A 57,452-nucleotide genomic window follows, 5' to 3' on the forward strand; every position below is an offset into this window, starting at 1 on the left:
CGCTGGCTGCGCGGCGATTTGATTGCCGGCGTCACGGTCGCGGCGCTGATTGTTCCGAAAAACCTCGGCTACGCCGGCATCGCGGGGATCCCGCTTCAGAACGGTCTCTACGCAGCAGCCGTCGGCGCCATCCTGTACGGGATCTTCGGAACCAGTCGGCAGATCTCGATGGGTCCGAGCTCTGGACTGGCCGCGGTGGCCGCCAGCGCGGTCTTCGTCGCCGGCCTCACCGACGAGGGAGACATCGCGTCGTTCGTTGCGGGCATCACCCTCGCCTCTGGAGTACTGTTCCTGCTCCTTGCCGTGCTCAAGATGGGCTGGATCGCACGGTTTCTTTCGCGCGCGGTCGTGACCGGTTTCTTGTTCGGCGCGGCCATCGATGTCGTCATCGGCGAGCTTCCCAAACTCACCGGAAGCGGGGCGAGCGGCACCAATTCATTTCAGGAACTGTGGTCGTGGCTCGGGACGGCCGGCGAATGGAATCAGGCCACCGTGATCGTCGGGGTGCTCTCGCTGGTCGTCGTCTTCGGTCTCAGACGGATCGCGCCGCAGGTACCCGGAGCGTTGGTTCTGGTCGTCGGAGGACTGCTCGCCTCCTGGCTTTTTCAGCTCGGCGACCGTGGCGTCGCGCTGGTCGGGGATGTGCCGCGCGGCTTGCCATCCCTTGAGCTTCCGAACGTCGGCCTGATGTGGGATCACGCGGGCACCGTGGCAATCGCGGCGATCGCGCTGGTGCTGATCGGCTTCTCTCAGACCGCCGGCGACGCCCGGTCTTTTGCGGCCAAGCACCGCTACCAGGTCGACATCGACCAGGAGTCGGTCGCCCAGGGGTTGGCCAACACCGGCGCCGGGCTGTTTCAAGGGATGCCGGTCTCGACCAGCCTCTCCGCGAGCTCGCTCAACGACCGTTCCGGCGCTCGCAGCGGACTGGCTTCGCTCACCTCCGGCGTCATGGTGCTGCTCACCCTGCTCATCCTGGCCCCACTGTTCTCGTCATTGCCGAAGCCTGTGCTGGCCGCACTCATCATCGAGGCCGTTGTGATGGGCATGATCGATATCCCTGAAATGCGGCGCCTTGCACGCGTTCAGCCGTTCGACTTCTGGGTCGCGATTGCCGCGATCGTCGGCACCCTCGCGTTCGGCGTCTTGGCCGGAGTCATGATCGGCATCGGGCTCTCCCTGCTCTGGCTCATTGGCGTCGCCACGCATCCCCACATCCCGATTCTCGCGCGGAAGGCCGAGACCCAGGTGTTCCGTGACCTGAGTGAGCATCCGAACGACGAAGTGATTCCGGGCGTCGTCGTCATTCGCATGGACGGCGGATTGTTCTTCGCGACGTCCGATGCGCTGGAGGACCGCGTGCGCGAGATCATTCACGTGAGCACAGACCTGACCGGCATCGTTCTCGACTGCGCGGGCGTCAACTTCATCGACTCGCAGGGCTCCGCCAAGATGAGCGACGTCGTCAGCCTCGCGAATGACTCCGGCATCACACTTCGCCTCGCCCGCCTGAAACCGACTGTCATCGCCACGCTCGATCGAGACGGCGTGCTTGAGCGCATCGGAGCGGACAACATTCACGGCAACGTTTCCACCGCCGTCCAAGCCCAACTCGACGAGTCGCCCCCACCGTCTGAATGAAACAGCTCAGAACAGAATGGTGCCCGAGGCTCGACGAGCCTCGGGCACAGCCCATTCCCTGAGCGAGTTCTGAACTCAGTGGGCTATCGGGGTTCGATGCTCCTGTCGGGCCGGCTGAATCGCCAAGGCGCCAACGACGATCGCCACAGCGCCACAGACCCATGACGTCCATGCCGCCCCGGCTTCCATGGCGTAGCCGCCAATCCATGGCGAGACCACCAGCAAGGCGCCGATCGCAACATGCACCCATTCCATGGCCACGAGACCGGGCATCGCCAAGCTCCACACGCCCGAGGCAGCGAGCAAGACACCCAACGTGATCATGATCGGCATGGACGAACCCGCCTGAGTCGTCCACAGAACGGAGAGCGCGGCATACGCACCGACGGCAACCGCAGCCCAGTCCTGCCAACGCGTCCATTTCTTCATCAATACCAACCTCCTGTGTCAGTTGGCTCCCAATCCGGGGGTCAGGTTAATTCTGAACTCCACCCCCGCCGCGCTCAAGGGGCATATTCCCTCTGTCGTGCCATTTCGAACCGAAGCTGAGCAAGACTCGAATACCCTTGAGGGGTATCAATCCCTGGCAGTACGCTTGAGCCATGATCGAAGACATCAAGCGACGCGCGCTGCACCGCACCCGCATCATGGAAGGCCAGATGCGGGGCCTCGAGAAGATGATCGAGAACGAGGACTACTGCGTCGACATCATCACCCAGTCGCTCGCCATCCAGAAGTCGCTGGGATCACTCAACAAGCTGCTGGTGGAGAACCACCTGCAGACGCACGTCAGCCACATGTTCGATGCCGGCGGCCAGGAACGTGACGACGCCATCGCCGAACTCCTGCGTGTCTTCGAACTCAACAACAACCGGTGAGTGATCTCGCGACGACCGGGGTCTCTGACTCGAGCCTGGTCGACCCCGCTGTGTCGCGGCTGCAGGAACTCATCCGCATCCCGACGATGTCGCGACTCGATGAAACCGAGACGATGTGGGCCGAGTTCGATCGCTTCATCGAGGCGCTCCCTGTGCTCTATCCGGCCATGCACGCTGTGCTCAGTCGCGAGATCGTGGCCGGGCACTCGATGCTCTACCGCTGGCCGGGCGCGGCGACCGGCGACCCGACAGTCTTGATGGCCCACTATGACGTGGTGCCCGCCACCCCTGACGGTTGGTCGCATCCGCCGTTCGACGCCACCCTGGTGGGCTCGGGAGCGAGCCAATCGATCTGTGGCCGCGGCACACTCGACGACAAGGGTGCGCTCGTCGCAATCCTTGAGGCCGTCGAAGCGCAGGTTGTCGCGGGATTCCGGCCTGCACACGACATCTATCTCAGCTTCGGTCACAACGAAGAGACCACCGGCGCCGGCGCCTCGGCGATCGTCGACCTGCTGGCGAGCCGCGACATCCGCCCGGCCCTCGTCATCGACGAGGGTGGCGCGGTGGTCGAGAACATCTTCCCCGGCGTGAGTAAACCGATTGCTGTGGTCGGGGTGAGCGAGAAGGGCATTACGAGCGTCACGCTGACGGTCAATCAGCAGGGCGGCCACGCCTCGACACCCCCACGGATGACGGCGACGGTGCGTTTGGCTCGCGCGATCACGCGTCTGAACGCGCGGCGTTTTCCGGCCCAGCTGACCGCGACGAACTACGAAATGATTGAGACGCTCGGCGCTCATTCCAGTCAACCGCTGCGATTCGTCTTCGAACGGGCCCGAGCGTTCACGCTGCCGCTTGCCGCGTTGCTCGGGCGGCTCGGCGACGAGACGAGCGCGATGGTGCGCACCACCGCCGCCGTCACCCAGCTGTCGGGCGCGCAGGCCGCGAATGCCCTGCCCGAGCAGGCTCGCGCAGTGGTCAATGTGCGGATCGCCCAGGGGTCGAGCGTCGCGGCCATGCTTCGACACGTGCGCCGAGCCATCCGCGACCCTCTTGTCCTCATCGAAGCGGAGCATCCGAACGAGCCCTCGGCCGTGTCTCCGACCACCGGGTCGGCGTGGGACCTCGTCGTCGCAAGCATCGAAGCCACCTACCCCGGCACGATCGTGACCCCCTACGTGATGCTCGGGGCGAGCGACAGCCGCCACTTCACCCGGGTGAGCGATTTCGTCTACCGGTTCAGCCCGTTTCAGATGAGCGGTGACGAGCGGGGCACCCTGCACGCGGTGAACGAGCGCATCCGGGTGTCGACATTTCTGGCCGGTATCGAGTTCTACCGCCGGGTGATCGCTGCGCGGTAGCGGGCTCCACCGCTTGGGCGTGGGGAATCCCGCTGGGCGTGCGAGATGGTGCACGCCGTCGGGGATTCCCCACGCCAGGGTCGAGTCACGGCGTCCAAGTCGGTGTACAGGGGTTAGCCGAAACGGTGCGCGACGGTCGGATGAGCCCGATTGTGCGACGAAGCGGTCAGGCGTGCTGCACCGGAATCGCCGAACTCGACGGTGGTATCTCGAAGAGAGTCTCGAGGCCGGGAATCAGCTCGGCCAGCCATGCCTCGTAGCCTTCATTCGTGAGGTGCAGTCGATCATCGGTGTAGGCCGGGTTGAGTTCGCCGTCTTCCGAGGCGAGCGCCGGCCACAGGTCGAGATACTGAGCGTGCGTGGTCGGTGCGAACTGCCAGAGGTGACGGTTGACCGACTTGATCACCTCCGCGAACTCGCGTTCCCGCGGCAACACCGATTGAATCAGAATGCGCGTCTCGGGCAGTCGCCGCCGAATCGTCACGAGAATCGTCTCGACGTTCCGCACCACATGCTCGTCGGAGCGACGCCAGCCGAGGTCATTCGTGCCAATGCCGAGCACCACTGCATCGGAATTCTGTTCGACGAGCAGGTCGATGTGACTCAGCACATCGTCACTGGTTGCGCCACTGATTCCGAGGTTCGTCACTTCATAGCCGGGCAGCCATTCGTCCCAACGCCCGCCCGCGATCAGGCCGTCGCCCATGAACACAACTGTCGCTGACATTTTGCCCTCCCCGATCAATCATGCCTCCAGGCGTGACGTGCTGGCTAGAGTTCCGACAGGTTCTCAGGTTGCGTCACCGGTGGCCGCCAACCAGGAATCCAGGTCACTCGGTGTATCGGTGATGATTCCGTCGACACCGAGTTGACGCACCTCCGCCCAGGTGTCTTCGGTGTTGAGCGTGTAGCAAATCAACCCGAACCCGGCCATGTGCAGCCGCGTCACGGCATCCGGCTGCGCAGCCACCGCCTTCGCCGTGGTGGCGAGGGCGATCACTCCGAATCGCTCGGCCATCGGCACCGGATTCGCCGGCAGCTCGCGAACCAGCATGATGCGCGGGTACTGCGGCGAGACTCTCTGCAGGTTCAACATCGTCTCGATACTGAAACTCTGCAACACAACGCGGGAGCTCAGACCGTGCTGCCCGATCAGGTCGATCACGGTGCGCAGGTCGTCATCGCTCCAACTGAATTTCAGTTCGACGAGCGCTTTCTTGTCAGTGTCAACGAGCCGCGTGAAGAACTGTTCGAGTGTCGGGATGCGCGTCCCGGCATACTCGTGGGCGTACCAGCGACCGGCGTCAAGCTTGGTGATTTCCGCGAGTGTCTTCTCGGCAACTGTTCCCCGGCCGTTCGTCGTACGCTCGAGGGTCACATCGTGAAACAGCACCGGAACGTGGTCGCTGGTGAGCTGCACATCGGTTTCGACGAAATCCATGTCGCTCGCGAAGGCGAACTCGAAGGCGGGCATGGTGTTCTCCGGCGCCACCGACCTGTCCCCGCGGTGACCGGCGATGAATGCTCCGTCGCCGGGTGTGCGCAGTGCGCCGAAGACGTCGGTCGCGTAGACCTGCCCCGGAGCGGCGCCGAGAATCAGGGTTGCGGCGAGAACCGCAGTGGTGCCGCAGGCCATGAGCACCGAAAGAAGTCGTCGTCTCGACGGTCGTCCCACCGCGGTGATCCCTTCCCGCCGCCGCGACAGTGCGGTGGACGTGCAGCAACACTACCCGAGCCGTTACCGTTTTGTTACCTTCCGGCCGCGCCCCCAAAGTGGGCACGCGCATCCGTCGACGGTTCGGGCGAACGCACGCGAGAGCGGCAAAATGGCCGCTTCCCGTGCGGGGAAGCGGCCATTCGACCGCTCTCGCGGGGGGCGTGTGAGGCGGGTGGCTAGATCAACGCCTTCGTGTGCCAGACCGTCTTCGTTTCGGTGAACGCCAGGATGCGGTCAAGCGACGGCGTCGCGGCATCCTCACCGTTCTCGGGAGGAAGAACGCGCTTGAGGGTGTCGGCGGCAGCGATCTGCAGGTCGACCCAGTCGAGTGATCCGGCACCGAGCAGATCGAGCGCATTCACGTCGGCGTGGCTGGCCAGCCACGGTGCGATCTCGGCCGGCGACCCGGTGAGGATGTTGACGACACCGCCCGGCACGTCGCTCGTGGCGAGCACCTCCGAGAGGCTGATCGCCGACAGCGGCGCCGACTGGTTGGCGATGACCACGACGGTGTTGCCGGCGACGAGCGCCGGAGCGATCGCGCTGACGATCCCGAGCAGCGAGCCGCCGGACTGCGGCGCGACGATCGCGACGATTCCGGTGGGCTCCGGCACCGAGATGTTGAAGAACGGGCCGGATACCGGGTTCATGTTTCCGGCAACCTGCACGTACTTGTCGGCCCAGCCGGCGTACCAGACCCAGCGGTCGATCGCTTCGTCGACCTGAGCGGATGCGACAGCTTTGGTCACACCCTCCGACTGCATGATCTCGTCGACGAACTGCACGCGACGCCCCTCAAGCAACTCCGCGATGCGGTAGAGCACCTGGCCGCGGTTGTACGGCGTCGCGCCGGCCCAGCCGCTAAGCGATCCACGGGCAACCACGACGGCATCCCTGGCATCTTTGCGGGATGCCTGCGCGGCGTTGGCGAGGAACTCACCGGAACTCGAGCGGATCTCGTAGACGCGCCCGGATTCGCTGCGCGGAAATTTTCCGCCGATGTAGAGCTTGTAAGTCTTGGGAACGGCGAGGCGGGTCATTTGGCGGCCTTCTTTCGTGAGGCAGGCTTCGGTGCGGCGGTGGTTTCGACGGGCGCGGCCAGCTCGGCCGACGCGGCAGCCGTGACCGCCGCGCGGGGCTCGACATGCTGGACCACCGACGGACGGCTGTTCGCCGGCTTGAGGTATGCGGCGAGGCCGTGGCGCCCTCCTTCGCGGCCGTAACCCGACTCCTTGTAGCCACCGAACGGGCTGGCCGGGTCGAACCGGTTGAAGGTGTTGGCCCAGATCACACCGGCACGCAGCTTGTCGGCCACGGCGAGGATGCGGCTGCCCTTGTCACTCCAGATGCCGGCGGACAGCCCGTATGGCGTGTTGTTGGCCTTGGCGATCGCTTCGGCCGGGGTGCGAAAGCTCAGCACGGAGAGCACCGGGCCGAAGATCTCGTCACGGGCGATGCGGTGGCTCGTCGACACATTGGTGAAGATGGTCGGCGCGAACCAGAAGCCGTTCTCGGGGATCACGCACTCGGCAGTCCAGCGTTCGGCGCCTTCCTGCTCGCCGATGTCGGACAGCGTGCGGATGCGATCCAACTGCGCCGCGCTGTTGATCGCGCCGATGTCGGTGTTCTTGTCGAGCGGATCGCCGAGGCGCAAGGTCGACAGCCGCTGCTTGAGCCGGTCGACGACGTCGTCGTGAATCGATTCCTGCACCAGCAGGCGACTGCCGGCGCAGCAGACCTGACCCTGGTTGAAGAAGATTCCGTTGACGATTCCCTCAATGGCCTGGTCAATCGGCGCGTCGTCGAAGACGATGTTCGCCGCCTTGCCGCCGAGCTCCAGCGTGACCTTCTTGTCGGTTCCGGCGACCGAGCGGGCGATGGCCCGTCCGACGTTGGTGGAACCGGTGAACGCGACCTTGTTGACATCCGGGTGATTGACCAGGAGCGAACCGGTGTCTCCGGCGCCGGTGATGATGTTCACCACACCGGCGGGGAGGTCGGCCTGCTGCAGAATCTCAGCGAAAAGCAGCGCGGTCAATGACGTCGTCTCCGCCGGCTTCAGCACGACCGTGTTGCCGGCAGCGAGGGCCGGGGCGATCTTCCATGCCAGCATGAGCAACGGGAAGTTCCACGGGATGACCTGAGCTGCGACGCCGAGGGCCGACGGGTTGGGGCCGGCACCGGCGTGATCGAGCTTGTCGGCCCAGCCGGCGTAGTAGAAGAACCAGGCGGCGACGAGGGGAACGTCGACGTCGCGGCTCTCTTTGATGGGCTTGCCGTTGTCGAGGCTCTCGGCGACGGCGAGCTCGCGGGCGCGTTCCTGCACCAGGCGGGCAATGCGGAAGAGGTACTTTCCGCGGTCGCTGCCGGAGAGGCGAGACCAGACCGTGTCATAGGCGCGACGCGCGGCGGCGACCGCGGCGTCGACATCCGCTTCGTTGGCGTGGGCGATCATGGCGATCTGGTTTTCGGTGGCCGGGTTGATCGTGGAGAACGGGGTGCCGCGGCCGGCGACGAATTCGCCGTTGATGAAAAGGCCGTAGTCGCTTCGCAGGTTCAGGATCGCCTGCGACTCCGGCGCCGGAGCGTAGTCAAGAAAGTTCATGTGAGGGGAATCCCTTCAATTTTCGAAAAAGTCATGTTCGGGCTATCGGTGATCGAGCTTGTCGAGATCAGTCAATCGTCACGTAGTCGGGGCCGGAGTAGTGGCCGGTCGTCATCTTCTGACGCTGCAACAGCACGTCGTTGAGCAGGCTCGACGCACCGAAGCGGAACAGGTGCGGCTGTAGCCAGTCCTCCCCCACCGTTTCGGCGACGGTCACGAGGTACTTGATCGCGTCTTTCGAGGTGCGGATGCCGCCGGCCGGCTTGACGCCGATCTTCTCGCCGGTCAGACGGTGCCAGTCGCGCACGACCTCGAGCATCGACAGGGTGACCGGCAGCGTGGCGGCGGGAGCGACCTTGCCGGTCGAGGTCTTGATGAAGTCTCCTCCGGCCAGAATCGCCAGCCAGGAGGCACGGCGAACGTTGTCGTAGGTGTTGAGTTCGCCGGTCTCGAGGATCACCTTGAGGTGCGCGAAGCTTCCGTCGGCGCGCTTGCAGGCTTCTCGAACGGCCACGATCTCGTCGAACACCTGGCCGTAGCGGCCGGAGAGGAATGCGCCACGGTCGATGACCATGTCGATCTCGTCGGCACCGGCGGCGACGGCGTCGGAGGTGTCCGACAGCTTGACGGCGAGCGAGGCACGCCCACTCGGGAAGGCCGTCGCGACGGCGGCAACGTTGATGCCCGAATCGGTGCCATTCGAGTGAGCAGCGCCGAGCGCGGCAACCGCGTCGGGAACCATGTCACCGTAGACGCAGACGGCGGCAACCCGGGGCGTGGTCGGGTCGCTCGGGTCGGGGTTCATCGCCTTGGCGACCAGCGAACGCACCTTGCCGGGCGTATCCGCGCCCTCCAGGGTGGTGAGGTCGATCAGCGAAATGATGGTGTCGATCGCCCACTTTTTGGACGTGGTCTTGATCGAGCGGGTGCCGAGCGATGCAGCCCGCTGTTCGAGACCGACGGCATCGATTCCGGGGATGCCGTGCAGGTAGCGTCGCAAATTGGCGTCGGTGGCTTCACCGCCGAGCACCGCGAGGGTGCGTTCCCGGGTGGCGAGTTGGGTACTGGTCATGACGTGTCCTTGGTTCGGGTCGGTCGTGGATCGAGTTGGTCGTAACTACGAGGAATGGGGATCGCTGCTGCCGGTGGTGTCGCCGAGCACCGCGAGGGCGGTTGCCTCATCGGTGACGAGCACGGTGCAGAGGCCGCTCGTCACGACGGCGCGCGCAATGGCGTGCTTCTGACGACCGGAGATGACGGCGATGGCGAGTGGGGCACGACGCAGATGGGTGAGGGAGATTCCCAGGGTGCGTTCGTCGAGTTCCGGGTCGACGATGGAGCCATTGCTGTCGATGTAGCGCCCGACGATGTCACCGACGGCGCCCCGCTGCACGAGGTCGTCGATTTGGGCCGCCGTCAGGTAGCCGCTGTCGACCAGCGCGGAGCTCGCATCTGCTTGGCCGGCGCTGTAGAGGTACGCCGACGCCCCGATTCCGAGGCCCAGCACGGCGGCGACCGCTCGGTCGGATTCGATGGCGCGTTTGGTTTCGAGCCGTTCGAGGATGGCGGGGCTGGGCAAGAGTGTTGCCGACCCCGAGGCCTTTTCGGCGATCATCACAGCGGTGGTCGCCGCAGTTCCGGTGCGCTTGCTGAGGCTGACGCCGCCATTGATCTGTACGACGTTCACCCCCGGAGCCCAGCCCTGCTTGAGGTGCAGCGAGACGTCGTGCAAGGTGCGGCCCCAGCTCAGGCCAAGGGTGCGCGGGATGGGACGCAGGCTGGTGAGGTAATCGGCAGCGGCCTGCGCGGTGCGCGACTGCAGCTCTTCATCACTTGAGACACCGGCTGACGAGACGACGATTGCGGCCTTCAACCCCATGGCGTCGCGCAAGCGTCGCTCCAGCGGAAGGCGCCGGGCACGCGGATGCACGATTTCGATGCGGATGAATCCGCTCGCCTTCGCTTGGGCGAGCAGGCGCCCGACCTTCCAACGGGTCAGACGCAGGATCGACCCGATTTCGTCTTGGGTCTTGTTCTCTTCGTAGTACAGCTCGGCGGCGCGAATCGAAAGCAGCTCGTCGGTGTCGATCACTCAGCGCACTCCTTTCGTGGCGTTCTCAGTCTGTCTCTGTTGGGCCGGTGAAGCGTATGACCCTCGTCCAGGGTAGGTCGGCGCGCTGCGCAATTCAACACTCGTTGGCAACCTTGCTCTTAAGAGCAGGATGGGGATCGTGATCACAACAGTTGTTGGCCACAGAACCTGTTGGACACAGAACCTGTTGGACACAGAACCGTCGCGTCGACGTGCTGCAGATACGGACCAATAGAATCTGACAATGCTCCCCGCACCCGCACACGCAGCTTTTGCCCTCGGCTTGGACTTCGGCGGCACGAAGGTCGAAGCCGCTCTCATCGACGAACAGGGCACCTTGTTCACACCGAGCCGATTTCGGGCTCTGACCGGTTCGACCGCGTCGAGCGCAGAACTCGAGGCGAGCGTCACTGCCGTTGTCACGCAGGCCGCATCCTCCCTGCCGGCCGGCGCGTCGCTTGTGGGAGTCGGGATCGGTTCCGCCGGCCCGATCACTGTCGCATCCGGTGCCATCTCGCCGTTGAACGTTCCGGTCTGGCGCGACTTCGCACTCGCCGGTCTCGTGAGCTCGCTCGTTCCCCACGCGCCGGTGAGGTTGCGGCTCGATGGGCTCTGCATCACTCTCGCCGAGCACTGGGTCGGAGCGGGCCAGGGTGTTCAGAACCTCATGGGAATGATTGTCTCGACCGGTGTCGGCGGCGGCCTCATCCTCGACGGGCGAACGATCACCGGCCCGAGCGGCAACGCGGGACACATTGGCCATGTTGAGGTTGGCGGGTTTGACGACGCCTGCGCCTGTGGCGGTCGCGGCTGCCTGGAAGCCATTGCATCCGGCCCGAAGACTGTGGCCTGGGCACGCCGGCAGGGCTGGACCGGGTCAACGGGCGAGGAACTCGCCGCCGCTCACGCCGCCGGAGACCCGATTGCCGTGCGCGCGGTTCAGCGGAGCGGTGATGCAATCGGCCATGCGATCGCTTCGGCCACGAACTTGGTCGATCTCGACCTCGTCGCGATCGGCGGTGGCTTCTCCCACGTCTCCCCCGCGCTGTTCGACGCCGCCCGCATCGCCATCGCCGAGCGCACGGCATTCGAGTACGCACGACGGGTGCGCATCACCCACTCGGCGCTCTCCGGCGAGGGACCGCTCATCGGAGCAGCGGCCCTGATCCACCGAGCCTCAATGGTGGCTTAGCCGCGCCCAGCGCTTCCTCGTGCCGCGGAGCGCTACCTAGCGATGCCGCCGGGCGAGGTCGTCCTCAAGCAGGTGCGGCCGGCCGATGACCGTGCCGGCAACAATCGCGGCGAGCACCGTCGCCAGCAAGAACAGCAGCGGCCAGAGCCATCCGTCGGTCAGATCGTGAAGTAGACCGAACACGAGCGGACCGAACGCGCCGAGCACGTAGCCGACACTTTGGATGAAACCACTCAGGGCGACGGATCCGGCATGGGTGCGGGTGCGCAGGTTGATCAGCACCAGCGCCAGCGGGAACATCAGCGGGCCGATTCCGGCGATGACCACCCAGAACCAGGTGCCCGACATGGGGAACAGGATCAGCCCGCCGTAGCCGACGAAGAAGCAAATCACACCGAGGTAGACCAGGAGCGCGACATTCCTCATCCGGGCGGCGAGCACCGGAATGAAGATCGCGGTGGGAACACCGACCGCGGCGTAGAGCGAGAGCAGTGTGCCGGCCTCCGCGACGCTCACGCCGGCGGTCTGAATCAGCAATTGCGGCAGCCAGGCGAACATGGCGTACGCGTTGATCGCCGACACCGCGAAAACGATCGTGATGGCCCAGGCGATCGATGATCCCCAGATCTTGCCGAGCAGTGCGGGATCCGCCTCTTCAATGACCGGCGTCGGCTGCTGAGTGGTGCGGTGCCGCACCAGCATGGTCACCCACGGCACCATGGCGAGCAAGGAGAGGATCGCCCACATGCCGAGCGAGGTACGCCACCCCGCCGAGTCGGCAACAGGAACGGCGAGGAGCGGCGGCACGAGCGTGCTCACCGACAGCATCGTTGCGTAAATCGAGGTGACCAGCCCGACGCGGTCGGGGAAGTACTTCTTCACGAGCGGCGGCAGCAGAACGTTGCCGGCGCCGAGACCGGCAAACGTGATCACACTGCCGAGCAGAAGCACCAGAACGGAGGGCGAGAACCCGCGCACCAGGCTGCCGACCATGATGGCGCCGAGCGCCAGAAGCAGCACGCGCTCCAGGCCGATGCGCCGGGTGAGCACGGGGGTGAAGATGCCGAACACCGCGAAACACACCGGAGGCAGCATTCCGAGCACGCCGATCGTCACGGCGTTCAGCGGCAGGTCCGCACTGATCTGAGTGACAATCGGCGACAGCGCGGTGACGGCGGTACGCAGGTTCGCGGCAACGAGAATGATGCCGAGCAGAGCGAGCGTCCGGCCCGCCCAGAGTCGACGGGGGGCGGGATCGGTCATTCGGCAAGTCTAGGCTGAGTGCATGGCCGACTTCGCCAAACACCTTCCGCTCAGCATGCGCCCCAGCGTCGATGAAACCGGCGCCAACTCCCGGTGGGGCGGGCATATCGCCGCGACCCTGCTCGCGACGGCCGATCTGCTCGACACTCTGACTCCCGAGCAATGGGAAATCCAAAGTCTGTGCGGCCAGTGGCGGGTCCGGGATGTCGCCGGCCACCTGGTCTGGCGCATCGGCAGCAGCAACCGTCAACTGATCGCCTCCGGATCCCGCGCCTACGTCGGTCACTTCGTGAACCCGAATCGGGCGATCGACGTGCTCAGCCGCGCGGCGGCCGCGGCGACTCCGGCGGACCTGGTGGCCGGCATCCGCGCCATCGCTGCCCAGAAAGCTGCCGACCACGGCCGCACGGGCGTGGGTGAGCTGACCGAGGCCGTTGTGCACGGCTATGACATCGCCCGCCCGCTCGGGATCGCCCTGCCCATTGCCCCCTCGGCTTCCGGCGCGGTCGCGATTCGGGGAAGCCTGATCGCACCGACCGAGATCAAAGCGGTTCTGCGCACCCGCACCCTGGTGGCGACGGATGCGCTGTGGCGCGTCGGTCGCGGTCGTGAGCTACTCGGCACGGCCCAGCAACTCGTGCCGTTCATCTACGGACGAGGCGGGCTGCCGGTCGAACCGGCAACGGACTGACCGTTACTTCAGGAGCCCGCGCACCTGCGAGACGTCGTCTGCGATCTGTTCGATCAGCGGACCGATTCCGGTGAAGGCAACCATTCCTCTGATCCGCTCGACAAACGACACCGTGACAACGTGACCGTAGAGGTCGATGTCCTCATCGAGCACATACGCCTCCACCTGCTTCTGCGGGACACCTTCGAACGTGGGGTTGTTGCCCACCGAGATCGCCGCGGGGTACCGTGTGCCGGCATCCGTCAGCCAGCCGGCGTACACGCCGTCTGCCGGGATCAGTCCCTCTGACTCCGGCGAGAGGTTGGCCGTCGGGTAGCCCAGTTCCCGGCCGCGGGCCGCTCCGTGCACGACGACCCCGCGCACCGATGGCACATGCCCGAGGAGTGCGGACGCGGCCGAGATGTCTCCGTCGGAGAGCAGCTCACGAATCCAGGTCGACGAGACCCGGTGCCGGTTGTCGGGCATCACATCGTCGATGACGTGTACCTCAAAGCCATGGGTCGCGCCAATGGCCTGCAAGAGGGCGACGTCGCCGGCGCCGCGGGCACCATAGCGAAAGTCACGGCCGACGAGCACATGCTTCGCGTGCAGGGCGGTGACCAAGATGCCGCGAATGAATTCTTCGGGCGGCAACGACGACAATGCTTCGTTGAACTCGAGTACGAGTGTCGCGTCGATTCCCGTTTCGGCCAGTAGCTCAAGCTTCTGATCGAGACTGACGAGCGCCGTCGGGCAATCAGACGGGGAGAGCAGAGCGAGCGGATGCCGGTCGAACGTCACGACGACGGCTGAGAGGTTGTCACGCTTCGCCAGCGATTCGAGCTCGGCGATGACCGCTCGGTGCCCGGCATGCACTCCATCGAACTTGCCGATACTGACCGCGGAGGCAGGCCAATCCGACGGAACGGCGCCGACCCCGTTCAGAGTCTTCACGAAGGTTCTCCTGATGCCGGCACGATGGTGTCTGCCGCCGACGCCGGGCGGTGACGGGCAAGCCACCACATGCCAAGAATCGGGAGCACGAGGGGAATGAAGAGATAGCCTCGGCCGTACACCGACCACACGGTGTCGTGCGGGAAGAGTGCGGGATCGATCAGGCTCAGGGTTCCGATCGTCAGAACGCCGAGCAGTTCGAAGGTGATCGTCGCCCAAGCGATGCGATACCAGACTTTTCCACGGGCGATCAAGGCGATAGTCGCGACGATGTAGACCACTGCGGCAAGCGCCGACAGCGAGTAGGCCAGCGGGGCTTCCTCGAACTTGGCGACGATCTGCACGAAGGAACGGCCGGTCGCGGCGAGCGCCAGCACGCCGTAGACGGCGATGAGGAGTCGTCCGACTCCGGTCACGCGGTGGGGGGCTCCGGCTTCAGAGCGGCGGTTGGCCTGGGTTTGTTCTTCGATCATGGCTTGGCAATTATCGCAGCATCCGGAGGCGGGTCGTGGCGCCTCAGGCGGCCGTCGCCGTCCAGATCTGCAGCATTCGGTAGACCATCACCCCCACAGAGAGGCAGACCACCCCCAGGATGACGGTGCTCCAGCGGCTGCGCTCGATCAACGCCCAGAACCCGGCGGCCAGCGGAAGCAGCAGCGCACTGATCAGGTAGGTGTAGAACTCGAGCAGGCTGCCGGTCGGTTGATTGCCGACCGCCGGCGCGATCAGGGCGACGACAAGTTGCACGATGAGCAGGAGTTCGACCAGGGCGACAGCACCCAGAGTGAGGTCGTTCGGCTTGCGTCCCAGGAGGCCGAGCACGAGGCAGAGCACGCCTCCGAGCACCGCCACCGTCAGTTGCAGATAGGTGAACCACTCGATCATGAGGCGAGGTCCGGGGTGGATGCCGCGGTGTCCGTCACGCCGGCCGGCTCATCCGGCTCATCGGGCTCATCCGGCTCATCGGGCTCATCCGGCGGGAAATTCACCAGCGTCTTTCCCTGACTCCCCCGGCGCGTGACCAGGCCGACGAGTCGACCGCCCGGCGCGACCGCCGCGATCGGGGAATCCGCCGCGATCTCGCTGACGGAGGTGCCGGTCAGGTCGATGCGCTTGCCGTGACCGAGATCGACGGCCTGTTCGGGCGACAGGTCCAGTCGTGGAAAGAGCAGGGTCGCCGCATCGGTCGGGCCGATCAGCACCGAGGGGATGTCGAGCTCGTCGAGCGTCTGGGCGGCGTCGATCCCGAACGGGCCGATGCGCGTGCGGCGCAGGCTCGTGAGGTGACCACCGACCCCGAGCGCCTCCCCCAAGTCGCGGGCGAGGGCACGAATGTAGGTGCCGGAGGAACACACGACACGCACCTCGAGGTCGAGATAGCCGTCGGTCTCGGTGCTGGAGAGCAGTTCGAACTCGCTGACGGTGACCGGGCGTTTCGGCAACTGCACATCTTCACCGGCGCGCACGCGAGCGTAGGCGCGTTTGCCGTCGACCTTGATCGCGCTGACCGAACTCGGTGCCTGCTCGATAGCCCCGGTCAGGGCGGCGATGCCGGCTGTCACGGCATCCGCCTCGATCGCCGCCACGCTGGCGGGGGCCGCAGAAACGAGAATCTCGCCCTCGGCGTCATCGGTCGTCGTCGACGCCCCGAGGCGGATGGTGGCGAGGTATTCCTTGTCGAGGCCGACCACGAAGGTGAGCAGGCGCGTCGAGCTGTTGATGCCCAGGATGAGTAGTCCGGTTGCCATCGGGTCGAGCGTTCCGGCGTGGCCGACCTTGCGCGTGCCGGCGAGGCGGCGGGTGCGGGCGACGGCGTCGTGGCTGGTCCAGCCCTGGGTCTTGTCGATCAGGACCAGGCCGCTTGCGATGGCGCTCATGCATCTTCTTTCTGTGCTGCGGTGACGTCGATCACCAAATCAAGTTTGCTCTGGAAGGCGCAGGCCAAGATCTCCCTGGTCGCCGGATCATCGTCGATCGCATCGGGCATCTGCAGAGCGAGCAGCGTGTTCATCAGCATGCCGTCGGCCAGAAAGACCCGCACGTAGTCCGGCGCGAACCCGGCTTCGTCACGCAGAATCCGATAGGTGGCGAGAAACCCCTCCCGGGCGCGCGGTCCGATGACCGGGTCATGTCCGCTGATGAAGCCCTGCATGAGTGAGAGCAGGATGCCGCGATCTTCGATCAGGTCGACATAGGCGGCGCCAAGCCGCGCACTCAGCCCCTCGGGCGGCACGCCATCAACGGGCGGAAAGTCGGCGATCGCCGCGCGGAAGGCGAAGGCCAGCTTGATCTGGGCGCGCTCGAGCACCTCGAGGAACAGGTTCTCCTTGGTGCCGAACATCCGCACGACATAGGGCTGGGAGATGCCGGCCGCGCGGGCGATCTGGTCGGTCGTCGCGCCGGCGTAGCCGCGTTCTCCGAACACACGGCTGGCGGCGGCAAGGATTTGCTCCCGGCGCAGGGCGGCCGGAATTCGCTCGGTTGTCGTCTCACTCACACTTGACATGTTATCAGTCGATTACTAACGTGTCTCTTTGTAATCATTCAATTACCACCGAAAGGCCTTCCCGTGGCTTCCACCTCCGCCCGCCGCGTTCCCGTCTGGCTCGCGATCATCGCCGCGTCGCTGCCGATGTTCATGGCGACACTCGACAACCTGGTCGTCACCGGCGCGCTGCCCGTGATCAGTCGCGACCTCTCCGCATCCATCGAAGAGTTGCAGTGGGTCATCAACGCCTACTCGCTCAGTTTTGCCACGTTCATGCTGATGGCCGTCGCCCTCGGCGACCGATTCGGCCGGCGCACCGTCTTCTTAGTGGGCATCACCGTCTTCACCGCCGCCTCGATACTCGCGGCGCTGAGCCACGAAACCTGGATGCTCATTGCCTCACGGGCGCTGCAAGGCGTCGGCGCCGCGGCGCTCATGCCTCTCTCGCTCACCCTGCTGGTCGGGTCGGTCAGCGCCAAGCTTCGGCCGGCTGCGATCGGGATCTGGGGTGGCATCTCTGGTCTCGGTGTGGCCCTCGGCCCGCTGATCGGCGGCGCAGTGATCGAGGGCTGGAACTGGCAGGCGATCTTCTGGCTCAACGTTCCGGTCGGAATCATCTCGGTCCCTCTGGTACTGCTTGCGCTGCCCAATAGTTTCGGGGCCAAACTGCGCGCCGACGTGATCGGTCTTGTTCTGGCGGGCCTCGGTGTATTCGGTCTCGTCTACGGAATCGTGCGCGGCAATGACGCCGGCTGGGGCAGCGCGGAAGTGATCGGCACCCTGGGCGGCGGCGTGATTCTTCTCGTGCTCTTCGTTCTCTGGGAGACGAAGGCAGCAGCACCGCTGCTTCCCCTTCGGTTGTTTCGCGACCGCAGCTTCACCGTCACCAACCTTGTCGGTCTCGGGTTCAGCTTCGGCATCTTCGGCGCGGTGTTCATCCTGATTCAGTTCCTGCAGATCGTGCAGGGGCACACCCCGCTTGAGGCCGGTCTGATGACGATGCCGTGGACTCTCGCCCCGATGATCGTCGCTCCCCTCACTGGCCTGCTCAGCCCGCGCACGGGAACACGACTGCCGATCGTGGTCGGCCTTGTCTTCTTGGCGGTGGCGATGTTCTGGCTTGCCTCGACGATGTCCCCGACCGTTGCCTACGGCGAGATGGTTCCGGCGTTCTTGCTCGCCGGCGTCGGAATGGGTTTTGTCTTCGCACCGAGTTCCACCGCAGTACTCGCCAACATGGCCCCAGCCGATCATGCGAAGGCGTCTGGCACGAACTCCACGCTCCGGGAAATCGGCGTCGCGCTCGGTGTGGCCGTGTTGACCGCAGTCTTCACCGGAGCCGGTGGCCAGCTCACTCCGACGGGCTACGTGAACGCCGCCATCCCGGCGATCATGGTCGGCGCCGGCGTGCTCGGACTGACCGCTCTGATCGCCCTCGCACTTCCGTCGAAGCGCGCCGCCAGGGCGAACGCTCGGCTGGCGGCTCAGCCCGTGGAGTCCACGGTCCCCGCCGACCTCGTGTCCTCGGGGGCGTAGCGGCACCGACCGGAGCTGTCTGGCCAAGCGGAGTCCGGGATCTAGGCTGGAGCCATGCGAATCGCAGTCATCGGAGCCGGTGCCCTGGGCGGAACCTTTACCGCTTTGCTCACTCAGGCCGGGCATGACGTGACGGTCACCGCGCGCGGCGCGGGGCTGGCGGCGATTCAGGCCGACGGCATCCGGCTGAGCGGTGGTTTCGGCACGGTTCACGCCCTGCCGACCCCGCTCGAACGGCTGACCGAGTCGCCCGAGTTGACGCTGGTCTGCACGAAGGCGCAGGATGCCGAGGCAGCGATCGCCGACAACGCCGCTTTCATCGATGGTGGGGCCGTCATCGTCGTGCAGAACGGCCTCGACGGGGTGAAGACCGCCGGGCGGCTGCTCCCTCGTTCCGAGTGTTTCGGAGCTCTCTCGATCATCGCCGCGAACTACACCGAACCCGGCCGCGTGCGGGTCACCACGGCGGCACCGACGTATCTCGGCCGCGGCTCCGGCCCGGTCGATGCGGCTACCCGGCGGTGGCAGGCAGTGCTGAACGAGGCCGTGCCAACCGTTGCCCAGCCTGACTTCGTCGGCGCCCAGTGGACCAAGCTCGTCGTGAACATGCTCAACGCCCTCCCGGCGATCACCGGGCTGAGCGTGCAGGCCGTCGTCGACGATCCGCAGCTTCGCCGCGTGATGACCGAGAGCATGCGCGAGGCCGTACAGGTCGGGGTGGGCCGCGGGGTGCGATTCGGCGCGTTCCAGGCTCTCGGGGATGCCCAGCTGCGCGCGTTCCGGCATCTGCCGCTCGCGCTCGGGCAGATCCTTCCGCTTCAGATGCGTCGGCGGATGGGGTCGGTCCCGAACCTCGGCTCCACGCTGCAGAGCGTCACTCGCGGTCAGTTGACTGAGATCGATTTCTTGAACGGTGCTGTCGTGCGGGAGGGGCGAATCGCCGGCGTGCCGACCCCGGTGAACGAGTTGCTCACGGCACTCGTACACGAGGTCGAGGAGTCGGTGAGCTTTCTGACGCCGGCCGCGGTGCTGAACCGGTACGGCGCACTCACGGCGCGCTCACGGCGCTGACCGCCTAACAGCTATCGAGAAACAGCCTCCGCGGCAGCAGAGGATCCGAGTTGTCGATCAAGGCCGAGACGACTCCGCGCGGGTTCGCCTCCTCGAGGTAGAGGCGGTCTGCTTCGTTTTCCGGCTCACTGTCGATACGGATGCTGTACGCCCAGAGACCGTGCAGCTCACGCCTGTTGATGAACTCGCCGTCGATGATCAGCACTGCGTCGACGGGAGCCGTCAACCAGGTCGGCTCGATCCAGGTGTCCCGGTCCGGATCCCACTGGGCCGTCACGAAACCGGTCGCGACGCCCATCCGGAACGGGTCGATCAGCGCGCGCCGCAGCGTTTGATAGTCGTAGGCGTGCCGATAGTGGCGTTCCGGCGACGGCGGGCCGAAGGCATCCTGCGCGGCGCGTGAGCGCTGAAAGTAGCGCAGCGACGCTCGAAAGACCGGATGCTCCCGCTCGTCGAAGACGGCGGCCAGATCATCGGCGAAGGCCGTGCGCCCCGACGCCTCATTCCCGCCGACCGCGACGATCTGTCTGCCACGCCCATAGTTGTGCAGAATCTCGGTGGTCAGCGAGCGCAGGAACTCGATCCGAGGCGTGGCGACTAGCTTCATGAATCGAGCTTAGGTTAGAGGGGATGAACGAAACACTCCCCCGGCCCGATCTCGCCCCATCGATCACCGCGTGGTTTCACGAGAACGCTCGGGATCTGCCCTGGCGGCGCGACGGCTTCACCGCCTGGGGCACCCTTGTCAGCGAGTTCATGCTGCAACAGACGCCTGTCGCCCGGGTGATTCCGCGGCTCGAGGAGTGGCTGACCCGCTGGCCGACTCCCGCCGCTCTCGCCGCCGTTCCGGCCAGCGAGGCGGTGCGGGCCTGGGCCTCGCTCGGGTACCCGCGCCGCGCGCTTTGGCTGCATGCTGCGGCGGTGCAGATCACGGAACGCCACGGTGGCGAAGTGCCCGACGACGTCGACGAGCTGCTCGCTCTCACCGGGATCGGCGATTACACCGCGCGAGCGGTGGCCGCGTTCGCCTATGGTCACCGGCATCCGGTCGTCGACACCAACACCCGCCGGGTGATCGCCCGCGCCGTCGCCGGCCAGGGCGAGCCCGCGCCGCCGAGCCGCGGACGTGATCTGGAGGCGATGAGTGCTCTGCTTCCCAACGATCGACGTGAGGCCGCCGCGTTCAATGCGGCGATCATGGAACTCGGCGCCATCGTCTGCACGGCCAAGAGCCCGCGCTGCGACGTGTGCCCGATCAAGGACGCCTGCGCCTGGCGGGCGTCCGGCTACCCGGTTTACGACGGGCCGAAGAAGGCCGTGCAGAAGAAGTACGAAGGCAGCGACCGGCAAGTGCGCGGCCTGATCATGGCCGAACTCCGGTCGACGCACCGCCCGGTCACCGCTTCGGAGATCGAGACGCTCTGGCCGGATGCCGCCCAGCGCGACCGCGCACTGGCCGGACTACTCGCCGACGGGCTCGCCGTCGCGGCCCCGGGCCCGACCGGCGGGTATCTGCTGCCCGACTGATTCGCAGTCTGCCTGTCCACTGTGCGGCACCTCTCGCGATTCCTCAATTGTCGGAGGCCTCGGGTCGGAGGGTGCGGGAGTCACTGGGGGCTGAGAACCGACCGATTCTCTAGCCACCCGGCGATCTCGTCAGCGGGGATCGGCCGCGACATGTAATAACCCTGCCCCTGGTCGCAACCGAACAGGACCAAGTCGTCATAGGCATCCGTCGTCTCGACGCCCTCGGCGACCACATCCATATTGAGGCTGTGGGCGAGGTCGATCGTGGACGACACCAGAGCCGCCGCCCTGCTGTCCACAGTCATCGGGGTGATGAAGCTGCGGTCAAGCTTGAGCTCGTCGATGGGTAGGTCGCGAAGGTAGGCCAAAGAGCTGTAGCCCGTGCCGAAATCATCGATGGCGATTCGGAAGCCGTGGTTCCGCAGTTCGGTCAGAATCGTGCGAGCCTGGGCCACATTTCTGATGATGTAGTCCTCGGTGATCTCCAGTATGAGAGCCGAGGTCGGCAACCCGCGAGACGCCACCATGTCGGCGATGCGTTGGGGAACGCCCTCGTCGACCAGCGAGCTGGCCGACAGGTTGACGGCGACGGAAAACAGTTGGCCCCCGGCGTGCCACTTCACGGTCTGGTCCAACGCCTGCTCCAAGACGACTCGCGTGAGATCTCGCATCAAGCCCGCTTCTTCGACGAGGCCCAGGAAGGCATCGGGAAACAACAGCCCCCGGTACGGATGATTCCAGCGCACCAGGGCTTCAAACCCCGTGACTGTGCCCGAGTCCAGGTTGATTTTGGGCTGGTAGTGCACCACGAGTTCGTCGGAGGCGAGGGCGTGCCGGAGTTCTTCAAGCGTGCGCAGGCGTTCATCACTGTGATCGCCGTCGGACGCGCCGAAGACGTGATGTCCCGTGCGGGCCGTTTTCGCCTTGTACATGGCGAGGTCAGCCTTGCGGAGCAAGACGTTCAGGTTGTCGCCGTGCTCGGGAAAAATGGCGACGCCGATGCTGGCACCGGACTGCACATCGATTCCCTCGAGAGAATACGGTTCAGAGATGACGGCACGGAGCTCCGCGGCTACCTTCACCGCATCGTCGGCGTTGGCACCGGGAAGCAGCACGGCGAACTCGTCGCCGCCGAGACGGGCCAGCAGACCATGACGATGCGGACCGCGGTGCCGGAGCGGCTGGCGTCTGTGCATCTGATGCTTGAGGCGCAGGCCGACCTCGACAAGCATCCGGTCTCCGACATCGTGGCCGAGGCTGTCGTTGATCAGCTTGAAACCATCGAGATCAAGCAGAAGGAGCGCACTGGGCTGCGTGGGCGCATCGGCCAGCCGCAGGGGCACGTCAGCATAGAAGGCACGGCGGTTTGACAGCCCGGTCAGCTCATCGGTTCGCGCCTGACGGTGCAGGAACAGTTGCCTGAGTCCCAGCGGTGCCGTAGCAACCGCCAGAGTTGCTCCGGCCAGCACAATCGCCAGCGTGCTGATCTGACTACTGCTGCTCACGAGCAAAATGGCCAGCGCCGCGATCATCGATGCAATGGGAATGGCCAGTGCTGCCGTGCCGAACCCCGCGGATCGTATTCTGGGTGCGGCATCCACTGAACGCGTGATCCACCAGGCGATCAGCGCCAAGCCGACCGCCCAGCCCAGGTCGACCATCGAGCCCTGTACATACTCGAAGTCGCTCAGCCCGTAGATCACGTCTGAAACGGTGAACAGGATGAGGCCGCTGGCGAGAAGCGTCCAGTTCACGCCCGAATTGCGACCCTCAGCGACGCCGATTCCTGCGATCGCTGCAATGACGACGATGTCGATAACCGGGTATGTGATTTCGATCGCCGTCGACAACGAGAACGAGTTGTGAAAGGCTTCATTGATCCTCGGGCCGAAGAAGACAGCCAGAACGGATGCGGCGCCCAAAGACCCCACGATGCTGTCAAGCAGCACCGTCCACGTCAGTCCACGCACCCGGAGCCGGATCAGAGTGACCAGCGCGGCGACCATGAAAAAACTGAACGAAAGAAATCCGATATCGGCCGGCGACGGCACCGGCACAGAATCGGCACCGTCCAGGGCCTGAACATAGTAGATCTGACCGCCGACCCAGCCCGTCACCGCGAGTGCGGCAAAGAGCAGTTCCGGTTGCCGGGACCGCGCTCTCCAGCCGGCAATCAGGGCAACGCCCGCCGTTGTTCCGAGCGCCAGATTGGCCAGCCACATGTCGACGACGACGTCGAAGCCTTCGCCGTGCACCAGCCGACCGGCCACATACACGCTCACCAACAGGGCCATGATGCACACTGGCCAGAACGTCAGCCCTGTGCGATCCGAAGTACCCTCGGAGGCTGGCAAAAGATCGCCCAAGCAGAAACCTCCTCATTACTTACTCCTGACGGAACACTATCGGTTGACAGCTCCATTCAGCCGCCGCGACTCCTCCCCAATTCGGGCCTGCCGCTCCGAGTGCCCCCCGTTCCCAGCGGCGCAAAGAGTGGCGTTCTAGGCTGAGGCCATGCCGAAATCTGTGCTGCATGTTCACGCGAAGACGGCCACCGACGAGTTGGCGCTGGCCTTGGCTGCATTGCCCGAGCGGTTCGGATTGGAACGCGGCTTCCCTGACGCGGCAAACGCTGAGGCGCAGACGGCCATCGCCACGCTGCAGCTCCCCCCGACCGATCTGACTCACCTGCATTTTGTGACGATCGATCCGGCTGGTTCGACCGACCTCGACCAGGCCATGCACATTGAAGCCCAGGACGACGGCTATCGCGTGTTCTACGCCATCGCGGATGTCCCCGCTTTCGTTGTTCCCGGCGGAGCGCTTGACGCAGAGGCTCGCCACCGCGGCCAGACGATCTATGCTCCCGACGCGCGCATCCCTCTGCATCCCGCGGCGATCAGCGAGGGAGCCGCCTCACTTCTCGCCGGGCAGGTGCGCGCTGCGTTCGTGTGGGAGCTGCTGCTCGATGTCTCCGGTGACGTCGTGTCTGCGAGCGTGATGCGTGCCCGAATCCAGAGCCGCCAACAGTTCAGTTACGAAGAGGCCCAAGCCGCGGTGGACGCGGGGAAACCAGTCGAGACCCTGCGACTGCTGAAGGCCGTCGGAACCGCGCGCATCGACCTGGAACGACAGCGTGGCGGGGCGAGCCTCAACATCCCGGGCGTCGAGATCGAATCGGATGGCGACGGCTATCGTCTCGTGCGACGCAGCCCTCTACCGATCGAGGATTGGAACGCACAGATCTCCTTGATGACCGGCATGGCCGCCGCCGAGCTGATGCTCGGTGCCCGGGTCGGATTGCTGCGCACGATGCCGCCGCCGGAACCCGCCACCGTGGCGGGCTTTCGGCGGCAGACCACTGCACTCGGGCATCCGTGGCCCGAAGAGATGCCCTACGGAGAGTATCTGCGCACGCTTGACCTCACTGAACCGCGCGAGTTGGCGATCATGCACGCGGCGGGCTCTCTTTTTCGTGGGGCCGGTTACACCGCATTCGACGGTGCGGCTCCCGCCAACACGATGCAAGCGGCCGTTGCCGCGCCCTACGCGCATGTCACCGCGCCGCTGCGCCGTCTTGTCGACAGATTCACCCTGGTGATCTGCGCGGCGCTCTGCGCCGATGAACCGGTGCCGCTGTGGGCGCGGGATGCTCTGACCGAGTTGCCTGCTCTGATGGCCTCGTCGGACCAGAAAGAATCGGCACTCGGCCGAGCCGCCATCGACGCCGTTGAAGCCGCGGTGCTCAGCCCGCGAATCGGCGAGGTTTTCAGCGCCACCGTCATCTCGGCCGGCAACGGCGGAAGCGGTCGGATCCAGCTCACCGACCCCGCCGTCACCGCACGCTGCACCGGTGACCTGCGTGCCGGCGAGGTGATTCCCGTGCGCCTGGTCGAGGCGACCATCGCCACAGGAATCGTCTCGTTTGAGGCGGTTGCGACTGAGTCGGTGGCTACTCAGGCCGCTTCTGCATCGCCGGCCGGGCCGGCTCATTCGGGCCGTTCCAAATAGTCACGATCCCCCACGCAACCGCCGCGATCGGCACCGACAGCACCGCTCCGACAATGCCGCCGACAATCGTGCCGATGGTCAGGGCGAGCAGAATCACCAAGGCGTGAAGCTTGAGCGATCGGGCCATCACCACCGGCTGCAAGAAGTTACCCTCAAGCTGGTTGACCGCGACCACGACGATGATCACGATCAGCGCAACGCCCGGACCGTTCGCCACGAGGGCGACGAGGGCGGCGAGGATGCCGGCCACTGTCGCCCCGACCAGCGGAATGAACGAGCTGAGAAAGACGATAACGGCCAAGGGCAAGGCCAACGGAACCTGCAAGATCGCCAGCGCCAGGCCGATTCCGATGGCATCGACGGCGGCGACCGTCGCCGTACCGCGCACGTAGCCACCGAGAGTCGACACCGTCTTGTCGCCGATACGACGGGCCCGTGCGTAGTGGGTCCCCTCGAAGGGGCGCAGCAGGAACTCCCAGATGCGTGGTCCGTCTTTCAAGAAGAAGAAGAGCACGACGACCATGAGCACGAGTCCGGTGACGAAGCCCGTCGCCGCCGAGACGCCGGCCAGCGCGCCGCTGCCGAACTGGCTGCTCGTCAGAAAGTCGACGACCGCCTTTTGTGCGCCGGCGAACTGCTCATCGCTGAGCGCGAACGGCAGGTGGGCCAGCGCATCCTGCAGCTGAGCGATTCCGTCTTTCGCCGACGCGAACAGCTCCCCCCACTGGTTGCGCACCGCGTTGACGATCAGCCAGCCGATGCCGCCCAGCACGGTGATGAGCCCGACCAGGGCCAGCCAGGTGGCCAGGATGTCGGGCACCCCTCGAGAACGCATCCACCGCATCAACGGATTGATCGCGGCGGCCAGAATCAAGGCGATCACAACCGGGATGACGACCAGGCTGAGCCTGGTCATTCCGAAGACGAGCACGCTCACGACAATCAGCACAGCGATGATCTGGATGCTGCGCGTCGCGATGCGCCCGAAACCGTCGGTCCACTGTGTCCTCGCCGGCGGCACGATCTGCTGCGGCCCGTCCTGGACGTTCTGCTGCTTCACGATCTGCTGCGAGTCGGACGGCGCGGTCTGCACCACGATCGGTCGGCGGTCAAACAATCCCATGGGAGCCCCTCATCATGTCGACGAACGTCGAGACGTCTAGCCAAGCCCAGTTCTGCCTGGCTGAGTGCGCTCCACGCCGACACTCACCATTTCGACAGGTGGGGTCGTGTCGCCAGGCCAGAGGTACGAACGAAGAAGCCGGTGCACCGACCATTGGTCGATGCACCGGCTCTTCTCGAAACGAGAGGTCTCGAAACTAGTTCGGGGCGTTCTCGTCGGATGTGACGGCTTCAGACGTGACTGCTTCAGACGCGACGGCGTCGGGTGCAGCATCGTCGAAGTCGTCTTCGTCGTCTTCCTCTGCATCGAAGTCACGCGGCTTCGCGTACGGGTCGGCGTCGCCGGCGTACGTGGCGGTCTCAGCAAGCTGACCCACCTCGGTGTCGCGTTCGTGCGCGGTGCGCAGCAGGTCTTCGATGAGCTTCGCGTTCTCGGGGATGCCGTCGGCGATGAACTCGATCGACGGGGTGAGCCGAGCAGTGATGTTCTTACCCACCTCGCTGCGCATCATTCCGGTCGCGGCCTTCAACGCCAGGGCGCTGTCGGCACGTTCCTCGTCGGAACCGTAAACCGTGTAGAAGATCGATGCGTGCTGCAGGTCGCCGGTCACCTTGACATCCGTGATCGTCACGAAGCCGAGGCGCGGATCGCGGATGCCGCGCTCGAGGCGCTTGGCCACGATGACCTTGATGCGGTCTGCCATTTTTCTGGCGCGTGCCGGATCTGTCATTGCTCTTCTCCTTCTCTAAGCCGACCAAGCCCGTCGAAGCCACCTTCCCGACAAGCGGGGAGGGGCCTCGACGGGCGAGGTCAACAGGGTGCTGAGGTCAACGGCTGCCGACCTCGGCATGCGTGATTAGACGCGGGGCTTCTCTTTGAGCTCGATGGTCTCGATCTCGTCGCCGATCTGAATGTCGTTGAACTTGCCGAGGCCGATTCCACATTCGAAGTCGGTACGAACTTCGGTGACGTCATCCTTGAAACGACGCAGCGACTCGATGGCCAGGTTGTCGCCCACGACGATGCCGTCGCGGATAACACGAGCCTTGGCGTTTCGGGTGATCGTGCCGGAGCGAACGATAACACCGGCAACGTTTCCGAACTTGGAGGAGCTGAAGACCTCGCGGATCTCGGCAACACCACTCTGAACCTCTTCGTACTCGGGCTTGAGCATTCCCTTGAGGGAGTTCTCAATGTCCTCGAGTGCCGAGTAGATGACCGAGTAGAAGCGCACGTCGACGCCTTCACGAGCCGCACGTTCGCGCGCCTTCGTGTCGGGACGCACGTTGAAGCCGATGATGATGGCGTTGTCGACGGTGGCGAGGTTGACGTCGCTCTCCGTGACAGCACCGACACCGCGGTGGATGATGCGCAGCTGAACCGAGTCATCGACCTCGATCTTGAGCAGCGACTCTTCCAGGGCCTCAACGGCACCGGAAACGTCACCCTTGATGATGAGGTTGAGCGACTCGACCTTGCCCTCTTCGAGTGCACGGGTGAAGTCTTCGAGCGAGATGCGCTTCCGAGTACGGGCCAGCAGGGCGTTGCGCTCTGCAGCTTCGCGCTTCTCAGCGATCTGACGGGCGGTGCGGTCTTCCTCGATGACGAGGAAGGTGTCACCGGCGCGGGGAACGCTGGAGAGACCCTGAACCTGAACCGGACGTGACGGAGTTGCTTCGAGTACGGCGACACCGTTCTCGTCGGCCATGGCACGAACGCGGCCGTAAGCCGTTCCCGCAACGATGGCGTCTCCGACGCGCAGCGTTCCCGACTGGATGAGCACGGTAGCAACCGCACCGCGACCCTTGTCGAGCTTGGCCTCGATGGCCACACCGCGTGCATCCTTATCCGGGTTGGCCCGCATGTCGAGGCCGGCGTCTGCGGTGAGCAGAACGGCGTCGAGGAGCTCCTGGATACCGATGTTGTTGCGCGCCGACACGTCGACGAACATGACGTCTCCACCGTATTCTTCGGCGACGAGGCCGAATTCGGTGAGCTGCTGACGTACCTTGCCCGGGTTGGCGTCGGGCTTGTCAATCTTGTTGACCGCGACAACGATCGGCACGTTTGCAGCCTGAGCGTGGTTCAACGCTTCAATGGTCTGCGGCATGATGCCGTCGTCAGCTGCGACAACGAGGATCGCGATGTCAGTCACCTGAGCACCACGTGCACGCATGGCGGTGAACGCCTCGTGACCCGGGGTGTCAATGAAGGTGATCGGACGTTCGATGCCCTCGTGCTCGGCAACGACCTGGTACGCACCGATGTGCTGCGTGATGCCGCCGGCTTCGCCTTCGACAACCTTCGAGTTGCGGATGGCGTCGAGCAGGCGGGTCTTACCGTGGTCAACGTGACCCATGACGGTGACGACCGGCGGGCGCGGCTTGAGTTCGTCATCGGTCTCTTCGGCGAGTTCTTCGTCGATGTCGATGCCGAACGTGAGCAGCAGCTCGCGGTCTTCGTCCTCAGGCGAAACCATCTGGATCTTGTAACCCAGTTCTTCACCCAGGATGTCGAAGGTCGCCTCGTCGAGGGACTCCGTCGCCGTTGCCATCTCACCGAGGTGGAACAGCACGGTGACGAGGTTTCCGGGGCTCGCGTCAATCTTGTCGGCGAAGTCGGTGATCGAGGCGCCGCGGCGCAGACGAACAACGGTTCCACCGTCGCCGCGAGGTACGCTCACGCCACCCAGCGACGGAGCTTCGCGCAGTTCGAATTCTGCTCTCTTCGTACGCTTCGACTTGCGTGCCTTGCTCTTGCCGCCACCGCGACCGAATGCACCAGCGGTTCCACCGCCGGGACCACGGCCACGGCCGCCGCCGCCAGCTCCACCAGCCGGGCGCGGCGGGCCGAAGCCCGGAGCGCCGGCGGGTGCACCGGGACGTGCGAAGCCAGGACGGGCGCCGCCTGCGGCACCGGCGGGACCGCCGGGACGCTGGAAGCCACCGGGACGCTGACCGAAACCGGTCGGGCGCTGACCCTGGCCGGGGCCGCCCGGGCGGGGTGCGCCGGGGCGCGGAGCCGCCGGACGCGGAATGTTGCTGGGGGTCGGCACCGAGCCGGCCGGGCGCTGGCCCATGCCCTGCGCGCTGGCGAACGGGTTGTTGCCCGGACGCGGTGCGGCGGGACGCTGGCCCATGCCCTGGTTGCTGGCGAACGGGTTGTTACCCGGACGAGCAGCCGGCGGCTTCGGGATGCTTCCGCCCGGCTTCACAGCGGATGCCGCCGTGCCGTCGGTCGGAGCGGCGGGAGCAGCGGAGGCCGGAGCCTCGGCAGCAGCAGCCTTGTCGGCCGCAGCGGCCTTCTCGGCAGCAGCAGCCTTCTCGGCAGCCTGGGTCTGACGCTCGGCCACCGTCAACGGTGCGGCGGGAACCGGTGCGGCATCTGCAGCGGGAGCCGCAACAGGTGCTTCAACCGGAGCTGCCGGAGCTGCAGGTGCAGCCGGGCCGGGGGTCGGGCGTGAGGCACCCGGCTTGGCCGGGGTGCCGGGGCGCGGCGCAGCGGCCGCGGGGGTCGGGGTGGCGCTGGGGGCAGCCGCGGCGGGCGCGGAACCGATCAGGCCGTCAGCCTCGAGGGCGGCGCGCAGGCGCCGTGCAACGGGGGGTTCAACACTGGAGGACGGTCCCTTGACGAACTCGCCCATTTCCTTCAATTTTGCAAGGGCAATCTTGCTGTCGACACCGAGTTCGCTTGCGATCTCGTGTACGCGTGGTTTTGCAGCCACAATTCTCCTGTTCCGGGCCTGCACCCGGAAAGGGGCAGACCGTTAGTAACGGACGGGTCTCATTTCGAGCCGCTCATTAGTTATCCATTAGCCAATTCAGCCTGTTCTCTAGTTGTGTCGCGTCCAGGGGGCGCGATACGCGAAGGGCACGTCCGAAAGCGTTGCGCCTGACCGCAGCCTGGAAGCACGCGATCGTCGGATGCAGCCACGCACCTCTCCCAGGAAGGGTGGCGGTTTCATCCACCACAAGTTCTGAATCCCGGGCTACAACCCTCAGAAGAGAGGACCGCGAGGCGCGCGAACGGCAGCCGATGCACGTTCTAACGGAGTCCATCGTACCCCCTATTCGGCATCCTCCAGAATGCTGTCAGGCTGGATGTCAATTTTCGCTCCGGTCAACTTGGCTGCGAGGCGGGCGTTCTGGCCCTCCTTGCCGATCGCCAGCGAAAGCTGGTAATCCGGCACGAGTGCCCGAACTGCCTTGATCGATTCGTCGATGACGTACGCGCTGGTCACCTTGGCCGGCGACAATGCGCTGGCCACGAAGGTCGCGAGGTCGGCCGAGAAGTCGACGATGTCGATCTTCTCGTTGTTGAGCTCGGCGGTGACGGCGCGAACGCGCTGTCCCAGCTCACCAATGCAGGCACCCTTGGCGTTGACGCCGGGCTCGGTTGCGCGCACGGCGATCTTGGTGCGGTGGCCTGCTTCACGGGCGAGCGACACGATCTCGACGACTCCGCTGGCAATTTCCGGCACCTCGAGTGCGAAGAGCTTGCGCACGAGCGACGGGTGGGTGCGCGAGACCGTGATCTGCGGACCCTTCATGCCCTTGGCGACGCTCGTCACGAAAACGCGGATGCGCTTGCCGTGCTCGTAGCTCTCGCCGGGAACCTGCTCTTCGGGAGGCAGGATCGCCTCGATGGTGCCGAGGTCGACGTGAATCATCCGCGGGTTCGGGCCCTGCTGGATGACGCCGGCGATGATGTCGCCTTCGCGACCCTTGAACTCTCCGAGTACAGCGTCGTCGGCCAGGTCGCGCAGACGCTGGTTGATGACCTGCTTGGCCGCGAATGCCGCGATCCGCCCGAAGTCGCTCGGGTTGTCAACGGCCTCGCCGATGACGTTTCCTTCTTCATCGTGCTCTGGCACGAAAATGTCCACATGGCCGGTCTTGCGGTCGAGTACGACACGCGCTCCGGGCTCTTCTTCTGCCGCCTGCTTCGTGTGCTCACCCGGGTGGATGTGCTTGAGGTAGGCAGTCAGAATGGCTTGCTCAATGATGTGCACGAGTTCCTCAAAGGGAATTTCTTTCTCGCGCTCCATCTGACGCAGCACACTGAGGTCGATATCCATGGCCGGCCTCCTCTATTCAAATTGTGCCGCCGCGAAACTGCGCAGCGGGCTCACCTCTAACGGTACCTGACTCTGCGGGCTCTCGTCACACGTTCGCCGCGACCGACGCGACCGACCCGGCAGCGTTCGTGGCAGCATCCGCTCGCGGCGATTGCTCGACGTATGCCGGGAACGGCGTGTTGCAACACGTCAGTACAATCAATAAAGTGATATCACTTTACTTGACGATGAGCGGAGCACGATGAGCATCCTGAGCGACACCCCCACGGTCGAAGCTGTCCCCGTCGGTCACGACGGCGTTCGCGTGGAGATCGAGGAACGTCGCGCCGCGTCGGTGCCGGGCGGCGTTGGCCTTCTCGCCGCGGTCGCCTCACTCGTGATCGGGATCGGAATCATCATCGCCGGCTCCGCCTCGGGCCTCGTGCTGGTCGTCGGCCTTCTGTTCATCGCGATGTTCGCGGTGCTGTTGTCGTCCCTGGTCATCGTGCAGCCGGGGCAGACCAAGGTGGTGCAGTTCTTCGGGCGTTACGTCGGAACCGTGCGCCGCCCCGGGATGTCGATGGTCGTGCCGTTCTCGAACCGCCACAACGTGAGTGTTCGGGTGCGCAACTTCGAGACGAATCGCCTCAAGGTGAACGACGCCGACGGCAGCCCCGTCGAGATCGCCGCAATCGTGGTCTGGCAGGTGGCCGACACCTCGAAGGCCACCTATGCCGTCGACAACTATGTGGACTTCGTCTCGGTCCAGGCCGAGTCCGCCCTGCGGCACACGGCGACCACCCATCCGTATGACGGTTCCGAGAGCGGCGGAACGTCGCTTCGCGGTTCGACCGACCAGGTCGCCAATGAACTTGCCCACGAGGTGGCCGAGCGAATCTCACTCGCCGGAGTCGAAATCATCGAGGTACGCATCAGTCACCTCGCCTACGCGGCGGAGGTCGCTCAGGCGATGCTGCGTCGCCAGCAGGCGAACGCGGTCGTCGCCGCGCGCACCCGAATCGTCGAGGGAGCCGTCGGCATGGTCGAACTGGCGCTGACGAAACTGAGCGAAGGCAACATCGTCGAGCTGGACGACGAGCGCAAAGCGGCAATGGTGAGCAATCTCATGGTCGTGCTCTGCAGTGACCAGCCGGCCTCCCCCATCGTGAACACCGGGAGCCTGTACACGCCGTGACCCGAGAGCGTAAGCAACTACTGCTGCGCATCGACCCGGCACTCCACGACGCGCTGGCCCGATGGGCGGCCGATGACCTCCACAGTCTCAACGCCCAGATCGAAATGATCTTGCGGCAGGCGCTCGTGAAGGCGGGCCGTGCGCCCGCGAACCTGCCCCCGCCGCCGCCGCGCGGCCGCCCCAGAAAGGACCAGCCGGAGGAGTCGCAGGGCTAAGCCCTTCTGCGAGATGGACTGAGCTCCCGTTGGTCGAGCTTGTCGAGACCGCGCGACCCGCTCCCCGGACGCACCCCGCGTCGACAGGTCGGCTCACCGGGTTTCGACAAGCTCAACCACCGGAGTACAGAATCTGATTTGGGCAGCCTGCAGCTTTCAACAAGTCATACTTATTGGATGGATGCCCTCAACGCCCTCATCGCCGACGGCGGAGATCGCCTCTGGACCTGGATCATTCTTCCGGTCCTCGTCGTGCTCGGTCTGTACTTCACAGCTCGTTCCGGGGTGGTGCAATTCCGGCTGATTCCGGAGATGTTCCGCACTCTCACCGACAAGACACCGCGTGACGAGGACGGTAGACCGCAGTCGGTGTCGGCGTTTCAGGCGTTCACCATTTCTGCCGCATCCCGGGTCGGAGTCGGCAACATCGCTGGCGTCGGAACCGCGATCGCGATCGGCGGCCCCGGCGCGATCTTCTGGATGTGGGCGATGGCATTCCTCGGCGGCGCCGCGTCGTTCGTCGAGTCCACGCTCGGCCAGCTCTACAAGGTCACAGACAAGGACGGCTTTCGCGGCGGCCCCGCCTACTACATGCAGAACGGCCTCCGTGCTCGCTGGATGGGCGTCGTCTTCGCCGTCATCCTGATCCTCTGCTTCCCGCTCGCATTCAGCTCGCTGCAGGCCAACACCATCAGCGCGACGGTCTCGGCGACGATCGGTGTCGACAATGCCGGAACCTGGGTCGCCTGGGTCGTCGGCGCGCTGCTCGCCGTGCTCACCGCGCTCGTCGTTTTCGGCGGCATCCGTCGTATCGCATCGGTGACGCAGGCCGTCGTACCGGCCATGGCGTTGCTCTACCTGCTGCTCGGTTTGGTCATCGTCGCGATGAACATCGACAAGTTGCCTGAGGTGTTCGCCTCGATCTTCTCGCAGGCGTTCGGCCTCAACGAGGTCGTCGGCGCGACGTTCGGCATGATCGTGATGACCGGCGTCAAGCGCGGGATGTTCTCGAACGAGGCCGGACTCGGCTCGGCACCCAATGCGGGCGCCAGCGCTGCGGTCACCCACCCGGTCAAGCAGGGCCTGGTGCAGACCCTGGGCGTCTACTTCGACACGTTCCTGATTTGCACGATCACCGCGTTCATCATCCTGGTGTCGACTCCCGACTTGGCCAATGCGACGCGGGGAATCGGGCTCACTCAGGATGCTGTGGTCGGCGCGCTCGGCTCCTGGTCGGGAGTGCTGCTCAGTGTGATCATCTTCTTGCTGGCGTTCAGCTCGATTCTCGGCAATTACTACTACGGCGAGTCGAACATCGAGTTCATCACCCGCAATCCGCGCACGCTCACCGCGTACCGCGTCATCGCCGTTGCCGTCGTCTTCCTCGGCTCGATCGCATCCGCCGACCTCGTCTGGAGCACGGCAGACGGCATCATGGGAATCATGGCGCTGGTGAACCTCATCGCGATCGCGCTGCTCTCGGGTGTCGCGTTCAAGCTGCTCAAGGACTACACGCAGCAACGACGTCTCGGCAAAGACCCGGTCTTCACCCGCGACCTGCTGCCCGGGGTAACCGGTATCGAATGCTGGGCTGACGAGGCCTCTGTGACGGGCCCGATCGACATCGCGACGCGAACGCGTGAGCATGCGAAGCAGCTCTAGATAACGCGAAACCGCAGTTGTGGCCGCTATTCCTTTCGGATAGCGACTACAACTGCGGTTTCGCGTTACGGGATGCTTAGGACAGACGCGACGCTACGTCGGCTAGTGCTACCTGCTCGCGTTCGCCGGTCTTGCGGTCCCAGAACTCGACGATTCCGTCGGCAGCACCGCGGCCGACGATGACCAGATTCGGGATACCGATCAGCTCGGCGTCTCCGAATTTCACGCCAGGCGAGACCTTGCGACGGTCGTCGTAGAGCACGTCGCGGCCGGTGGCCTCGATCGCCGCAACGACGGTCTCCGAGGTCTCGAAGACGATCTCATCGCGACCGGTCGCGATGACCTGCACGTCGAACGGCGACACCGACTCGGGCCAGATCAGGCCCTTCTCGTCGTTGTTCAGCTCGGCGATGATCGCGAGGATGCGGGTCACACCGATGCCGTAGGAGCCCATCGTGACGGTGACGAGCTTGCCGTTCTCGTCGAGCACCTTGAGGCCGAGTGCCTCGGCGTACTTGCGTCCGAGCTGGAAGACGTGGCCGATTTCCATGCCACGGGCCAGCTCGACCGGGCCGGAGCCGTCGGGAGCAGGGTCGCCGGCACGGACCTCGGCCGCTTCCACCGTGCCATCCGCCTGGAAGTCACGACCGGCGACGAGGCCGAAGACGTGCTTGCCGTGCACATTGGCGCCGGTGATCCAGCCGGTGCCGTCGACGACGCGCGGGTCGACGAGAAAACGGATGCCGGTGGTCGACTTCTCGCCGAGCACGGCGCCCTCTGCAGACCACGGGCCGATGTAGCCCTTGACCAGGCCGGGGTTCTTGGCGAAATCTGCCTCGTTCGCGGGCTCGACCTCGGCCGGAGCGAACGCAACCTCGACGCGCTTCAAGTCAACCTCGCGGTCGCCGGGGATCGCGACGACGACGAGCTCGCGGGTGCCGTCGGGCTGCGTGAGTGCGAGCACCACGTTCTTGAGAGTGTCCGCAGCAGTCCAGAGGCGGCCGTCCGGGCGCGGGTGGGCGCTGTTGGCGCGCTCGACGAGCGTGTCAATCGTGGGGGTGTCCGGGGTGTCGAGCACCTCGGCCGGGGTGAGTCCCTCGAAGCTGCGCGACGGCGGAACGACCGTGGTGAACGCCTCGACGTTGGCCGCGTAGCCGCCGGCCGAACGCACGAAGGTATCTTCGCCGACCGGGGTCGGGTGCAAGAACTCTTCACTCTTCGAGCCGCCCATCGCGCCGGCATCCGCCTTGACGATGACGTACTCGAGGCCGAGACGGGTGAAGATGCGCTCGTAGGCGTCGCGCTGCGCCTGGTAGCTGACGTCGAGACCGGCGTCGGTGTAGTCGAACGAGTAGGCGTCCTTCATCGTGAACTCGCGGCCGCGCAGCAGGCCGGCACGGGGGCGAGCCTCGTCGCGGTACTTGTCCTGGATCTGGTAGATCGACAGGGGCAGGTCTTTGTAGCTGTTGTAGAGGTCCTTCACCAGCAAGGTGAAGACCTCTTCGTGGGTGGGGGCCAGCAGAAGGTCGGAACCCTTGCGGTCCTGCAGACGGAACAGGCCGTCGCCGTACTCGTCCCAGCGACCGGTGACCTCGTAGGGCTCACGCGGCAAGAGTGCCGGGAAGTGCACTTCGTGGGCGCCGGCGTTGGCCATCTCCTCACGCACGATCGCTTCGATCTTGCCCTTCACCCGGAGGCCGAGCGGCAGCCAGGCGAAGATGCCCGGGGCCTGGCGACGGATGTAGCCGGCCCGCACGAGCAGGCGGTGGCTGGTCACCTCGGCGTCGGAGGGGTCTTCTCGAAGAGTACGGAGGAAATAGTTAGACAGGCGTGTAGGCACGGGTTCTACTTTAGCTTCCTCCCCGATCGCCACCATGGGCAGTGAGCACAAGCACACGCACACGCACAGGTCAGGTCGGCCCCGAGGGACCGACCTGACCGGCGTTGCTCGCGAATGGCCTAGCGAACCTGGTTGCTCCCCCAGTACTTCATGTCGTCAACCGAAATCTGCGGAGTCGGAGCCATCCGGCTGCCGTCTTCGAAGAAACCGGTCTTTGTCAGCGCCAACGTCATCACGGCATGAGCCGCGGCATCGCCGAGCTCGTTCAACGCCGCGGTGCTTAGGTTGTTGATGGTGTCGCAGGCCTGGTGGTAGCACGCGTCATACGGTGCGTCGGCAGTTCCGCCATAGACTGCGGCCTCCTCGGCCGTCTTCTGTCCTTCTGCCCCGCTKAAGAGCCCACCAGCCGGGATGCCGGCAGCGATGAACGGCCCGTAGTCGGAGCGGCCGTCAAAAGCAGTCGGCTCTGTCGGCAGTCCGGCCGCGGCGAAGTAATCGGTGAAGATCGATTCGATCTGCGCCGATCCGGGAGGACCGGAGAGTCCATCGGGATCTGCCGAACCATCGCCGTCGTAGACGAAGCGCACATAGTTGGGCGATCCGAGCATGTCGAAGTTCAAGTTCGCGTAAACGGCCGCCAACCCGTCATCGCTCAGACTCTCCACGTAGTGAGTGGATCCGAGCAGTCCCGATTCCTCGGCTCCCCAGAAGGCGTAGCGCACTTGCTGTTCCGGCTTGATCTTCAGTTTCGACTGCTGGATGGCGGTTTCCAGGATCACACTGGTGCCACTTCCGTTGTCGTTGATTCCCGGACCCTCCAGCACCGAGTCCAGGTGGGCACCGACCACGACGACCTTGTCGCTGTTGCCCTTCTTGGAGTCGGCCAGGATATTGGTCGTCGTCCGGGTCTCCGCGATGACCTCCGCGGTGACCTCGACGCTGACCGGCCCCGCCTGTGTGGCGTTGTAGAGGGCGACGCCATCCGCATAGCTGAGTCCGGCCACTGGAATGGCAACCGGCGCTCCGAGCGTCACTCCGGTGAGGAGGTCTGTGCGGCCCGGGTTGCCTTCATTGAAGATGAGGGCGGCGTCGTATCCGGCCTCGGTCGCGGCGGCGACCTTCTGGGCAAAGGTGCAGGTGCCCCGCTGGATAAGTGCGACCTGTGGCTGCGTCGCCGAGGCCGGCACGTAGTCGGTGACCAGACATCCGGACGCCGAACTGGGCGTTGGGGTCGCCGGGATCACGACGTTGGTGGTGGGCACGAGATCGCCGATCACGTCACCACTTCCGGAGTACTGAAGCGTTGAGGTTTCGTAGCTCGTCGGTGTCGGCGACAGCTGGCTCACCGTTGCGGGCGTGACCTCTTGGTAGAAGGGAAACTCGAAGGTCTGCTCGGTGACTGTGTAGCCCGCCTTGGAGAGTTCCTTCTTGACATAGTCCGCGGAGGCGGCGTATCCCGGCGTGCCTGACGCCCGCGTGCCCCCGTTGGCGTTCGCGATGCGTTGGAGCACACGTTCGTGTTGCAGAATTCCGTTGACACTGACCGCTTTGCGTATTTTCGTGGTGTCGACCTCATCGACGGCCAGTGCCGTCGTTGCCGGCACAAGGATGGCCGCAACGACCATTCCGGTGAGCAGGGTTCTTCTACCTCGCACGATGTGCTCCGATCAGCCCCTCATGAGGGCTTCGTCTCAGACGACGCCCCGGTTGGGGCGCCTTTCACTGAGGAGGGTGCCTTGACGCTGCGGAGTTGGCTGGAGTCGTTACGTGATCGTTATCGAAGCCAGGTGGGTTTCGGCGGTGCCGGTGGTCGAGCTTGTCGAGACCCAGTTGCGAGATCTCGACAGGCTCGATCACCGAAAAGCTACTTCGCGCCCACCGTGACGACCGGCGAGCCGATGCTCGTCTCGCTGGCCGGCATTTCTGCGGCCAAGCGGTTCGCCTCTTCGATCAGGGTCGCCACGATCTCCGACTCGGGAACGGTCTTGATGACCTCTCCCTTGACGAAGATCTGGCCCTTGCCGTTGCCGGATGCCACGCCGAGGTCTGCCTCGCGGGCCTCCCCCGGGCCGTTCACGACGCAACCCATGACGGCGACGCGCAGCGGAACGCTCATGCCTTCGAGACCGTCGGTGACGTCGTTGGCGAGCTTGTAGACATCCACCTGGGCACGTCCACAACTCGGGCAGGAGACGATCTCAAGCTTGCGCTCACGCAGGTTGAGCGACTGCAGAATCTGCAGGCCGACCTTGATCTCCTCGACCGGCGGGGCGGAGAGCGAGACGCGAATCGTGTCGCCGATGCCCTCGGAGAGCAGGATGCCGAACGCGGTGGCGCTCTTGATCGTGCCCTGGAACGATGGCCCGGCCTCGGTCACACCGAGGTGCAGGGGCCAGTCGCCGCGCTCGGCGAGCAGGCGGTAGGCCTTCACCATGACGATGGGGTCGTTGTGCTTGACCGAAATCTTGAAGTCGTGGAAGTCGTGCTCTTCGAACAGGCTCGCCTCCCAGACGGCGCTTTCGACGAGTGCTTCTGCGGTGGCCTTGCCGTATTTCTGCAGGATGCTCGGCTCGAGCGAACCGGCGTTCACCCCGATGCGGATTGACACGTCTGCGGCCTTCGCGGCGGCGGCGATCTTGGCGACCTGATCGTCGAACTTGCGGATGTTGCCGGGGTTGACGCGCACGGCGGCGCAGCCGGCGTCGATGGCCGCATAGACGTAGTTCGGCTGGAAGTGGATGTCGGCGATCACCGGGATCTGACTCTTCTTGGCGATGATCGGCAATGCCTCGGCATCGTCGCGGCTGGGCACGGCGACGCGCACGATGTCGCATCCGGATGCCGTGAGCTCTGCGATCTGCTGCAGGGTCGCGTTGATGTTCGGCGTTGGAGTCGTCGTCATCGATTGGACGCTGATTTGAGCGTCACCGCCGACGAGAACCTTGCCGACCTTGATCTGACGAGTCTTACGTCTGGGAGCGAGTACTTCAGGTACTTTGGGCATCCCCAAGTTGATTGCAGCCACATAGACAGCTTACGCGTGTGCGGTCGGCCGATCCTGAACGCCGTGCTCAGCCGTCTCGGCCGCCCGAAAACTATGATGGAAACAGCTGGGCTGCCACGAGGCAGCCACGACAAAGGAGTCAACATGAACGCCACCGACGTCGTCATCCTCGGCGGTTCCCGCACCCCACAAGGGCGGATCAACGGCCAGCTCGCCTCCTTCACCGCTGTGCAGCTCGGCGCAGCGGCCATCACCGGCGCCCTCGCGCGCACCGGAATCGCACCCGAGCAGGTCGATGCGGTGCTGATGGGTCAGGTGCTGCAGGCGGGGTGCGGCCAGAATCCCGCCCGGCAGAGTGCGATCGCCGCCGGAATCCCCTGGAGTGTTCCGTCGATGACGCTGAACAAGGTGTGTCTGTCGGGCCTCGCGGCGATCATCGACGCGGCCCGGCTCATCCGTTTGGGCGAGGCGGATGTCGTCGTGGCCGGCGGGCAGGAATCGATGACACGTGCGCCGCACTTGTTGCCGGGCTCCCGCCAGGGTTGGGCATACGGCACGGTGAGCGCGCTCGACCATGCCGCCCACGACGGCCTGACCGATGCCTTCGACGGGCTCTCCATGGGGCTCTCGACCGAGCAGATCAACGGGCGCCTGGGCATCCGGCGGCCCGAACAGGATGCCGTTGCCGCGGCATCCCACCAGCGCGCGGCCGCTGCGGCCGACGCCGGAGTCTTCGACGACGAGATCACGCCGATCAGCGTGCCGCAGCGCCGCGGCGACCCGCTGGTTCTGACCCGCGACGAGGGAGTGCGCGGCGACAGCACCGTCGACACCCTCGGCGGACTCCGCCCGGCGTTCACGACGGATGGCACGATCACCGCCGGCAACTCGTCACCGCTGTCGGATGGCGCCTCAGCGGTCGTTCTGACGAGCAGAGGCTGGGCCGAGGCGCACGGCCTGAGCTGGCTGGCCGTCGTCGGTGCATCCGGCCAGGTCGCCGGTCCCGACAACTCTCTTCACTCACAGCCGTCCCACGCCATCGCCCAGGCACTCGGCAAAGCCGGATGGGCGGCCGGCGACCTGGACCTGGTGGAGATCAACGAAGCGTTCGCGGCCGTGTCGGTGCAGTCGACGAACGATTTGGGACTCTCAAGCGAGCGCGTGAACATCCATGGGGGTGCGATTGCGATCGGCCACCCGATCGGGGCTTCCGGTGCTCGTCTGGCGCTTCACGCCGCCCTCGAACTCAGCCGGCGTGGGTCGGGCAAGGCTGCTGTCGCCCTTTGTGGCGGCGGCGGCCAGGGCGAGGCATTGCTGCTCTCGCGCTGATCGCGCATCGCTGAAAATCGCCGAGTTTGAGCGTTCCGGTCGAGTTTCCCTGGTGTGCCWGGGAAACTCGACCGCAGATGTCAAACTCGGCGAGGGGCGACTACTGCTGCGGCGGAACGGGGCCCGGTCCAGCGGGCCGGTTGGCGCGCAGCACCTCGAGCCGGGCTCGGTACTCCACCTCGTCGATATCTCCTTGCGCGAACCGCTCGGCCAGTGTCTTCTCGGCGCTGGCGGAGGCGTCAGGCTGTGGGCCCCAGTGCGGATGCCCGTAGCCATATCCCGGCCCCATCTCTCGTGCGTTTCGACGCCAGCGGCGCCCGAAAATCCCGAAGATGACGAAGAAGACGATGATCCAGAACAGGGGGAAGAACAGGAAGAACCAGCCGGGACCCCACCCCCAGCCATAGCCGTAGCCCGGATGGGCAAGTACAGCAGGAACCATGCTCAGTAGTGCGGTCGACATGATGTGTCCATTCTGGGAAGCGGCTTCGACGAGCCGATACCTTCAGATTCCTCGCTCGCCGGCCGGCGCGAATCTGCCGGCTGGAGTCACTTCGAGTACACCCACGGGAGCAGCCGGCGCACGACCACCCTGCGCCGCAACCGCACACCGCCCGCGCTGCGCTCGATCAGAGCCCCGGGCTGACCAGCCCGGCTTCGTAGGCGATGATGACCAGCTGCACCCGGTCGCGAGCGCCGAGCTTTGTCATGATTCGCGACACGTGGGTCTTGGCGGTCAGCGGGCTGAGAAACAGCCGCAACCCGATCTCCGCATTCGTCAGGCCGCGCCCGACGAGGCCGAGCACCTCGCGCTCCCGTTCGGTGAGCACGTCGAGTGACGCGGCGTCGCGCCCGTCGACCAGGCTCGCCGCCATCCGTTCGAGCAGTCGCCTCGTGACCCCCGGCGACAGCAGGCCATCCCCTGCCGCAACCACCCGCACCGCCCGGATCAGCTCGGTCGGCTCGGTGTCTTTGACGAGAAAGCCGCTGGCTCCGGCCCGAATCGCCTGAGCGACATACTCATCAAGCTCGAACGTCGTCACGATCACGATATGGGTCGCCGACAACGCGGCATCCTTCACGATCTGTTCGGTCGCCCAGAGGCCGTCGCCGTCGGGCATCCGGATGTCCATGAGCACGACATCGGGACGCCGCTCGGCAACCTGCGCCACGGCTTGCCGCCCGGTTGCGGCCTCAGCCACGACCTCGATGTCGGGCTCGGATTCGAGCAAGGCCCGGAACCCCGCCCTGATCAGTTGTTGGTCGTCGGCAATCACGACTCGGATCGGCGCGGTGCCGGCGTCGGGTTTCCCGGGGATGCCGGCGCCGCCAGTTCCGCCGTTACCGTGCGACGGCGGCGGCCCTCCGGTCGTCGCGCTCACCGGCTGCTCCGCCTGGGGATCCGCGCTTCAACGTGAAAGCCTCCGCCGGCCCCCGGCCCGTAGCTCAGGCTTCCCCCGAGCAACTCCGCGCGCTCGCGCATGCCCAGAAGCCCACCGCCCGGAACGATCGCCCCGCGGAGAGCCGGCCCATCATCGGTGACGCTGACCAGATATCCGCTCGGGTCGGCGCCGATGTACACCGAGGCTGAGCTGGAATGCGCATGCCGCAAGACATTGGTCAGGGCCTCCTGACAGATTCGGTAGAGCGCCAGCTGCGTCGCGGCCGGGGCGACAGATTCCGCAACGAGCGCATTCACGTACGTCACGTCCATCCCCTGGGCGCGAAATGTCTCGATCAAGGCTGGAATCCCGGCGAGGTCCGGCTCGGGAGACAGTGGCGCTGCACTCTCGCCCGCGACGTCGGAGCGCAGGATTCCGAGCACCATCCGCACCTCGTCGAGGGCGTTCTTGCTCGTTGCCTTGATGCTGGCCAACGCCTCCGCAGCCTTTTCCGGCTGCGAATCGATCAGGTGCAACCCGACCCCGGCCTGCACGTTGATCTGCGACAGCGAGTGGCCGAGCACATCGTGAAGCTCCCGGGCGATCCTGACGCGTTCACGTTGTTCGGCAGAGATGCGGCGGCTCTCCGCCGAGCGGCGCATCGACTGAAAATACTCACGTCGCACCCTGATGATCTCACCGATCCCCATCACCAGGGCGAGGGCGAGGGTCGTGAACGCGATGCGCAGCGGGTGCAGGCCGGCGCCGGTCAGCGACGCCACCGCGATGGTCGACACCCAGACGAGCGCAACGGAGGTGTACACCCAGATCCGGGCGCCGCGCACGATGCCGAGCACGATCGCGAACGCCAGCGCAATACTCGGGGTGCCGATGTCGGGGCGGAGCAGCACCAAGCCGGCGGCGGCGAGAGCCGTCACCAAGGCCACCGGGCCGGGAAAGCGTCGTGCGCCGATGAGCGCGAGCGGGCCGATCAGCGCGCAGGCGATCGCCGGAACCGCATTGGTCGCCGCCGAGAAGTGCAGGGCCAGAAACACGGCCGCCGGAACCTGCAGAAGAAACGAGACGATGACGGGAATCCAGAGTCGCGCTGCGGCCRGCATCCCTCTGCCGGGCCAGCCACCGGGCCACGAACCAGGGCCGCCATCGGGGTCGGCTGGGCTGCCGGAACCTCCGGGGGCGCGCTGCGGCCAGGCAGCGTCGGGGGCCCAGTGCGGTGGCATGTACCGATGTTACGTCGCCCAACCGGGTTCGACATCCGCCCACGGGCGTCGCTCGGGTACTCCCGTGGGAGACCTCAGCGCAGTGCGAAGCCCCGCGGGAAGCGGGCTAGCCGAAGAGGTTGATCGGTTTGACGATGTCCGCGTAGATGAGCAGCAGGCTCATGCCCCCGAGCACGATCACAACAGCGAAGGTGAGCGGCATGAGCTTGGCCATGTCGACCGGAGCGGGCTTCGGCCGACCGAAGAGCTTCGCGAAGGTGCGGCGGAGGCCATCCCAGAGCGCCCCGGCGATGTGGCCGCCGTCGAGCGGCATCAGCGGGATCAGGTTGAACACGAACAGCGCGATGTTCAGTGAGGCGAGGAGGCCGAGCATGCTCGCTATCTTGTTCGCCACCGGGATGGTGTCGATGCTGGCGATCTCACCGGCCACGCGTCCGACACCGACCACACTGATCGGACCGTTCGGGTCACGTTCGCCGGTTCCGAACGCGGCGGTCGCGACCTGCACCATGCGATCGGGCAGATTCAGGATCATGTGGCCGACGGCGGCGATGTTGGTGCCGACCTGCGGCAGCACGGAGGAAGCGGGCTGCTGCACCATTTCGCTGGCCGCGCCGATTCCGACGAAGCCGACATCCACCAGCACCGGGTTGCCGTCGGCGTCTTTCACAACGGCGCCCGAATCGTCGAGGGTGTAACGCTCGGTCAGCTTGGGGGTCATCGTGAGTGTCTGCTGCGTGCCGTCACGCTCGACCACGACGACGAGGGGGGTGCCGGGAGAATTGCGGATGATCTCGGTGGACTGCTCCCAGCTCGTGATCGGGGTGCCGTCGATGCTGATCAGCTTGTCGCCGGGCGTGAGGCCGGCTGCCGCGCCCGGCGCCTTTTCGGCGTCGGCGGCGCAGGTCTGCGATGTGCTTGTCGCCGGCAGCACACAGGCCGAGACGCTGCCGACCGTGGTGCTGGCCTGGGCGGTACCGAACCCCATCAGAAGCACGGCGAAGAGCACGATGGCGATCAGCAAGTTCATGAACGGGCCGCCGAACATGATCACAATGCGCTTCCACACCGGCAGCTGATAGAACGCGCGGTGATCCTCGCCCTCGCCGATGGTGTCTGCGCTGGCCTGACGGGCATCGTCGGCCATTGTCAGGAGGGCGTTCTTTTTCGGCTGCGGAGCACCCTCTTGAACCAGCGCATTGAAGATTCCGGTCGTCGCGTCGCGAGATTCGCCATTCTTGTTGGGCGGGAACATCCCGATCATCGAGATGTATCCGCCGAGCGGAATGGCCTTGACGCCGTATTCGGTCTCGCCCTTGCGCTTCGACCACAGGGTCGGGCCGAATCCGATCATGTATTGGGTGACCTTGACTCCGAAGAGTTTGGCGGGCACGAGGTGCCCGATTTCGTGGAGGCCGATCGACACGGCCAAGCCGACGACGATGACGGCGACGCCCAAAATAAACAGCAATACGGTATCCACAGGCCCAGAGTAGCGGCCTCAAGCTGCATGTCGCCTGGCTATTACCTCTGTGCCGCCTCAGCGGGCTGGGAGTCAACTTCACGGCGGCGAGGCTATTGCGCAATGTCACTCTGCGCTTAGAGTTCACGCAGAACCCGCCCGTCGAGAGGATCACTGTGACTCACCATCTCGTTGTCGGAGCCGGCCTCATCGGCCGCCCGGTTGCTGAAGGTCTTGCCGCGCGCGGCGACTCCGTGACGATCGCGACCCGGTCCGGTTCCGCCGGTGCCGGCGCCACGCCCCTCATGCTCGATGCGAGCGATGCGGATGCGTTCAGTCGAGCGGCCACCGGGATGTCGACGATCTTTCTCTGCACCAACCCGAAGTACACCAGCTGGGCCACCGACTGGCCGCCGATCTTCGATGCGGCGATCCACGCGGCATCCGTCTCGGGCGCCCATCTCGTCGTGATGGGAAACCTCTATCCGTACGGCACCCCGACCGGGCCGATGACCGAGCGCTCACTTCCTCTGACGACCGAGAAGAAGGGCCTCATCCGGCAGGCCGGCTGGGCCAAGGTGCGTGCCGCTCACGAGCGAGGGGACATCCGTGCCGTCGAGGTGCGCGCCAGCGACTATTTCGGGCCTGGTTCGAGTGGCACCGCTCACCTCGGTGAATCGTTTTTCAACGGCGTGCTGCATTCGAAGACCGCGCGGGTGGTCGGAATCCCTTCGATGAACCACAGTTGGAGCTACCTGCCCGATATCGCGACGACTCTGATCGCTGCCGCCGATTACTCCGGCGATTGGGGCCGGATCTGGCATGTGCCAAGCGCGTCATTCAATCGTTCTGAGATTGCGCGACAACTCAACGCTCGATATGGAACGCACGGCGTCGTCACCGGCTATCCGCAATGGATGCTGCGCAGCCTCGGCTCGGTGAGCCCGATGATGAAGGAAGTCTGGGCGTCGAGCTACCAGTTCGTAGTTCCGTTCATCATCGATTCGACCGAGACCGAACGAGAGCTCGGTGTAAGCGCGAGCGACTGGGACGAGGCATTGTTCACCACGGCGTCAAGCTACCGGCGCAACGACTCGACGTGAGGCGCTTCGCTCCGTCACTTCGACGATCCGACGATCCGACGATCCGACGTGAGGGGTCGCATATCGACCTTCGTTGACCTCGGGAAGGTGGCCGCAGCCAGCGACTCCAGGCTCAGTTTGCCGTCAAGTTCGTGTGATTCGACCACGCGCTTGATCGTGTCGACAATGTCGAGGAAGCCGATCCGTCCGGCATGGAACGCGGCAACCGCMTGCTCGTTCGCGGCGTTGAAGACTGCGGRGTAGGTGCCACCAGCACGCCCGACGAGTTTTGCCAGCTGGAGAGCCGGGAAAGCGTCTTCGTCGAGCGGCTCAAACGTCCAGGACTGAGCGGTCGTCCAGTCGATCGGTTTTCCGACCGCACCGACCCGGTGCGGCCAGTCGAGGCCGAGCGAAATCGGAAGCCGCATGTCGGGCGGCGAGGCCTGCGCGATCGTCGATCCGTCGATGAATTCGACCATCGAGTGCACGACAGACTGTGGGTGGACCACCACGTCGATGCGGTCGTATTCGACGTCGAACAGCAAGTGCGCCTCGATCACCTCGAGGCCCTTGTTCACGAGAGTCGCGGAGTTCGTGGTGACGACCATGCCCATGTCCCAGGTGGGGTGGGCGAGCGCCTCCGCGGGCGTGACCTCGGTGAGCTGGTCGCGAGTGCGTCCGCGAAACGGGCCGCCGGATGCCGTCAGAACGAGGCGACGCACCTCGGCTTGCGTGCCGGAGCGCAGTGCTTGCGCGATGGCCGAGTGCTCGGAGTCGACTGGGACAATCTGTCCGGGTGCGGCGAGCGACTTCACCAGATCACCGCCGACGATCAACGATTCCTTGTTTGCCAAAGCGAGAGTGCGTCCCGCCTTCAGCGCAGCGAGAGTGGGGCCGAGCCCGACGGACCCCGTAATGCCGTTCAGAACGACATCGGCATCGACATCCCGAACCAGCTGTTCTGCCTCGTCGGCGCCGAGCGCGGTGTTCTCAACCTGAAACTCTGCGGCCTGCTCGTCGAGCAGGTCGCGGTTGCGGCCGGCCGAGAGACCGACCACGTCGAACCGGGTCGGGTTCGCCTTGATCACGTCGAGGGCTTGTGTGCCGATGGAGCCGGTCGATCCGAGGATGATTACTCTCTGCATCTTCCCCATGCTAGGCCGTGGTCAGGTTTGAGCGGGGTCAATGTTGATCAGTCGGTCGAGATCCCGCGAGCCGGCCTCTGAACGCAGCCCCGGTGAGCGAGCCTGTCGAGATCCCTCCGGCCAGTCCCTGAACTCACCAGTTCTGAGGCTTACTCCTCAGGATTCACGGCGCGCTCCTCCACAGAATGTATGTTAGAAAAGTTATCCACCGATCCTGAGAAATGCTCGTATTCCAGTTCCCAATTTGAGAGAATTGAAGCATGGAATCAGAGCCTGTTTCCCTCATCATCACCCCGACCACCAACACTCCGGTGGCCGCGGTCATGGCGCAGGTTTCCGCTCTGACATCTGGGTTCTCGGGCGCCGAGACCCTTGAGCTTTCCGCGATGATGGCGAGCGGATTTTCGACTGTTGACTCGCTCGAGCTGACCGCGACGCTCATGGCGGGCGTGCTGGCCGGGTTCGACTCGCATCTCCGCACCGACGACGACGTGCTGACCCTGCTCGGGTCGATGGAGGCGGTCGGCCGGTTGACGGATGCCGGCCGGGTCGCCCTCGCCGCCGACATTGACGCCCGCTCGGACACCCGAACCCAGAACGAGTCTCTGGCGCGCACGCGCGGCTGTGCGACCGGCACCGACCTGCTCACGATGGTCACCCGGGTGTCCGCCCGGGAGGCGAAACGCCGGGTCAGGCTCGGCGCGAAGACCCGGATCACCCCGGTGGTCGGCGCGACCCTGCCACCCCGGTACCCGGTCGTCGCCGACGCCCTGACCGCCGGGACCATCGGCGTCGATGCGGCCGAACAGATCGTCACCGGCCTGACCGACCTACCCAGCTTTCTCGCCCCGGACGCCGTCGACGCCGCCGAGCGCGGCCTCGTCGCCTCGGCGACCGGCACGGTCACGGCCGAGAACGAGGGCCTGCCGAATGCCGGGTTCGCGTTCCCGGCGGATCTGATCCGCGGGCAGGTGCTGCAGTGGAAGGCACTCCTCGACCCCGACGGCACCGCCCCCGCCGACGGCACCGCACTGGAGGTGCGCAGCACCGTCGGCTTCGGCCCATTCCGCGACGGGCTCTACCCGCTCCGCGGCGGGGTCACCCCGGAACTCCGCGGGGTGATGAACGGGATCTTCGACACCTACCTCAGCGCTCACTCAACCTCGGCTCATTCGCAGCCGGTTCCGGCGGAGCCGGGCCGGTTCCCGACCGCCGAGGAACAAGCCACGCATGCGGCTGAGGAGCAGGTCCGGATCGACGCCGGGGAGGTTATCCCCGGCGCCGACCAACTCGAGGCCCTCGACACCCGCACCGGCGGTGAGAAGTGCGCCGATATCCTCCGCGGCGTCTTCGATGCCGCCGCCCGGGACAAGAACACCCCGACGATGGGCGGGGCGGCGCCGACCGTGATGGTGCACGTGAACGCGACCGACCTGCTGGACGGCACCGGGGTCGGTTGGGCCGACGGGGTCGAGGCCCCCCTGTCGATCAGCACCGTGCAACGGATCGTCTGCGCCGGGGGGATGCAGAAGATCGTCTTCGCCGCCAACGGTGAAGTGCTCCAGCTCGACATGACGACGCGGTTCTTCACCCGGGTGCAACGCCGGGCGATCCTCGCCCGCGACGGCGGCTGCGTCATCCCCGGCTGTCTGTCCCCGCCCAACTGGGCCGAGATGCACCACGTCATCCCCTGGTACCGCGGCGGCCCAACGAACATCAACAACGGCGTCGCCCTCTGCTGGTACCACCACCACACCATCGACACCTCCGGCTGGCTGATCCAACTCGTCGACGGCGCMGTGCACGTCAAAGCACCACCCTGGATGGGACTCGGCGGAGACTGGCTCCCCGCCAACCAACACCGCGCCCACACCACCCTCGGCCGGTAGCGGTCCCGGGACTGGCTCACCAGGTCTCGACAGGCTCGACCACGAACATGAAGTCGACTCATGCCCTCGGGTGCATACAACGCGAGGTAGTGTCGATGCGTGACAAATGACGATGACGCAGTTGATGCCCCCGACGAAGTCAGCGAAGCCAAACGGCCGGGACTCGTCTACTTTCTCGGCTACGGAATCATGGCCCCGATCGCCCGATTCGTCTTTCGCCCGACGATCACCGGTCGCGAGAACATCCCGAAGACGGGACGCGTGATTCTGGCGAGCAACCACCTCTCGTTCATCGACAGCCTGGTCATCCCGCTGACCGCTCCCCGGCGTGTGCAGTTTCTGGCCAAGAGCACCTACTTCACCGGCACCGGCCTGAAGGGGTGGATCTCGCGCACCTTCTTCACCTCGATCGGCGCTGTCGGCGTCGAACGCGGCGCGGGCCAGGCCGCCCAGGATGCCCTGGATGCCGGTCGCCGCATCCTGGAATCCGACAGCGCGTTCGCAATTTATCCGGAAGGCACCCGTTCGCTCGACGGCCGTCTCTATAAGGGCCGCACCGGTGTCGCCTGGCTGGCATTGACGACGGGAGCCGTTGTCGTCCCCGTCGGCTTGATCGGGACGCAGGAGATCCAGCCCGTCGGCACTAAGGGCATCCGCATCCGCAAGGTCACCGTCAAGTTCGGCACCCCCATTGACGTGAGCGTGCACGGCTCGGCAGAATCCGGCAAGGCCAGGCGCCTCACGACCGACGAAATCATGGCTGCCATCCACGAGCTGTCGGGGCAAGAACTTGCCGGCGTCTACAACGAAGCGCCGCCGGCCGGCACCCTGCACAAGATCGCCGACAAGGTCTTCCCGCGCGAACGCCGCTAGCCGTCAGCGTCGCGCCGCAGTCGCTCTGCACGTCGCCACTGCACGAACATCCCCCAAACCTCTGCCCCGAACGAGGGCCAGCATTGTGTCGAGCGGGAATACGAGGCCCGGTAGTCTCGGGGAATGACTGACGACGCTTCGAAGACGGCAGCCCCGATTGCCCGTCACCAGAAGCGCCCCTCCGCGTGGCGCTCACGAGTTCTCCCCCTGATCCAGACGACGGCGATCACTATGGCTGTGCTCCTCGTCAGTGGCACAGCCGTCGCCTCGATCGCCTTCGCAAAGCTCAGCACTGCCGTCTCAAACAATGCGGTCGACATTTCGAACGGCACGGACGCACCCGCGCCGCCGCCAGCCGCCACCCTTGGCGCCTTCAAGGGCGGATTCAACATCCTCGCCGTCGGCGCCGACAACGCGCAGGGCCAGTTTGATGCCGACGTGCGCGACACTGCCACGCTCAACGACGTGAACATCCTTTTTCATGTGTCGGCCGATCATCAGAGTGCGGTCGCCCTCAGTCTGCCCCGAGATCTTGTCATCCCTCAGCCCGACTGCGTCGATCCTGTCACCGGAGAAGAGTTCGCCGCGGTGTCAGCACAGCCTCTGAACGCCGCCTACGAACGAGGCGGCCTCGGCTGCATCAAGAGCACCATCGAAGAGCTCACCGGCCTGTCGATTCCCTACGCGGCGGTGTTCACCTTTGCGGGCACCGTCGCGATGAGCGACGCGGTCGGCGGCGTTCCGATCTGCCTTGACGAGGCAGTCTTCGATGACAAATCTGGCCTCGACCTTCCCGCTGGAACGAGCGTGGTGTCCGGTCAGCAGGCGTTGTCATATCTGCGCTCCCGGGCCGGAGTCGGCGACGGCAGCGACCTTTCACGCATCTCCTCGCAGCAGGCCTATATGTCGTCACTCATGCGCGTGATGAAGAGCAGCGAAACGCTGACCAACGTGCCCAAGCTGCTGAAACTCGCAACGGCAGCAGCCGAGAACGTCAGCCTCTCCGAGTCGCTTGCCGACCTCAATCAGATGGCCAGCATGGCGCTCACCCTGAAAGACCTTGATCTTGACAAGCTCGTCTTTGCCCAGTACCCCGTCGTCGAAGACCCCAACAATCAGTACAAGGTGGTTCCCGACGAAGATCTCGCCGCGCTGCTCCTGGCGAAGATTGCGGCGGACGAGCCCTTCACCCTCAGCGACGATTCGCTGAGCGACGCTGTCACGCTCGATCCCGCCGCGCCAGCGACGCCGCCGACCGCGCCAGAGGATGGCTCCACCGATGCAGGGACTACGGATCCCGCCACGGATGCTGCGGCCACCGCACCGACCCCCGGTCCCGAGGTCATCGACGGCCTGAAAGGGCAACTCGGCAGTCAGCAGACCTGCTCGGTGGCCAACTAGGTCGATCAGCGAAAGTTCATTGGCGATAGCCCAGTGGCCGACGAGAAGCTCAGCGGAGCATCGGCCTGACGCTCGAAAACGAGTTCTAGACCATCCTCGGGATCCCATTCCTCACCGACGTGCACAAAACCCCATCCCTGCACGATCGACAGCGACGCTGCATTCTCGGGGCTCACACTTGCCCGCACTATCCGCACGGAGGGCTGTGCCGCTGCGAAGGCGAGCAACTCCCCCGCGGTTTCCCGCGCCAAGCCGCACCCTCGGTGCTCCGGCACAATCGTGTAGCCGATCTCCACCATTCCGGAGGCATCCGGATTGAAGTGAAAACCGGCATGCCCGATCACCTCATCGGTTTCCTTCAGCGTCACGACCCGGGACAACCACCCCACCGACGCGGGATAGTCGTGCATCCGGGCCACATGCAACGTCCATAGCCAGGACTCCCCCCGGAAGAACTCAGGAAAGACCACACCGGCACGCTCCCCCGCAGCGGCCAGGTCACCCTCGGCCAGTTCGAGAAGGATCTCCCGGTCGAGCACAGTCAGAGCGACGATGCCGCTCACTCGGGGTGCACTGCGTCGAAGCTCGCGACGCTGGTGTGCGCATCATGCAGCACCGGAAAGTTCACTGATGCCGCGATGAAACACTCCCGAGCGGCTTCCGCATGCAGCGACTGTGCCAGTTCCACCTGGGTCGGGTCGGCTACCGTCACCTGCGGCCGGAGTCGAGCCTCGGTGAAATGCCCTCCGCCGTCGCCGGTTTGCACCATGGTGCCGCTGGCCGCATCCGTATAGGCGACGACTGTCACACCGGCTCGCACCGCGGCATGCAAATACGAGAGCATGTGGCACTCGCTCAGCGCGGTGAGAAGGAACTCTTCGGGGTTCCACCGATCGGCATTGCCGTGAAAAGTGCGATCAGCGGATGCCGCGATGTCCGGCTTTCCGGCGGCAGAGACCGTGTGCTCGCGGCCGTAGGCACGATAGCTGCTCGTTCCTGTCCCGCGATTTCCGTCCCAGACAACCTGCACTTCGTAGTTGTGCACCCCATTCAGCACCCCGGCCATTGCGTCTCCTCAGTTCTCACGGCGACTCAAGCCGTGCAGGTAATTGTCGCAGGATCACCCCGGGCATCCGACTCCGGGTTGGTAAACTCAACCATCATGACTGACACCTTCGCCTCCGCCCCCGCCAGCCCGTCCGCCGCCGCGTATACGGTGCCGCAGGAACGAAGGGTCCTCACCGCGATCCCCGGCCCGAAGTCGGTCGAGATGCACAAGCGTCGCCTGGAAAGCGTCTCGACGGGCGTCTCCTCGACGCTCCCCGTCTACATCAAGAAGGCGAACGGCGCGATCCTCGTCGACCTCGACGACAACCATTTCATTGACCTCGGCGCCGGCATCGGTGTGACCACGGTCGGCCACACCGAGGCAAACGTGGTCGAAGCAGCCACGAACCAGGTGCAGGAGTTCATCCACACCCTCTTCACCATCACTCCCTACGAGGAGTACATCCGCGTCGCCGAGTTGCTCGCCGCGCACACCCCCGGTGACTTCAAGAAGAAGTCAGTGTTGATCAACTCCGGCGCCGAAGCCGTTGAGAACGGCGTCAAGATCGCCCGCAAGTACACCGGCCGCCGCGCCGTTGCCGTGCTCGATCACGCTTACCACGGCCGCACCGTGCTGACGATGGCCATGAACTACAAGGCGATGCCCTACGCCACCGGATTCGGCCCGCTCGCCAGCGACGTCTACCACGCACCGAGCTCGTACCCCTATCACGATGGTTTGAGTGGGGCGGATGCCGCAGAACGCACCATCACCTACCTCGAGAAGGTCATCGGCGCCAGCGACCTGGCTTGCCTCGTCGTCGAGCCCATCCAGGGCGAGGGCGGCTTCATGGTTCCCGCCGACGGCTACCTCCCTCTCCTGCAGGAATGGTGCACCGCCAACGGCGTTGTGATGATCGCCGACGAGATCCAGAGCGGCATGGCCCGCACCGGCGCCTACTACGCCAGCGAGCACTTCGGTTGGGTTCCCGACCTCGTTCTGACCGCAAAGGGCATCGCCGGCGGCCTGCCGCTGGCCGCTGTCACCGGTCGAGCCGAGATCATGGATGCTTCACAGCCCGGCGGACTCGGCGGAACCTTCGGCGGCAACCCCGTTGCCTGCGCCGCAGCGATTGCCGTCTTCGAGTCGATCGAGCGCAACGACCTGCTGGCCGAGGGCGCCCGCATCGAGAAGGCGCTGCTCGCCGGCCTGACGAAGTTGAAGAGCAAGTACGACATCATCGGCGACATCCGTGGCAAGGGCGCGATGATCGCCATCGAGCTCGTTCAGCCTGGCACCGGCGACACCACCAAGCTGCCGAACGCCGCCGCTGTCTCGTCGATCGCCGCCTTCGCCGCGCAGCACGGCGTGCTGTTGCTCACTGCCGGCACCTACGGCAACGTTCTGCGATTCCTGCCGAGCCTGGCCGTCACCGATGCCTTGATTGCTGACGCTCTCACGGTCATCGACCACGCCATCGCCGCACTCTAATCGGCGTGGGGGAACACCAGGTGCAGACTTTCACCGTGACCGATGCCGTCGAGCTTGCCGTCGTCGAGCGCAGCGGCTTTGTTGAATCACGTCATGCGGGCTCCGCTGTCGTGTTGAATGGCGACGGCGAAGTGTTGCGCACACTCGGAGACGCGACGGCTCTGGTCTTTCCGCGCTCTGCAATGAAACCGTTCCAGGCTGTCGCAGTGATGGCCAGCGGCGTCGCCCTGCGTGGCACCGATGCTGCGGTCGCCACCGCCAGCCACAGCGGAACCACCAAGCACATCGATCTCGTGCGGGGGCTGCTCGCCCGCGCCGGAATCGACGAGTCGGCACTCGGCTGCCCCGCTTCCTGGCCGGAAGACCAGGCCGCGCGCGACGCTCTGGTGCGCCTCGGCGCGACGAAGGCTCCCGTCTACATGACCTGCTCCGGCAAGCACGCTGCGATGCTCGTCGCCTGCGTGCAGAACGATTGGCCGCTCGAGGGCTACCTCGCCCCCACGCATCCGCTGCAGAAGCGCATCCTCGACGTCGTCGAGCGCTTCACCGGTGAGCGCCCGGCCACGTCGGGCATCGACGGATGCGGCGCCCCGGTTCACGCGCTCACCCTGACCGGCTTGGCTCGTGGCATCGCCCGCATCGCCACCTCCCGGTCAAACTCGCCGTTCGCGATCTACCGTGAAGCGGGCTTCCTCGCCGAAGCCGTGCGCGACAATGGCTGGGTCGTTGCCGGTCCGGGGCAGACCGACACCGTGCTGATCGAACGCCTGGGCCTCTTCGCGAAGTTCGGTGCTGAGGGAATCATGGTGGTCTCGGCACCGGATGGAACCACCGTCGCGCTCAAGACACTGGACGGCAGCCTCCGGGTCGGTCCGATCGTCGCGCTGAGCCTGCTGGTTGATGCCGGCGCGATCGATGCCGCCGCCGTCGACTCGGTGCGTGCAGAGCTTCACCTTCAGGTGTTGGCGGCCGGACATCCGGTCGGAGAGATCCGCGCGAGCTACGTCTAACAAGCCTGGTCACGCTGTACTCGCTGCCCGGCGGCGCAGTGCCACCCATTCCCGCCACACCAGCCACACGATCAGCAGATCAAGTGCCATCAGTACAGCGCCTCCGACGCTCGGCGAGCGCATCACCGCGATGAGCTGGATCAGCGCGAACAGACCGAGCACGCCCAGCGCATAGGGGTAAACCCATCGGTACTCCTTGAGCAGGCAATAGACGAGCGCGAGCTTGACGATTCCGTGCGAGAGGAGAAAGAAGACGACGAAGGCAGACGGCCCGTGTGCCAGGTCGGTATCGAGCCGTCCGGCGAGCTGCGCGACGAAGACCCGCAACGCGCGGTCGTCGCTGTCGATCTGCTCCCACGGAGCGAGAAGGGTGCGGAGCAATCCCGGGGCGAACCAGAGCAGTAGCCCGGCGAGAACCTCCGCCAGACCATCGACCCCTTTGAGCACGATGCCGATCCGATACACGCGTTCAAGTCGGCGATCGCTCGCCGATCGATGATCTGTGACCGCGCCATCCATTCGCTCATCAAACCACGCCGGCCCCGTTCGGAGGAGTTCTCGGCCAGGAGCTCTGGACCCCTAGCTCTGCCTGGCCAGCCTCTTTGCGCGTGCGGAGGCCGACACCTGCGTCGTGATCACAATCACCAGGGCGAAGATGAACACCGCGGATGCGATCACATTGGCCTCGGCCGGGATACCTCGAGCCGCCGAGATGTAGATGTACTTCGGGAACGTCGTCACCGAACCGGAGTTGAAGTTCGTGATGATGAAGTCGTCGAAGCTCAACGCGAACGCCAGCAAGGCCGCGGAGAGGATGCCGGGCAGCAGCAGCGGGAAGGTCACCCGCATGAACACCTGCGACGGCGACCCGTAGAGGTCACGTCCGGCTTCTTCGAGGGCCGGGTCAAGACTCGAGACGCGCGCCTTGACCGTCACCACGACGAAGCTGATGCAGAACATCGTGTGTGCAAGGATGATCGTCAGCATCGACTTCGGCACGCCGACCGCCAAGAACTGAGCGGCAAGACCGRCACCGAGTACAACCTCAGGGGTGGCCATCGGCAGAAAGAGCAGCAGGCTCGTCTGCGAGCGGAACTTGAACCGGTAACGCACGATCGCGATCGCAATCATCGTACCCAGCACCGTGGCGAACACGGTCGCGATCGCGCCGATGATCAGGCTGTTTCCAAAAGCCTGGCAGACTGCTCCGTTCTGCACCGCGCACACGTTCAGCCACTTGTCGAGGGTGAACCCGCGCCAGGCGATGTTCGACTTCAGTGAATCGTTGAACGAGAAAATGAAGGTGTAGACGATCGGCACCATCAAGAAAATGAGGGCGAGCGCCGAGTAGACCGGCAGCAACCATTTGCCCAGGGAAAATTTCACAGGAGTTCCTCCGTGCCGGCCCGCTTCACATAAATCGTGACAATGACGAGGATGACGCTCATCAGGATGATCGACAGCGCCGCGGCTGCCGGATAGTTCAGCAGCACCAGGAAGTTGGCTTCAATCACGTTTCCGACCATTTGCGTGTCGGGACCACCCAGGAAGTCCCGGCTGGCGTTGATGTAGTCGCCCGCAGCGGGAATGAAGGTGAGCAGCGTTCCGGCGACGATTCCCGGCATCGACAGCGGGATCGTGATCTTGCGGAAGACCTGGAACGGGCTCGCGTAGAGGTCGTTCCCGGCTTCCAGGTAACGCACGTCGAGGCGTTCAAGCGTCGAGTACAGCGGCAGCGTCATGAACGGGATGAAGTTGTAGGTGAGACCGAAGATCACCGCGGCGGGCGTTCCGGTGAAGTGAGCATCCGGTGCCATCAACGACAGCGCCTTCAGCGAGGTGATCACGAACGACTCGTCGGAGAGCAGCTGCTTCCAGGCCAGGGTGCGCAGCAGAAAGCTGATGAAGAACGGCGCGATGACCATCACGAGCATCAGGCTCTGCAGCAGTGGCCATTTACGGGCCTTGACCCCGATGAAATAGGCCAACGGGTAGCTGAACGCCAGCGCGAACACCGTTGCAGCCAGGGCGTAGCCGAACGAACGCAGAATGTGCGGCCAGTAGGCGGTGATGACCTGAACGTAGTTCTCCCATTGGAACGCGTAGCTGAACTGTCCGACGTCGCCGTTGACCGTGGGGGTCTGGAGCGAGGTCAACAGCAGCGACACGAGCGGGGTGAGAAAGAACAGAATCAGGTACAGGATGCCGGGAAGAAGCAGAAAGAGCGCGATCGGGCTCTTGCGCCGCTGCGCCGGTTCAACGGGCCCCGCGTTGGTGGTAAATGCCGCGAAGGCCACCCCTAGACCTCTTCCAACTCCGTGCGCAGCGCGTCACGACTCTCCGCCGCGATGCTCTTGGTGTCGGTATCGGGCTCGAACCGCGCCGACGGGGCGGGATCGTCGTCGAGACCGAATCCGTGATCGATGTTCCAGCTGACCCAGACCTCGGCACCCTCGTGAGCGACAGGGCCGAATGCCATGTTCTGCGCAAAGACAATCACGGAGCCGACCCCGGCCACCTCGACGAGGTACTGGGTGCTCACTCCGCTGAAGGACACGTCGACGACCCGTCCGGGTCCGAGCAAGTTACGACCCGAATCGACGGCCGGAGCCTCGGTGTGCAGGCTGAGCTTCTCCGGACGCACACCGACGGTGATCTCCCCGGCGTGACGGTGCGCCCGTTTCGTCGGAACCACAACGCGTGTCCCTGCGACATCGACCGCAATCGAGGTGCTCGTGTTCCCGACAACCGGGCCCACGAACAAGTTCGACTGGCCGAGGAAGTTGGCCACAAATGTGGTCTTCGGAAGCTCGTAGAGCTGCTCGGGGGCGCCCATCTGTTCGATCTTGCCCTTGTTCATGACCGCGACGGTGTCGGCCATCGTCATGGCCTCCTCCTGGTCGTGGGTCACATGCAGGAAGGTGAGACCGACCTCTTCTTGAATGGTCTTCAATTCAAGCTGCATCTGGCGACGCAGCTTGAGGTCGAGGGCACC

At 65.2% G+C, this 57,452-nt stretch carries 53 protein-coding genes (2 of these 53 only partly in view); 19 read left to right on the forward strand and 34 right to left on the reverse strand.

The features are described 5' to 3' along the window. Positions 1 to 1,641: the 3' portion of a SulP family inorganic anion transporter gene (locus AB4Y63_RS11355; RefSeq protein WP_441791151.1), read on the forward strand. It extends 30 nt beyond the left edge of the window; the window shows 1,641 of its 1,671 coding nt (coding positions 31-1,671); its start codon lies beyond the left edge, outside the window; its stop codon occupies positions 1,639 to 1,641. Positions 1,642 to 1,716: 75 nt separating this feature from the next. On the opposite strand, the gene AB4Y63_RS11360 is transcribed toward AB4Y63_RS11355, so the two are convergent. Further along, positions 1,717 to 2,070 (reverse strand): SPW repeat protein, encoded by a 354-nt coding sequence (locus tag AB4Y63_RS11360; protein WP_441791152.1) that lies wholly within the window; start codon positions 2,068 to 2,070, stop codon positions 1,717 to 1,719. 173 nt (positions 2,071 to 2,243) lie between these two features. Here AB4Y63_RS11360 and AB4Y63_RS11365 point away from each other — a divergent pair, with 173 nt between their 5' ends. Both AB4Y63_RS11365 and AB4Y63_RS11370 read left to right on the forward strand, forming a co-directional pair. Continuing rightward, positions 2,244 to 2,519 carry a metal-sensitive transcriptional regulator gene (locus AB4Y63_RS11365; protein ID WP_441791153.1) on the forward strand — a complete coding sequence of 92 codons (276 nt, stop codon included), beginning with the start codon at positions 2,244 to 2,246 and terminating at the stop codon, positions 2,517 to 2,519. Next, positions 2,516 to 3,883: a M20/M25/M40 family metallo-hydrolase gene (locus AB4Y63_RS11370; protein ID WP_441791154.1), complete on the forward strand. Its 1,368-nt coding sequence runs from the start codon at positions 2,516 to 2,518 to the stop codon at positions 3,881 to 3,883. Before AB4Y63_RS11365 ends, AB4Y63_RS11370 begins: the two co-directional genes overlap by 4 nt. A gap of 166 nt (positions 3,884 to 4,049) precedes the next feature. Here AB4Y63_RS11370 and AB4Y63_RS11375 read toward each other — a convergent pair whose 3' ends face one another. The 6 genes from AB4Y63_RS11375 to AB4Y63_RS11400 form a co-directional block, all read right to left on the reverse strand. Next, positions 4,050 to 4,610: a GDSL-type esterase/lipase family protein gene (locus tag AB4Y63_RS11375; protein WP_441791155.1), complete on the reverse strand. Its 561-nt coding sequence runs from the start codon at positions 4,608 to 4,610 to the stop codon at positions 4,050 to 4,052. 63 nt (positions 4,611 to 4,673) lie between these two features. Then, on the reverse strand, positions 4,674 to 5,558 hold the full coding sequence (locus tag AB4Y63_RS11380; protein ID WP_441791156.1) for a glycerophosphodiester phosphodiesterase: 885 nt from the start codon (positions 5,556 to 5,558) through the stop codon (positions 4,674 to 4,676). Between the two features lie 218 nt (positions 5,559 to 5,776). Beyond that, a complete protein-coding gene (locus AB4Y63_RS11385; RefSeq protein WP_441791157.1) occupies positions 5,777 to 6,640 on the reverse strand; it encodes an aldehyde dehydrogenase family protein in 864 nt (287 codons plus the stop codon). Then, complete coding sequence (locus tag AB4Y63_RS11390; RefSeq protein ID WP_441791158.1) at positions 6,637 to 8,205, reverse strand: aldehyde dehydrogenase family protein; 1,569 nt, start codon at positions 8,203 to 8,205, stop codon at positions 6,637 to 6,639. The genes AB4Y63_RS11385 and AB4Y63_RS11390 overlap by 4 nt, the downstream gene beginning before the upstream one ends. A gap of 67 nt (positions 8,206 to 8,272) precedes the next feature. After that, the gene (deoC, locus tag AB4Y63_RS11395) at positions 8,273 to 9,277 is read right to left on the reverse strand and encodes a deoxyribose-phosphate aldolase (protein WP_441791159.1); all 1,005 of its coding nucleotides are present in this window, start codon (positions 9,275 to 9,277) and stop codon (positions 8,273 to 8,275) included. Between the two features lie 45 nt (positions 9,278 to 9,322). Next, entirely contained in the window at positions 9,323 to 10,297 is a 975-nt protein-coding gene (locus AB4Y63_RS11400; RefSeq protein ID WP_441791160.1) for a sugar-binding transcriptional regulator, read from the reverse strand. 244 nt (positions 10,298 to 10,541) lie between these two features. Here AB4Y63_RS11400 and AB4Y63_RS11405 point away from each other — a divergent pair, with 244 nt between their 5' ends. After that, on the forward strand, positions 10,542 to 11,489 hold the full coding sequence (locus AB4Y63_RS11405; RefSeq protein WP_441791161.1) for an ROK family protein: 948 nt from the start codon (positions 10,542 to 10,544) through the stop codon (positions 11,487 to 11,489). 36 nt (positions 11,490 to 11,525) lie between these two features. Here AB4Y63_RS11405 and AB4Y63_RS11410 read toward each other — a convergent pair whose 3' ends face one another. After that, a complete protein-coding gene (locus tag AB4Y63_RS11410) occupies positions 11,526 to 12,752 on the reverse strand; it encodes a CynX/NimT family MFS transporter (protein ID WP_441791162.1) in 1,227 nt (408 codons plus the stop codon). Between the two features lie 22 nt (positions 12,753 to 12,774). Here AB4Y63_RS11410 and AB4Y63_RS11415 point away from each other — a divergent pair, with 22 nt between their 5' ends. Next, on the forward strand, positions 12,775 to 13,443 hold the full coding sequence (locus AB4Y63_RS11415) for a maleylpyruvate isomerase family mycothiol-dependent enzyme (RefSeq protein ID WP_441791163.1): 669 nt from the start codon (positions 12,775 to 12,777) through the stop codon (positions 13,441 to 13,443). Positions 13,444 to 13,446: 3 nt separating this feature from the next. On the opposite strand, the gene AB4Y63_RS11420 is transcribed toward AB4Y63_RS11415, so the two are convergent. From AB4Y63_RS11420 to AB4Y63_RS11440, 5 genes are read right to left on the reverse strand one after another with little or no spacing between them, the layout of a single operon-like run. After that, positions 13,447 to 14,376 carry a bifunctional riboflavin kinase/FAD synthetase gene (locus AB4Y63_RS11420; RefSeq protein ID WP_441791164.1) on the reverse strand — a complete coding sequence of 310 codons (930 nt, stop codon included), beginning with the start codon at positions 14,374 to 14,376 and terminating at the stop codon, positions 13,447 to 13,449. Next, positions 14,373 to 14,849, reverse strand: coding sequence for a hypothetical protein (locus tag AB4Y63_RS11425; RefSeq protein ID WP_441791165.1), 477 nt, complete (start codon positions 14,847 to 14,849; stop codon positions 14,373 to 14,375). The genes AB4Y63_RS11420 and AB4Y63_RS11425 overlap by 4 nt, the downstream gene beginning before the upstream one ends. Positions 14,850 to 14,892: 43 nt before the next feature. Further along, entirely contained in the window at positions 14,893 to 15,261 is a 369-nt protein-coding gene (locus AB4Y63_RS11430) for a hypothetical protein (protein WP_441791166.1), read from the reverse strand. Beyond that, positions 15,258 to 16,253 carry a tRNA pseudouridine(55) synthase TruB gene (truB, locus tag AB4Y63_RS11435; RefSeq protein ID WP_441791167.1) on the reverse strand — a complete coding sequence of 332 codons (996 nt, stop codon included), beginning with the start codon at positions 16,251 to 16,253 and terminating at the stop codon, positions 15,258 to 15,260. Before truB ends, AB4Y63_RS11430 begins: the two co-directional genes overlap by 4 nt. Then, positions 16,250 to 16,873 carry a TetR/AcrR family transcriptional regulator gene (locus AB4Y63_RS11440; protein ID WP_441791168.1) on the reverse strand — a complete coding sequence of 208 codons (624 nt, stop codon included), beginning with the start codon at positions 16,871 to 16,873 and terminating at the stop codon, positions 16,250 to 16,252. Before AB4Y63_RS11440 ends, truB begins: the two co-directional genes overlap by 4 nt. 72 nt (positions 16,874 to 16,945) lie before the next feature. Here AB4Y63_RS11440 and AB4Y63_RS11445 point away from each other — a divergent pair, with 72 nt between their 5' ends. Both AB4Y63_RS11445 and AB4Y63_RS11450 read left to right on the forward strand, forming a co-directional pair. Then, on the forward strand, positions 16,946 to 18,400 hold the full coding sequence (locus tag AB4Y63_RS11445) for a DHA2 family efflux MFS transporter permease subunit (RefSeq protein ID WP_441791169.1): 1,455 nt from the start codon (positions 16,946 to 16,948) through the stop codon (positions 18,398 to 18,400). A 54-nt stretch (positions 18,401 to 18,454) separates the two neighbouring features. After that, positions 18,455 to 19,471 (forward strand): ketopantoate reductase family protein, encoded by a 1,017-nt coding sequence (locus AB4Y63_RS11450; protein ID WP_441791170.1) that lies wholly within the window; start codon positions 18,455 to 18,457, stop codon positions 19,469 to 19,471. Positions 19,472 to 19,475: 4 nt separating this feature from the next. On the opposite strand, the gene AB4Y63_RS11455 is transcribed toward AB4Y63_RS11450, so the two are convergent. Further along, entirely contained in the window at positions 19,476 to 20,078 is a 603-nt protein-coding gene (locus tag AB4Y63_RS11455; RefSeq protein WP_441791171.1) for a hypothetical protein, read from the reverse strand. 23 nt (positions 20,079 to 20,101) lie between these two features. On the opposite strand from AB4Y63_RS11455, the gene AB4Y63_RS11460 reads away from it, so the two are divergent. Next, positions 20,102 to 20,998, forward strand: a complete 897-nt coding sequence (locus AB4Y63_RS11460; protein WP_441791172.1) for an A/G-specific adenine glycosylase — start codon at positions 20,102 to 20,104, stop codon at positions 20,996 to 20,998. Between the two features lie 80 nt (positions 20,999 to 21,078). Here the strand turns inward: AB4Y63_RS11460 and AB4Y63_RS11465 are convergent, their stop codons facing one another. After that, the gene (locus tag AB4Y63_RS11465; protein WP_441791173.1) at positions 21,079 to 23,292 is read right to left on the reverse strand and encodes a putative bifunctional diguanylate cyclase/phosphodiesterase; all 2,214 of its coding nucleotides are present in this window, start codon (positions 23,290 to 23,292) and stop codon (positions 21,079 to 21,081) included. Positions 23,293 to 23,512: 220 nt separating this feature from the next. Here AB4Y63_RS11465 and AB4Y63_RS11470 point away from each other — a divergent pair, with 220 nt between their 5' ends. Next, positions 23,513 to 25,009 (forward strand): RNB domain-containing ribonuclease, encoded by a 1,497-nt coding sequence (locus AB4Y63_RS11470; RefSeq protein ID WP_441791174.1) that lies wholly within the window; start codon positions 23,513 to 23,515, stop codon positions 25,007 to 25,009. Here AB4Y63_RS11470 and AB4Y63_RS11475 read toward each other — a convergent pair. The 5 genes from AB4Y63_RS11475 to nusA all read right to left on the reverse strand — a co-directional run bounded on the left by AB4Y63_RS11475 (position 24,951) and on the right by nusA (position 31,209). Further along, on the reverse strand, positions 24,951 to 26,132 hold the full coding sequence (locus tag AB4Y63_RS11475; RefSeq protein ID WP_441791175.1) for an AI-2E family transporter: 1,182 nt from the start codon (positions 26,130 to 26,132) through the stop codon (positions 24,951 to 24,953). The two genes, AB4Y63_RS11470 and AB4Y63_RS11475, sit on opposite strands and share 59 nt — an antisense overlap. A gap of 196 nt (positions 26,133 to 26,328) precedes the next feature. Next, positions 26,329 to 26,862 carry a 30S ribosome-binding factor RbfA gene (gene rbfA / locus AB4Y63_RS11480; protein WP_441791176.1) on the reverse strand — a complete coding sequence of 178 codons (534 nt, stop codon included), beginning with the start codon at positions 26,860 to 26,862 and terminating at the stop codon, positions 26,329 to 26,331. Positions 26,863 to 26,988: 126 nt separating this feature from the next. Further along, entirely contained in the window at positions 26,989 to 29,856 is a 2,868-nt protein-coding gene (infB, locus tag AB4Y63_RS11485) for a translation initiation factor IF-2 (protein ID WP_441791177.1), read from the reverse strand. Between the two features lie 76 nt (positions 29,857 to 29,932). Beyond that, entirely contained in the window at positions 29,933 to 30,190 is a 258-nt protein-coding gene (locus AB4Y63_RS11490) for a YlxR family protein (RefSeq protein ID WP_441791178.1), read from the reverse strand. Between the two features lie 8 nt (positions 30,191 to 30,198). Next, entirely contained in the window at positions 30,199 to 31,209 is a 1,011-nt protein-coding gene (gene nusA / locus AB4Y63_RS11495) for a transcription termination factor NusA (RefSeq protein ID WP_441791179.1), read from the reverse strand. 241 nt (positions 31,210 to 31,450) lie between these two features. On the opposite strand from nusA, the gene AB4Y63_RS11500 reads away from it, so the two are divergent. From AB4Y63_RS11500 to AB4Y63_RS11510, 3 genes are all read left to right on the forward strand, one after another. Further along, the gene (locus AB4Y63_RS11500) at positions 31,451 to 32,383 is read left to right on the forward strand and encodes an SPFH domain-containing protein (RefSeq protein WP_441791180.1); all 933 of its coding nucleotides are present in this window, start codon (positions 31,451 to 31,453) and stop codon (positions 32,381 to 32,383) included. Further along, a complete protein-coding gene (locus AB4Y63_RS11505; RefSeq protein ID WP_441791181.1) occupies positions 32,380 to 32,598 on the forward strand; it encodes a toxin-antitoxin system HicB family antitoxin in 219 nt (72 codons plus the stop codon). The genes AB4Y63_RS11500 and AB4Y63_RS11505 overlap by 4 nt, the downstream gene beginning before the upstream one ends. Positions 32,599 to 32,775: 177 nt before the next feature. Then, the gene (locus tag AB4Y63_RS11510) at positions 32,776 to 34,260 is read left to right on the forward strand and encodes an alanine/glycine:cation symporter family protein (RefSeq protein ID WP_441791182.1); all 1,485 of its coding nucleotides are present in this window, start codon (positions 32,776 to 32,778) and stop codon (positions 34,258 to 34,260) included. Between the two features lie 76 nt (positions 34,261 to 34,336). Here AB4Y63_RS11510 and AB4Y63_RS11515 read toward each other — a convergent pair whose 3' ends face one another. The 3 genes from AB4Y63_RS11515 to ispG form a co-directional block, all read right to left on the reverse strand. Further along, a complete protein-coding gene (locus AB4Y63_RS11515; RefSeq protein WP_441791183.1) occupies positions 34,337 to 36,100 on the reverse strand; it encodes a proline--tRNA ligase in 1,764 nt (587 codons plus the stop codon). A gap of 119 nt (positions 36,101 to 36,219) precedes the next feature. Next, complete coding sequence (locus AB4Y63_RS11520) at positions 36,220 to 37,755, reverse strand: M28 family peptidase (protein ID WP_441791184.1); 1,536 nt, start codon at positions 37,753 to 37,755, stop codon at positions 36,220 to 36,222. Positions 37,756 to 37,964: 209 nt separating this feature from the next. Continuing rightward, on the reverse strand, positions 37,965 to 39,125 hold the full coding sequence (ispG, locus tag AB4Y63_RS11525) for a flavodoxin-dependent (E)-4-hydroxy-3-methylbut-2-enyl-diphosphate synthase (RefSeq protein ID WP_441791185.1): 1,161 nt from the start codon (positions 39,123 to 39,125) through the stop codon (positions 37,965 to 37,967). 123 nt (positions 39,126 to 39,248) lie between these two features. On the opposite strand from ispG, the gene AB4Y63_RS11530 reads away from it, so the two are divergent. Continuing rightward, positions 39,249 to 40,433, forward strand: coding sequence for an acetyl-CoA C-acetyltransferase (locus AB4Y63_RS11530; RefSeq protein WP_441791186.1), 1,185 nt, complete (start codon positions 39,249 to 39,251; stop codon positions 40,431 to 40,433). A gap of 100 nt (positions 40,434 to 40,533) precedes the next feature. Here AB4Y63_RS11530 and AB4Y63_RS11535 read toward each other — a convergent pair whose 3' ends face one another. The 4 genes from AB4Y63_RS11535 to AB4Y63_RS11550 form a co-directional block, all read right to left on the reverse strand. Further along, a complete protein-coding gene (locus tag AB4Y63_RS11535; RefSeq protein WP_441791187.1) occupies positions 40,534 to 40,896 on the reverse strand; it encodes a hypothetical protein in 363 nt (120 codons plus the stop codon). A gap of 166 nt (positions 40,897 to 41,062) precedes the next feature. Further along, a complete protein-coding gene (locus AB4Y63_RS11540) occupies positions 41,063 to 41,719 on the reverse strand; it encodes a response regulator (protein WP_441791454.1) in 657 nt (218 codons plus the stop codon). Positions 41,720 to 41,811: 92 nt separating this feature from the next. Continuing rightward, complete coding sequence (locus AB4Y63_RS11545; protein WP_441791188.1) at positions 41,812 to 43,056, reverse strand: sensor histidine kinase; 1,245 nt, start codon at positions 43,054 to 43,056, stop codon at positions 41,812 to 41,814. A gap of 106 nt (positions 43,057 to 43,162) precedes the next feature. Further along, positions 43,163 to 44,539: a M50 family metallopeptidase gene (locus AB4Y63_RS11550; protein ID WP_441791189.1), complete on the reverse strand. Its 1,377-nt coding sequence runs from the start codon at positions 44,537 to 44,539 to the stop codon at positions 43,163 to 43,165. 155 nt (positions 44,540 to 44,694) lie between these two features. Between AB4Y63_RS11550 and AB4Y63_RS11555 the strand changes: the two genes are divergently transcribed. Next, entirely contained in the window at positions 44,695 to 45,621 is a 927-nt protein-coding gene (locus AB4Y63_RS11555) for an NAD-dependent epimerase/dehydratase family protein (RefSeq protein ID WP_441791190.1), read from the forward strand. A 14-nt stretch (positions 45,622 to 45,635) separates the two neighbouring features. Here the strand turns inward: AB4Y63_RS11555 and dxr are convergent, their stop codons facing one another. Next, positions 45,636 to 46,745, reverse strand: coding sequence for a 1-deoxy-D-xylulose-5-phosphate reductoisomerase (dxr, locus tag AB4Y63_RS11560; protein WP_441791191.1), 1,110 nt, complete (start codon positions 46,743 to 46,745; stop codon positions 45,636 to 45,638). 260 nt (positions 46,746 to 47,005) lie between these two features. Here dxr and AB4Y63_RS11565 point away from each other — a divergent pair, with 260 nt between their 5' ends. The 3 genes from AB4Y63_RS11565 (at position 47,006) to AB4Y63_RS11575 (ending at position 50,908) form a co-directional block, all read left to right on the forward strand. Continuing rightward, the gene (locus AB4Y63_RS11565; RefSeq protein WP_441791192.1) at positions 47,006 to 48,634 is read left to right on the forward strand and encodes a DUF222 domain-containing protein; all 1,629 of its coding nucleotides are present in this window, start codon (positions 47,006 to 47,008) and stop codon (positions 48,632 to 48,634) included. Between the two features lie 99 nt (positions 48,635 to 48,733). Beyond that, positions 48,734 to 49,507 carry a lysophospholipid acyltransferase family protein gene (locus AB4Y63_RS11570; protein ID WP_441791193.1) on the forward strand — a complete coding sequence of 258 codons (774 nt, stop codon included), beginning with the start codon at positions 48,734 to 48,736 and terminating at the stop codon, positions 49,505 to 49,507. Positions 49,508 to 49,630: 123 nt separating this feature from the next. Continuing rightward, a complete protein-coding gene (locus AB4Y63_RS11575) occupies positions 49,631 to 50,908 on the forward strand; it encodes an LCP family protein (RefSeq protein WP_441791194.1) in 1,278 nt (425 codons plus the stop codon). A gap of 5 nt (positions 50,909 to 50,913) precedes the next feature. On the opposite strand, the gene AB4Y63_RS11580 is transcribed toward AB4Y63_RS11575, so the two are convergent. Both AB4Y63_RS11580 and AB4Y63_RS11585 read right to left on the reverse strand, forming a co-directional pair. Beyond that, positions 50,914 to 51,471, reverse strand: a complete 558-nt coding sequence (locus AB4Y63_RS11580; RefSeq protein ID WP_441791195.1) for a GNAT family N-acetyltransferase — start codon at positions 51,469 to 51,471, stop codon at positions 50,914 to 50,916. Continuing rightward, positions 51,468 to 51,974 (reverse strand): OsmC family protein, encoded by a 507-nt coding sequence (locus AB4Y63_RS11585; protein WP_441791196.1) that lies wholly within the window; start codon positions 51,972 to 51,974, stop codon positions 51,468 to 51,470. Before AB4Y63_RS11585 ends, AB4Y63_RS11580 begins: the two co-directional genes overlap by 4 nt. 96 nt (positions 51,975 to 52,070) lie before the next feature. Here AB4Y63_RS11585 and gabT point away from each other — a divergent pair, with 96 nt between their 5' ends. Then, entirely contained in the window at positions 52,071 to 53,447 is a 1,377-nt protein-coding gene (gabT, locus tag AB4Y63_RS11590; protein WP_441791197.1) for a 4-aminobutyrate--2-oxoglutarate transaminase, read from the forward strand. Between the two features lie 20 nt (positions 53,448 to 53,467). Beyond that, the gene (locus tag AB4Y63_RS11595; RefSeq protein ID WP_441791198.1) at positions 53,468 to 54,457 is read left to right on the forward strand and encodes an asparaginase; all 990 of its coding nucleotides are present in this window, start codon (positions 53,468 to 53,470) and stop codon (positions 54,455 to 54,457) included. A gap of 9 nt (positions 54,458 to 54,466) precedes the next feature. Here the strand turns inward: AB4Y63_RS11595 and AB4Y63_RS11600 are convergent, their stop codons facing one another. From AB4Y63_RS11600 to AB4Y63_RS11615, 4 genes are all read right to left on the reverse strand, one after another. Continuing rightward, entirely contained in the window at positions 54,467 to 54,922 is a 456-nt protein-coding gene (locus AB4Y63_RS11600) for a DUF2127 domain-containing protein (RefSeq protein WP_441791199.1), read from the reverse strand. A gap of 114 nt (positions 54,923 to 55,036) precedes the next feature. Next, a complete protein-coding gene (locus AB4Y63_RS11605) occupies positions 55,037 to 55,843 on the reverse strand; it encodes an ABC transporter permease (RefSeq protein ID WP_441791200.1) in 807 nt (268 codons plus the stop codon). Then, on the reverse strand, positions 55,840 to 56,754 hold the full coding sequence (locus AB4Y63_RS11610; protein ID WP_441791201.1) for an ABC transporter permease: 915 nt from the start codon (positions 56,752 to 56,754) through the stop codon (positions 55,840 to 55,842). Before AB4Y63_RS11610 ends, AB4Y63_RS11605 begins: the two co-directional genes overlap by 4 nt. A 2-nt stretch (positions 56,755 to 56,756) precedes the next feature. Continuing rightward, positions 56,757 to 57,452: the 3' portion of an ABC transporter ATP-binding protein gene (locus AB4Y63_RS11615; RefSeq protein WP_441791202.1), read on the reverse strand. It continues 504 nt past the right edge of the window; only the last 696 of its 1,200 coding nucleotides appear in the window; the start codon falls outside the window, past its right edge — the gene reads right to left on this strand; its stop codon occupies positions 56,757 to 56,759.

Source organism: Leifsonia sp. YAF41 (assembly GCF_052113185.1).
GTDB lineage: Bacteria > Actinomycetota > Actinomycetes > Actinomycetales > Microbacteriaceae > Cryobacterium.

What these genes read in the sequence shown, in the direction of transcription:
- rbfA (WP_441791176.1), bottom strand. Translation starts at nt 26,862, where the DNA reads ATGACAGATCCGGCACGCGCCAGAAAAATGGCAGACCGCATCAAGGTC.
- nusA (WP_441791179.1), bottom strand. Translation starts at nt 31,209, where the DNA reads ATGGATATCGACCTCAGTGTGCTGCGTCAGATGGAGCGCGAGAAAGAA.
- AB4Y63_RS11410 (WP_441791162.1), bottom strand. Translation starts at nt 12,752, where the DNA reads ATGACCGATCCCGCCCCCCGTCGACTCTGGGCGGGCCGGACGCTCGCT.
- AB4Y63_RS11360 (WP_441791152.1), bottom strand. Translation starts at nt 2,070, where the DNA reads ATGAAGAAATGGACGCGTTGGCAGGACTGGGCTGCGGTTGCCGTCGGT.
- deoC (WP_441791159.1), bottom strand. Translation starts at nt 9,277, where the DNA reads ATGACCAGTACCCAACTCGCCACCCGGGAACGCACCCTCGCGGTGCTC.
- AB4Y63_RS11390 (WP_441791158.1), bottom strand. Translation starts at nt 8,205, where the DNA reads ATGAACTTTCTTGACTACGCTCCGGCGCCGGAGTCGCAGGCGATCCTG.
- AB4Y63_RS11585 (WP_441791196.1), bottom strand. Translation starts at nt 51,974, where the DNA reads ATGGCCGGGGTGCTGAATGGGGTGCACAACTACGAAGTGCAGGTTGTC.
- AB4Y63_RS11455 (WP_441791171.1), bottom strand. Translation starts at nt 20,078, where the DNA reads ATGAAGCTAGTCGCCACGCCTCGGATCGAGTTCCTGCGCTCGCTGACC.
- AB4Y63_RS11530 (WP_441791186.1), top strand. Translation starts at nt 39,249, where the DNA reads ATGAACGCCACCGACGTCGTCATCCTCGGCGGTTCCCGCACCCCACAA.
- AB4Y63_RS11415 (WP_441791163.1), top strand. Translation starts at nt 12,775, where the DNA reads ATGGCCGACTTCGCCAAACACCTTCCGCTCAGCATGCGCCCCAGCGTC.
- gabT (WP_441791197.1), top strand. Translation starts at nt 52,071, where the DNA reads ATGACTGACACCTTCGCCTCCGCCCCCGCCAGCCCGTCCGCCGCCGCG.
- AB4Y63_RS11375 (WP_441791155.1), bottom strand. Translation starts at nt 4,610, where the DNA reads ATGTCAGCGACAGTTGTGTTCATGGGCGACGGCCTGATCGCGGGCGGG.
- AB4Y63_RS11535 (WP_441791187.1), bottom strand. Translation starts at nt 40,896, where the DNA reads ATGTCGACCGCACTACTGAGCATGGTTCCTGCTGTACTTGCCCATCCG.
- AB4Y63_RS11450 (WP_441791170.1), top strand. Translation starts at nt 18,455, where the DNA reads ATGCGAATCGCAGTCATCGGAGCCGGTGCCCTGGGCGGAACCTTTACC.
- AB4Y63_RS11510 (WP_441791182.1), top strand. Translation starts at nt 32,776, where the DNA reads ATGGATGCCCTCAACGCCCTCATCGCCGACGGCGGAGATCGCCTCTGG.
- AB4Y63_RS11470 (WP_441791174.1), top strand. Translation starts at nt 23,513, where the DNA reads ATGCCGAAATCTGTGCTGCATGTTCACGCGAAGACGGCCACCGACGAG.
- AB4Y63_RS11465 (WP_441791173.1), bottom strand. Translation starts at nt 23,292, where the DNA reads ATGGCCCTGTTGGTGAGCGTGTATGTGGCCGGTCGGCTGGTGCACGGC.
- AB4Y63_RS11365 (WP_441791153.1), top strand. Translation starts at nt 2,244, where the DNA reads ATGATCGAAGACATCAAGCGACGCGCGCTGCACCGCACCCGCATCATG.
- AB4Y63_RS11405 (WP_441791161.1), top strand. Translation starts at nt 10,542, where the DNA reads ATGCTCCCCGCACCCGCACACGCAGCTTTTGCCCTCGGCTTGGACTTC.
- AB4Y63_RS11430 (WP_441791166.1), bottom strand. Translation starts at nt 15,261, where the DNA reads ATGATCGAGTGGTTCACCTATCTGCAACTGACGGTGGCGGTGCTCGGA.
- AB4Y63_RS11460 (WP_441791172.1), top strand. Translation starts at nt 20,102, where the DNA reads ATGAACGAAACACTCCCCCGGCCCGATCTCGCCCCATCGATCACCGCG.
- AB4Y63_RS11500 (WP_441791180.1), top strand. Translation starts at nt 31,451, where the DNA reads ATGAGCATCCTGAGCGACACCCCCACGGTCGAAGCTGTCCCCGTCGGT.
- AB4Y63_RS11475 (WP_441791175.1), bottom strand. Translation starts at nt 26,132, where the DNA reads ATGGGATTGTTTGACCGCCGACCGATCGTGGTGCAGACCGCGCCGTCC.
- AB4Y63_RS11575 (WP_441791194.1), top strand. Translation starts at nt 49,631, where the DNA reads ATGACTGACGACGCTTCGAAGACGGCAGCCCCGATTGCCCGTCACCAG.
- truB (WP_441791167.1), bottom strand. Translation starts at nt 16,253, where the DNA reads ATGAGCGCCATCGCAAGCGGCCTGGTCCTGATCGACAAGACCCAGGGC.
- AB4Y63_RS11385 (WP_441791157.1), bottom strand. Translation starts at nt 6,640, where the DNA reads ATGACCCGCCTCGCCGTTCCCAAGACTTACAAGCTCTACATCGGCGGA.
- AB4Y63_RS11425 (WP_441791165.1), bottom strand. Translation starts at nt 14,849, where the DNA reads ATGATCGAAGAACAAACCCAGGCCAACCGCCGCTCTGAAGCCGGAGCC.
- AB4Y63_RS11490 (WP_441791178.1), bottom strand. Translation starts at nt 30,190, where the DNA reads ATGGACTCCGTTAGAACGTGCATCGGCTGCCGTTCGCGCGCCTCGCGG.